60 protein-coding genes and 1 riboswitch (2 of these 61 cut by a window edge) are annotated in these 56,734 nt (G+C 53.8%); of the genes, 21 read left to right on the top strand and 39 right to left on the bottom strand.

The window, feature by feature from the left end; translation table 11 throughout:
• A protein-coding gene (gene pstB / locus QZJ86_RS21305; RefSeq protein WP_301935592.1) for a phosphate ABC transporter ATP-binding protein PstB crosses the window boundary here: on the top strand, nt 1-550 show its 3' portion. Its footprint begins 284 nt before the window's first position; 550 of the gene's 834 nt are visible here — the last part of the coding sequence; the start codon falls outside the window, past its left edge; the stop codon is at nt 548-550.
• Between the two features lie 10 nt (nt 551-560).
• Nucleotides 561-1,280: a phosphate signaling complex protein PhoU gene (gene phoU, locus QZJ86_RS21300; RefSeq protein WP_301935591.1), complete on the top strand. Its 720-nt coding sequence runs from the start codon at nt 561-563 to the stop codon at nt 1,278-1,280.
• Nucleotides 1,281-1,360: 80 nt separating this feature from the next.
• On the opposite strand, the gene QZJ86_RS21295 is transcribed toward phoU, so the two are convergent.
• The 6 genes from QZJ86_RS21295 to QZJ86_RS21270 form a co-directional block, all read right to left on the bottom strand.
• Nucleotides 1,361-2,974 (bottom strand): ATP-binding protein, encoded by a 1,614-nt coding sequence (locus tag QZJ86_RS21295; protein WP_301935590.1) that lies wholly within the window; start codon nt 2,972-2,974, stop codon nt 1,361-1,363.
• 4 nt (nt 2,975-2,978) lie between these two features.
• On the bottom strand, nt 2,979-3,545 hold the full coding sequence (locus QZJ86_RS21290) for a YfiR family protein (RefSeq protein WP_301935589.1): 567 nt from the start codon (nt 3,543-3,545) through the stop codon (nt 2,979-2,981).
• On the bottom strand, nt 3,546-5,453 hold the full coding sequence (locus QZJ86_RS21285) for a TonB-dependent receptor plug domain-containing protein (protein ID WP_301935588.1): 1,908 nt from the start codon (nt 5,451-5,453) through the stop codon (nt 3,546-3,548). It lies immediately after the preceding gene.
• Nucleotides 5,454-5,518: 65 nt separating this feature from the next.
• Entirely contained in the window at nt 5,519-6,550 is a 1,032-nt protein-coding gene (locus tag QZJ86_RS21280) for an IS630 family transposase (protein WP_301670818.1), read from the bottom strand.
• A gap of 186 nt (nt 6,551-6,736) precedes the next feature.
• Nucleotides 6,737-7,354 carry a class I SAM-dependent methyltransferase gene (locus tag QZJ86_RS21275; RefSeq protein WP_301935587.1) on the bottom strand — a complete coding sequence of 206 codons (618 nt, stop codon included), beginning with the start codon at nt 7,352-7,354 and terminating at the stop codon, nt 6,737-6,739.
• Nucleotides 7,355-7,356: 2 nt separating this feature from the next.
• Nucleotides 7,357-8,325, bottom strand: coding sequence for a Tim44 domain-containing protein (locus tag QZJ86_RS21270; RefSeq protein ID WP_301935586.1), 969 nt, complete (start codon nt 8,323-8,325; stop codon nt 7,357-7,359).
• 142 nt (nt 8,326-8,467) lie between these two features.
• On the opposite strand from QZJ86_RS21270, the gene QZJ86_RS21265 reads away from it, so the two are divergent.
• The 9 genes from QZJ86_RS21265 (at nt 8,468) to QZJ86_RS21225 (ending at nt 16,816) form a co-directional block, all read left to right on the top strand.
• Nucleotides 8,468-8,857: a hypothetical protein gene (locus tag QZJ86_RS21265; RefSeq protein ID WP_301935585.1), complete on the top strand. Its 390-nt coding sequence runs from the start codon at nt 8,468-8,470 to the stop codon at nt 8,855-8,857.
• A gap of 129 nt (nt 8,858-8,986) precedes the next feature.
• Complete coding sequence (locus tag QZJ86_RS21260) at nt 8,987-10,294, top strand: TolC family protein (protein WP_301935584.1); 1,308 nt, start codon at nt 8,987-8,989, stop codon at nt 10,292-10,294.
• Entirely contained in the window at nt 10,291-11,382 is a 1,092-nt protein-coding gene (locus QZJ86_RS21255) for an efflux RND transporter periplasmic adaptor subunit (RefSeq protein ID WP_301935583.1), read from the top strand. The genes QZJ86_RS21260 and QZJ86_RS21255 overlap by 4 nt, the downstream gene beginning before the upstream one ends.
• Complete coding sequence (locus QZJ86_RS21250) at nt 11,382-14,444, top strand: efflux RND transporter permease subunit (protein WP_301935582.1); 3,063 nt, start codon at nt 11,382-11,384, stop codon at nt 14,442-14,444. Before QZJ86_RS21255 ends, QZJ86_RS21250 begins: the two co-directional genes overlap by 1 nt.
• The gene (locus QZJ86_RS21245) at nt 14,441-14,746 is read left to right on the top strand and encodes a DUF3240 family protein (protein ID WP_301935581.1); all 306 of its coding nucleotides are present in this window, start codon (nt 14,441-14,443) and stop codon (nt 14,744-14,746) included. The genes QZJ86_RS21250 and QZJ86_RS21245 overlap by 4 nt, the downstream gene beginning before the upstream one ends.
• Before the next feature lie 98 nt (nt 14,747-14,844).
• Nucleotides 14,845-15,555 (top strand): DUF3240 family protein, encoded by a 711-nt coding sequence (locus tag QZJ86_RS21240; protein WP_301935580.1) that lies wholly within the window; start codon nt 14,845-14,847, stop codon nt 15,553-15,555.
• A gap of 70 nt (nt 15,556-15,625) precedes the next feature.
• On the top strand, nt 15,626-15,868 hold the full coding sequence (locus QZJ86_RS21235) for a Rho-binding antiterminator (protein ID WP_301935579.1): 243 nt from the start codon (nt 15,626-15,628) through the stop codon (nt 15,866-15,868).
• Between the two features lie 286 nt (nt 15,869-16,154).
• Nucleotides 16,155-16,406, top strand: a complete 252-nt coding sequence (locus QZJ86_RS21230; RefSeq protein ID WP_301935578.1) for a type II toxin-antitoxin system Phd/YefM family antitoxin — start codon at nt 16,155-16,157, stop codon at nt 16,404-16,406.
• The gene (locus tag QZJ86_RS21225) at nt 16,403-16,816 is read left to right on the top strand and encodes a type II toxin-antitoxin system VapC family toxin (RefSeq protein ID WP_301935577.1); all 414 of its coding nucleotides are present in this window, start codon (nt 16,403-16,405) and stop codon (nt 16,814-16,816) included. Before QZJ86_RS21230 ends, QZJ86_RS21225 begins: the two co-directional genes overlap by 4 nt.
• A gap of 230 nt (nt 16,817-17,046) precedes the next feature.
• Here QZJ86_RS21225 and QZJ86_RS21220 read toward each other — a convergent pair whose 3' ends face one another.
• From QZJ86_RS21220 to rluD, 10 genes are all read right to left on the bottom strand, one after another.
• Complete coding sequence (locus tag QZJ86_RS21220) at nt 17,047-17,505, bottom strand: hypothetical protein (RefSeq protein WP_301935576.1); 459 nt, start codon at nt 17,503-17,505, stop codon at nt 17,047-17,049.
• Between the two features lie 407 nt (nt 17,506-17,912).
• Nucleotides 17,913-22,856 carry an MG2 domain-containing protein gene (locus QZJ86_RS21215; protein ID WP_301935575.1) on the bottom strand — a complete coding sequence of 1,648 codons (4,944 nt, stop codon included), beginning with the start codon at nt 22,854-22,856 and terminating at the stop codon, nt 17,913-17,915.
• Complete coding sequence (locus QZJ86_RS21210) at nt 22,853-24,541, bottom strand: hypothetical protein (RefSeq protein WP_301935574.1); 1,689 nt, start codon at nt 24,539-24,541, stop codon at nt 22,853-22,855. Before QZJ86_RS21210 ends, QZJ86_RS21215 begins: the two co-directional genes overlap by 4 nt.
• A complete protein-coding gene (locus tag QZJ86_RS21205; RefSeq protein ID WP_301935573.1) occupies nt 24,511-26,046 on the bottom strand; it encodes a DUF1175 family protein in 1,536 nt (511 codons plus the stop codon). The genes QZJ86_RS21210 and QZJ86_RS21205 overlap by 31 nt, the downstream gene beginning before the upstream one ends.
• A gap of 133 nt (nt 26,047-26,179) precedes the next feature.
• Nucleotides 26,180-28,345, bottom strand: a complete 2,166-nt coding sequence (locus QZJ86_RS21200; protein ID WP_301935572.1) for a zeta toxin family protein — start codon at nt 28,343-28,345, stop codon at nt 26,180-26,182.
• A gap of 153 nt (nt 28,346-28,498) precedes the next feature.
• Nucleotides 28,499-28,723, bottom strand: a complete 225-nt coding sequence (locus tag QZJ86_RS21195) for a CopG family antitoxin (RefSeq protein ID WP_301935571.1) — start codon at nt 28,721-28,723, stop codon at nt 28,499-28,501.
• A 69-nt stretch (nt 28,724-28,792) separates the two neighbouring features.
• On the bottom strand, nt 28,793-29,002 hold the full coding sequence (locus QZJ86_RS21190) for a BrnT family toxin (RefSeq protein WP_301935570.1): 210 nt from the start codon (nt 29,000-29,002) through the stop codon (nt 28,793-28,795).
• A gap of 30 nt (nt 29,003-29,032) precedes the next feature.
• Nucleotides 29,033-29,908: a ZIP family metal transporter gene (locus tag QZJ86_RS21185; RefSeq protein ID WP_301935569.1), complete on the bottom strand. Its 876-nt coding sequence runs from the start codon at nt 29,906-29,908 to the stop codon at nt 29,033-29,035.
• A gap of 1 nt (nt 29,909) precedes the next feature.
• Complete coding sequence (gene pgeF / locus QZJ86_RS21180; protein ID WP_301935568.1) at nt 29,910-30,635, bottom strand: peptidoglycan editing factor PgeF; 726 nt, start codon at nt 30,633-30,635, stop codon at nt 29,910-29,912.
• Entirely contained in the window at nt 30,616-31,566 is a 951-nt protein-coding gene (rluD, locus tag QZJ86_RS21175) for a 23S rRNA pseudouridine(1911/1915/1917) synthase RluD (RefSeq protein WP_301935567.1), read from the bottom strand. Before rluD ends, pgeF begins: the two co-directional genes overlap by 20 nt.
• Nucleotides 31,567-31,649: 83 nt before the next feature.
• On the opposite strand from rluD, the gene QZJ86_RS21170 reads away from it, so the two are divergent.
• The 3 genes from QZJ86_RS21170 to QZJ86_RS21160 are packed head-to-tail and all read left to right on the top strand — an operon-like array spanning nt 31,650 to nt 34,325.
• Nucleotides 31,650-32,495 carry an outer membrane protein assembly factor BamD gene (locus tag QZJ86_RS21170; protein ID WP_301935566.1) on the top strand — a complete coding sequence of 282 codons (846 nt, stop codon included), beginning with the start codon at nt 31,650-31,652 and terminating at the stop codon, nt 32,493-32,495.
• Nucleotides 32,496-32,498: 3 nt separating this feature from the next.
• On the top strand, nt 32,499-33,716 hold the full coding sequence (locus QZJ86_RS21165) for a hypothetical protein (RefSeq protein ID WP_301935565.1): 1,218 nt from the start codon (nt 32,499-32,501) through the stop codon (nt 33,714-33,716).
• A gap of 54 nt (nt 33,717-33,770) precedes the next feature.
• Nucleotides 33,771-34,325 (top strand): DUF2058 domain-containing protein, encoded by a 555-nt coding sequence (locus QZJ86_RS21160; protein WP_301935564.1) that lies wholly within the window; start codon nt 33,771-33,773, stop codon nt 34,323-34,325.
• Between the two features lie 73 nt (nt 34,326-34,398).
• On the opposite strand, the gene trmB is transcribed toward QZJ86_RS21160, so the two are convergent.
• From trmB to aroG, 9 genes are all read right to left on the bottom strand, one after another.
• Nucleotides 34,399-35,088 (bottom strand): tRNA (guanosine(46)-N7)-methyltransferase TrmB, encoded by a 690-nt coding sequence (trmB, locus tag QZJ86_RS21155; protein ID WP_301935563.1) that lies wholly within the window; start codon nt 35,086-35,088, stop codon nt 34,399-34,401.
• A gap of 67 nt (nt 35,089-35,155) precedes the next feature.
• Nucleotides 35,156-36,235, bottom strand: coding sequence for an SMEK domain-containing protein (locus QZJ86_RS21150; protein ID WP_301935562.1), 1,080 nt, complete (start codon nt 36,233-36,235; stop codon nt 35,156-35,158).
• 57 nt (nt 36,236-36,292) lie between these two features.
• On the bottom strand, nt 36,293-36,520 hold the full coding sequence (locus QZJ86_RS21145; protein WP_301935561.1) for a DUF2283 domain-containing protein: 228 nt from the start codon (nt 36,518-36,520) through the stop codon (nt 36,293-36,295).
• A gap of 8 nt (nt 36,521-36,528) precedes the next feature.
• Complete coding sequence (locus QZJ86_RS21140) at nt 36,529-36,849, bottom strand: hypothetical protein (protein ID WP_301935560.1); 321 nt, start codon at nt 36,847-36,849, stop codon at nt 36,529-36,531.
• A gap of 4 nt (nt 36,850-36,853) precedes the next feature.
• Entirely contained in the window at nt 36,854-37,054 is a 201-nt protein-coding gene (locus tag QZJ86_RS21135; RefSeq protein ID WP_301935559.1) for a (2Fe-2S)-binding protein, read from the bottom strand.
• 11 nt (nt 37,055-37,065) lie between these two features.
• Entirely contained in the window at nt 37,066-37,278 is a 213-nt protein-coding gene (locus tag QZJ86_RS21130) for a type II toxin-antitoxin system HicB family antitoxin (protein ID WP_301935558.1), read from the bottom strand.
• A gap of 4 nt (nt 37,279-37,282) precedes the next feature.
• Nucleotides 37,283-37,471, bottom strand: a complete 189-nt coding sequence (locus tag QZJ86_RS21125; protein WP_301935557.1) for a type II toxin-antitoxin system HicA family toxin — start codon at nt 37,469-37,471, stop codon at nt 37,283-37,285.
• 107 nt (nt 37,472-37,578) lie between these two features.
• Nucleotides 37,579-38,556, bottom strand: coding sequence for a sulfur carrier protein ThiS (gene thiS, locus QZJ86_RS21120; RefSeq protein WP_301935556.1), 978 nt, complete (start codon nt 38,554-38,556; stop codon nt 37,579-37,581).
• A 3-nt stretch (nt 38,557-38,559) separates the two neighbouring features.
• Entirely contained in the window at nt 38,560-39,639 is a 1,080-nt protein-coding gene (gene aroG / locus QZJ86_RS21115) for a 3-deoxy-7-phosphoheptulonate synthase AroG (RefSeq protein WP_301935555.1), read from the bottom strand.
• A gap of 107 nt (nt 39,640-39,746) precedes the next feature.
• On the opposite strand from aroG, the gene QZJ86_RS21110 reads away from it, so the two are divergent.
• On the top strand, nt 39,747-40,541 hold the full coding sequence (locus tag QZJ86_RS21110; protein WP_301935554.1) for an RMD1 family protein: 795 nt from the start codon (nt 39,747-39,749) through the stop codon (nt 40,539-40,541).
• Nucleotides 40,542-40,545: 4 nt separating this feature from the next.
• Here the strand turns inward: QZJ86_RS21110 and cobD are convergent, their stop codons facing one another.
• From cobD to QZJ86_RS21090, 4 genes are all read right to left on the bottom strand, one after another.
• Entirely contained in the window at nt 40,546-41,544 is a 999-nt protein-coding gene (cobD, locus tag QZJ86_RS21105; RefSeq protein WP_301935553.1) for a threonine-phosphate decarboxylase CobD, read from the bottom strand.
• Nucleotides 41,537-42,454: an adenosylcobinamide-phosphate synthase CbiB gene (cbiB, locus tag QZJ86_RS21100; RefSeq protein WP_301935552.1), complete on the bottom strand. Its 918-nt coding sequence runs from the start codon at nt 42,452-42,454 to the stop codon at nt 41,537-41,539. The genes cobD and cbiB overlap by 8 nt, the downstream gene beginning before the upstream one ends.
• 115 nt (nt 42,455-42,569) lie before the next feature.
• Nucleotides 42,570-43,145 (bottom strand): hypothetical protein, encoded by a 576-nt coding sequence (locus QZJ86_RS21095; RefSeq protein ID WP_301935551.1) that lies wholly within the window; start codon nt 43,143-43,145, stop codon nt 42,570-42,572.
• A 19-nt stretch (nt 43,146-43,164) separates the two neighbouring features.
• Nucleotides 43,165-44,994 (bottom strand): TonB-dependent receptor domain-containing protein, encoded by a 1,830-nt coding sequence (locus QZJ86_RS21090; protein ID WP_301935550.1) that lies wholly within the window; start codon nt 44,992-44,994, stop codon nt 43,165-43,167.
• Between the two features lie 120 nt (nt 44,995-45,114).
• A riboswitch (cobalamin riboswitch) is annotated at nt 45,115-45,337 on the bottom strand.
• Nucleotides 45,338-45,477: 140 nt separating this feature from the next.
• Between QZJ86_RS21090 and fliW the strand changes: the two genes are divergently transcribed.
• Complete coding sequence (fliW, locus tag QZJ86_RS21085; RefSeq protein ID WP_301935549.1) at nt 45,478-45,936, top strand: flagellar assembly protein FliW; 459 nt, start codon at nt 45,478-45,480, stop codon at nt 45,934-45,936.
• 48 nt (nt 45,937-45,984) lie between these two features.
• On the opposite strand, the gene panD is transcribed toward fliW, so the two are convergent.
• The 5 genes from panD to pcnB form a co-directional block, all read right to left on the bottom strand.
• The gene (gene panD / locus QZJ86_RS21080) at nt 45,985-46,365 is read right to left on the bottom strand and encodes an aspartate 1-decarboxylase (RefSeq protein WP_301935548.1); all 381 of its coding nucleotides are present in this window, start codon (nt 46,363-46,365) and stop codon (nt 45,985-45,987) included.
• 98 nt (nt 46,366-46,463) lie between these two features.
• Nucleotides 46,464-47,315 carry a pantoate--beta-alanine ligase gene (gene panC, locus QZJ86_RS21075; protein WP_301935547.1) on the bottom strand — a complete coding sequence of 284 codons (852 nt, stop codon included), beginning with the start codon at nt 47,313-47,315 and terminating at the stop codon, nt 46,464-46,466.
• A gap of 4 nt (nt 47,316-47,319) precedes the next feature.
• Entirely contained in the window at nt 47,320-48,129 is an 810-nt protein-coding gene (gene panB / locus QZJ86_RS21070; RefSeq protein WP_301935546.1) for a 3-methyl-2-oxobutanoate hydroxymethyltransferase, read from the bottom strand.
• Nucleotides 48,126-48,629, bottom strand: coding sequence for a 2-amino-4-hydroxy-6-hydroxymethyldihydropteridine diphosphokinase (gene folK, locus QZJ86_RS21065; RefSeq protein WP_301935545.1), 504 nt, complete (start codon nt 48,627-48,629; stop codon nt 48,126-48,128). The genes panB and folK overlap by 4 nt, the downstream gene beginning before the upstream one ends.
• Before the next feature lie 2 nt (nt 48,630-48,631).
• On the bottom strand, nt 48,632-50,044 hold the full coding sequence (gene pcnB / locus QZJ86_RS21060) for a polynucleotide adenylyltransferase PcnB (protein ID WP_407081669.1): 1,413 nt from the start codon (nt 50,042-50,044) through the stop codon (nt 48,632-48,634).
• A gap of 209 nt (nt 50,045-50,253) precedes the next feature.
• Between pcnB and QZJ86_RS21055 the strand changes: the two genes are divergently transcribed.
• Genes QZJ86_RS21055 through QZJ86_RS21045 form a run of 3 tightly spaced genes read left to right on the top strand, consistent with a single transcriptional unit; the run spans nt 50,254 to nt 51,344 of the window.
• Nucleotides 50,254-50,433: a hypothetical protein gene (locus tag QZJ86_RS21055; protein ID WP_301935544.1), complete on the top strand. Its 180-nt coding sequence runs from the start codon at nt 50,254-50,256 to the stop codon at nt 50,431-50,433.
• Nucleotides 50,434-50,898 (top strand): RDD family protein, encoded by a 465-nt coding sequence (locus QZJ86_RS21050; RefSeq protein WP_301935543.1) that lies wholly within the window; start codon nt 50,434-50,436, stop codon nt 50,896-50,898.
• A 59-nt stretch (nt 50,899-50,957) separates the two neighbouring features.
• Nucleotides 50,958-51,344: a hypothetical protein gene (locus QZJ86_RS21045; RefSeq protein ID WP_301935542.1), complete on the top strand. Its 387-nt coding sequence runs from the start codon at nt 50,958-50,960 to the stop codon at nt 51,342-51,344.
• Nucleotides 51,345-51,486: 142 nt separating this feature from the next.
• On the opposite strand, the gene lptG is transcribed toward QZJ86_RS21045, so the two are convergent.
• Nucleotides 51,487-52,554, bottom strand: a complete 1,068-nt coding sequence (gene lptG / locus QZJ86_RS21040) for an LPS export ABC transporter permease LptG (protein ID WP_301939053.1) — start codon at nt 52,552-52,554, stop codon at nt 51,487-51,489.
• Nucleotides 52,554-53,687 (bottom strand): LPS export ABC transporter permease LptF, encoded by a 1,134-nt coding sequence (gene lptF / locus QZJ86_RS21035; protein WP_301935541.1) that lies wholly within the window; start codon nt 53,685-53,687, stop codon nt 52,554-52,556. The genes lptG and lptF overlap by 1 nt, the downstream gene beginning before the upstream one ends.
• Nucleotides 53,688-53,781: 94 nt before the next feature.
• Here lptF and QZJ86_RS21030 point away from each other — a divergent pair, with 94 nt between their 5' ends.
• Both QZJ86_RS21030 and QZJ86_RS21025 read left to right on the top strand, forming a co-directional pair.
• On the top strand, nt 53,782-55,266 hold the full coding sequence (locus QZJ86_RS21030; protein WP_301935540.1) for a leucyl aminopeptidase: 1,485 nt from the start codon (nt 53,782-53,784) through the stop codon (nt 55,264-55,266).
• A gap of 174 nt (nt 55,267-55,440) precedes the next feature.
• On the top strand, nt 55,441-55,893 hold the full coding sequence (locus QZJ86_RS21025) for a DNA polymerase III subunit chi (RefSeq protein WP_301935539.1): 453 nt from the start codon (nt 55,441-55,443) through the stop codon (nt 55,891-55,893).
• A gap of 118 nt (nt 55,894-56,011) precedes the next feature.
• Here the strand turns inward: QZJ86_RS21025 and QZJ86_RS21020 are convergent, their stop codons facing one another.
• The 3 genes from QZJ86_RS21020 to trpD all read right to left on the bottom strand — a co-directional run.
• A complete protein-coding gene (locus QZJ86_RS21020; RefSeq protein ID WP_301935538.1) occupies nt 56,012-56,317 on the bottom strand; it encodes an addiction module antidote protein in 306 nt (101 codons plus the stop codon).
• Nucleotides 56,318-56,320: 3 nt separating this feature from the next.
• Nucleotides 56,321-56,458: a type II toxin-antitoxin system RelE/ParE family toxin gene (locus QZJ86_RS21015; RefSeq protein WP_301935537.1), complete on the bottom strand. Its 138-nt coding sequence runs from the start codon at nt 56,456-56,458 to the stop codon at nt 56,321-56,323.
• Between the two features lie 184 nt (nt 56,459-56,642).
• Nucleotides 56,643-56,734 carry the end of an anthranilate phosphoribosyltransferase gene (trpD, locus tag QZJ86_RS21010; RefSeq protein WP_301939051.1) on the bottom strand. It continues 925 nt past the right edge of the window, so only the last 92 of its 1,017 coding nucleotides appear in the window; its start codon lies beyond the right edge, outside the window; it ends in the stop codon at nt 56,643-56,645.

The raw sequence follows: 56,734 nt of genomic DNA, 5'->3' as shown, positions 1-56,734 counted from the left end.
TGGCGAAGATATTTACGATAAATCGGTCAATGTTGCGGCCTTGCGCCGGCGGGTGGGCATGGTGTTTCAAAAACCCAATCCGTTTCCGAAAACCATTTACGAAAACGTGGCTTATGGCTTGCGTATTCAGGGTATCAACGACAGGCGTATACTCGACGAAGTCGTCGAAAAGTCCCTACGCGGTGCGGCGCTGTGGGACGAAATGAAGGACCGCTTGAACGACAATGCCTTGGGCATGTCTGGTGGTCAGCAGCAGCGGCTGGTAATTGCTCGGGCGATCGCCATCGAGCCGGAAGTGATCCTGTTGGACGAACCAGCCTCGGCGCTGGACCCGATTTCCACGTTGAAAATCGAAGAATTGATCAACGAACTCAAAGAAAAATATACGATCGTGATCGTCACCCATAACATGCAGCAGGCGGCGCGGGTGTCTGATTACACCGCTTTCATGTACATGGGCGAATTAATCGAATTTGGTGAAACCAGCGAGTTGTTTACCAATCCAGCGAAAAAACAAACAGAAGATTACATTACCGGTAGGTACGGCTAGGAGGTAGGCAATGGATAACAGCAAAATCAAACAACACATTTCCCGTCAATTTAACGAGGAGATGGAAGACATCCGCAACAAGGTGTTGGCCATGGGCGGCTTGGTCGAACAGCAAGTCGATTTGGCGACCAAGGCGTTCATGGGCTACGACATGGAAGATGCCGAGAAAGTCGTGCAACAAGACCATCAAGTCAACGAAATGGAAAAGGATATCGATCACGAATGCACCGAAATCATGGCCAAACGCCAACCGGCGGCCTACGATTTACGGATGCTGATCGCCACGATCAAGATCATCACCGACCTGGAGCGGATCGGTGACGAAGCGGCGCGCATCGCCAAGATGACCATGCGTCTGGAAGGTGCTGACTATTATCAGGACAAATATTACGAAATCGAACATTTGCTGAATCTGGTCAAGGACATGCTGAACGGCGCCTTGGATGCCTATGCCAGAAACGACGTCGAGGAAGTGGTGGCGATTACCGAACAAGATTCCAAGGTGGATCGCGAATATACCAGCATCACTCGGCAATTAATCACGCAGATGATGGAAAATCCGCGCAACATTACTCGGGCGCTGGATATGTTGTGGGCGGCTCGTGCGTTGGAACGGATTGGCGACCATGCCTGCAATGTTTGTGAGCAGGTAATTTACATGGTGAAAGGCAAGGATGTGCGCCATCTAAGTCGCGAAGAACTGGAACGCACCGTCAATTCCATCCGCTAAACTCCGGTCAGGCTCGTTGATTCCAAACCATCAACGAGTTTTCGGCCCGGCCCGGTATTTTTCCAAAACACCGGACAAAATTAAGACAGGTTTGTATCGATCGGCAATTGGGAGCCGCTTTCGGCAATCGGAGCGGATTGATTCGATGTTTGCCGAGTAGACCCTGCCCTGGCAATGCCAGTCATGGGATGGGCTTGTTCAAGGATAATCGTAAATTCGCTGCCCTGGCCGACCTGGCTACTGACTTTCAGCGAACCTTTCATTAGTTCGATCATATGCTTGGTAATCAATAAACCGATTCCGGTACCTTCGATAACTTCCTGATCCTGATGAAATCGGGTAAACGGCTGGAATAGCATCGCAAACTGTTCGGGGGCGATGCCGATACCGCTATCCCGGATGGTAATGTGAACTTGCCGGTCTCGCTGTTCGACCAAGACCGTCGCTTCACCGTTTGGTCGGTTATATTTGATGGCATTGGATAGCAGGTTCAGCAGGCATTGCTTCAAGCGTAAGCGATCGGCATAAACCGAAAAACGTTGTTTCGGCAATTGGCAGTGGATGTCAATGCCGCGATCTCGGGCCTGATGACGCACCAAATCCAAAGATTCCTCAATGACGCTTCGGCAATCGACCTTATCAATGCAGAGAGCCAACTTGCCGCTTTCCACCGCGCTTAGGTCCAGCAATTCGCTGATCAAATCCAGTAAATGCAAGCCGGCGCCGAGAATGTGATTGGCCGAGTCTTTTTGATCCTCGTTTAACGGGTTATGTACATCGGATTCCAGCAATTGACTAAAACCGATGATGGCGTTTAACGGCGTCCGCAACTCATGACTCATCCGCGACAAAAATTCCGATTTGGCGTAGCTGGCTCTTTCCGCTTCTAATTTGGCATGCGATAAATTAACGATCAAGGCGTTTTTATTACGCTCATGCTGTTCTATGCGATCCAGCATGCTGTTAAAGGTTTTGATCAGAATCCCGGTTTCGTCGTATGTGTCTACCGTTAACCTAGTACTAAACGCGTCGTTCTGGCTAATTTGTTCGATGTTGGACGTTAAGTGCAATAAAGGCTTACTGATTTTATATCCCAGCCAACGGGCGAGCAGCATCGCGATCAGCATGGCTAACAACATCGCGGCTAAGGCTTCCAATGTGGTGTATTGAAAGTTGTGTAGCAATTCCGCCAGGGACAGATGCATGGCTAAGAAGCCGATCAGCCGCTGGTCGATGGTGATGGGTACGACCAGGTCGAGAGAGTCGGCATGAAAAATGTGATCGTCGTGATTGTTAGGTTGGTTGGTGGGAAACTGTTGCCAGAAATCGCCGTTGTGTTGGCCTATGGTTTGCAAAATAGCCTGATTGTTCGGTAATTGGCTTTGATAATTGGCAAATAGCTGGTGATCGGCGGTAAAAATGTAAGCGCCGATGACATCGTCTTTTTCCTTGAGTGCCGCTAGAATTTCCTGAGCGGTAGTCGAATCGTGGTAAATAATGGCGGCGGAAACATTGTTGGCTAGAATTTTCGACAACACCCGGCTCTGGTCCAGAAGTCTTTGTTTTTGATGACTATAATCGCTGGCTAGAAAAAACAGCAGGGTGAATACGGCACTGATGAAAGCGGTCGTTAACGCGATGGCCAAAATTTTTTGTCGAATTGACGCGTGCTGGTAGGCGGCAATCAAGGACATGGGATTACTCGATTACCCGAGAACTACGCAGCAGCTTGGAGCTAATCCCCAATCCACTGCGCGTCACATTTTTCAGCCGAATCACCGGTTGAATCCGCATATCTTCGGTCGCTAGACGGATCATGCCGCCACGGTCTTCGAAATCGGCGGTATCGCTGACGGTCAGCACCGGAAAAGCGCGAACGAACTCCAGCGTCGCGGCCAGTATCCTCTCCTGCTGCGCGGGAATATAAATGACATGACATTCGTGTAATTGTGCCGGGACAGGATCGATCAGTAGTTGAATAGCCCTATCATGTACCCGCTCGCCTACGATAAGCCGAGCCAATATGGTGGTTACCGGTGAATTGGCATAACTGCAAAACAGAAAATCCCTATTGGTTTCGGGCCAGGTAACAAAGTAAGCAAAATTATATAGATATGCCGCTTTAAGTTCCGTTTCGTTAAAACGTTGTTCATTTGCTCTGCTGGGATTGACTAGAACCAGGCAACATAGCAGCATCGAGAGCAAATACCGATAAACCCAACCGGTTTTTGCCACGACTTTGCTGAACAAACTTCGATGCCACATTTAATAACGCACCGTGGCTTTAATGTAGTAATTGCGTTCAAATTCGCTGCTGATGACGGCGTTATCGAGATAGGGACTAAATTCGAGGTGCCTATTGTCCAGCAAATTTTGCGCGCCCACCGCAAGTTCGAAATGCAGGTTCGGCTGCCAACCCAGGCGCAAGTCGAGGCGGTGATAGGCTGACACTTGATTGAGCAAACGATCGGTGTAATACCAGTGCGCGTCGAATTCCAACTGATGTGGCAAGTTAAGATAGGAGCTCAGATTGACGCGATTTCTGGCACTATTGCCTTCGGCCACCTCGGCGGCAGTATCGAGACTGCCGTCGCGCCGATGCAAGGCTATTCCAAACAGGCTGTAACTGCCTTGCAAGCGCCAATTCTCGGATGCTCGCCAGTTCACAGCCGTTTCCCAGCCATAGGTTTCGCCCTTGGCTTTGTTGGCAATCAAAAACGGGATAGTGGTATCTTGGCCCGATACTATTGGCGACTGGGGTTCTGTGGTACTGAGTCGGCCATAATCACTATAAAACAGCGTGGTATCAATATTAAAGGCATCGCTGGGGAAAAAGCGATAGCCCAGTTCATAGGTGATGGCGGTTTCCGAGTCGAAATTGTCGTCGCCCAATACGTTAGCGGTAGTGTCGGGCGCTACGTTGAATAGCACATTAAGGTCGTGATCGACCCGGGCCGGTACCCGCACTGCTCTGGATACCGCTCCCCACACGCTGTGCTGTTGACTAGGTATCCACAATAGCCGCGCCGAAGGTTGAATTTCGAAACCGGTGAAATCGTTATGTTCGACTTTGCTGCCGTAAATCAGGCGCAGATCGTCAGCGAAAAAGCGCCATTCGTCCTGAGCGAAGACGTTGAACAAATGCACATCGCGTTGCGTCGGATCGAAATGTAGCAAGGCGACTTTTTGTGCTAGCAGATCGGAGTTGTAGCGGTAACCTGTGCCCCAGGTCAGGTTATGGTCTTGCCAACGGAAATTGTGCTGTAGATCGAAATCGAAAGTACTGCGCCGATAATCCAGCCGACTTTGGTTTCTGACGGCGTGGTCGAAATAACTGCGGATTTGCAAACGGCTATCGTTATCCAGGGTTTGCTGCCAACGCAGCAACACGTTGCCGCCGTATTTCTTGGTATTATCGGCGCTTATCGGCATCGTTGTGTCGATATTACTCAGGGATTGCTGCATGTCGCCGTTGAAATAATCGCCCTGTACGATCAAATTTTTGCGGGCGTCGGGCGCCCAGTCTCCACGAAAGCCGGCGCGGCCCATGTCCAGGCTGTCATTGGCTTTTTCGCCGTTGCCGAAGTGGAAATCCTCGCGATGATTGTATTTGCCGTAAACCCGATAATGAAAATCCGGATTGAGCTGGCCGCCATAGCGAAAGGTGCCGAATCCCGGCTCTTCCTTGCCGGTGCCGCCCGATAGCAATAGGCCTTGTGATTCCTGAGAGGAGCGGGTGACGATGTTGATGACGCCGTTGACGGCGTTCGAGCCCCATAAAGTCGCGCCCGGACCGCGAATTACCTCGATACGGTCGATATCTTCCAGCGGATAATCCTGTTCGTTCCAGTACACCCCGGAGTTCAAAGGGTCGTAAACGGTACGACCGTCCATCATCACTAACAGTTTATTGGCATATATACCGTTAAAGCCGCGGCTACTGATCGCCCATTGATTGGCATCGACTCTAGCGACTTCCAGTCCGGGGACTTTGCGCAACAGTTCCGGTATCGACTGCATCCCGGATCGCCTGATTTCTTCGTGGCTGATGACGAACACCGCCGAAGGCGTTTCGCTGATCGGTTGTTGACTTTTTGAGGCGATGGAAACCGTGCTGGCGCTTAATTCCTGTAGCGACAGGGCTTTGAGATCGGCGAGCGAGTCGTCTGCCACCGCCCGGCTACCGGCTAAAAAGGCCGCACAACAAAGTGTTACTGCTCTTAAAGAAAGTATTGTCACTAACCTGCATATTGACATTCTGGGTGTCTGAAAAAAGATTTCACGACATGTGGGAGTTTCTGTAAGTGATGCATGGCAGATTGAACGAGTTTCTTTAATTCGATTTTATTTTCCGGCATCTGCTTGGCCACGCGTGGTTTGATATAACCCCACACTTGTTCGTCCGGATTCAGTTGTGGCGCATATGGCGGCAGAAAGGCCAACTGCAACCGGCCTTGCTGTTGCTCCACAAACGTTTTAACGATCTTAGCCTTGTGAATCGGATGGCCATCGACGACCAGTATGATCGGCTGTTCAGCGCCACGCAGCAGGCGTTTCAAGAATTCGACAAACACGTCGGCGGTGACGTTGCCTTCCTGGACCATGAAGCGAAAATCGCCCCGCGCACTGACCGCAGAGATCAGATTCAAACCATATCGTCGCCCGGTTGTCTTCACGGTCGGCGTCCGACCGACTGGCGCCCAGGTGGTGCCAGCATGAAAGTCGGAGCGCACGCCGGCTTCGTCGGCAAAATAAATCACTGCACCCGTGCGTTTGGCTTCGGCTTTCAAGGCAGGAAACTCCTCCGACTGCCATTTTTCCACCAAGACCGGGTCCTGCTGCCAAGCCCGATACAAGGGCTTTTGCGGCGTAAAACCCAGCAACCGCATGATCCGTCCCACACTCGGCGCGGTCAGGCGTTTGCCAAACTGGCGATAGATGACTTCCCCGATGAGCGACAAGGTCCACAAGCCAAACTCCAATTTCATTTGCCAGGGTGTTTTGTCCCGCACGGTCTCGGCGATCCAGCGCATTTCGTCGGGCGTCACCAGCGGTGGGCGGCCCGTAATCTTCTTGGCCAGCAGGGCATTTTGACCGCCGGTTGCAAAGTCGGACAACCACCGAAACACCGTGCGAATGTTGACGCCCATCGCTGCCGCCACACTGGCCGCCGTCTGCCCATTTTTCACCGCTTTGACCGCCTGCTGTCGCATCACTTGCAGAGTATGGTGATCAATTTCCCGGCCGTCTGAATCTCGTTTACATTTCATGGAAATATTATCTCATGAATATGGCTTAACTTATTTTAAGAGCAGTATCTGTAGACTCTTGCCCGTCGAATTAAAAAGATTTGCCATAAACTCAGTCATCTACCGCGCAATTAAGCATGGATGCATTGTAGACGGCGGCTGTTAAATAGCGAAAGGCTTTTTAAACAGAGAGTTATCGGTGCTGGCTTACTTGATGGCCCGAATCAACTTGATCATGTCGCTGCTGGCCGGATCCACGAATATTTTTTGAAACGGACAGGCTTGTACGCTTTTCAAGGTTTGCCGATTGATGTTGGCGCCCAAGGTATTGACGACCAGCGGATTCAGCAAATTCATCAATGCCGCGACGGCTTTGTTTGAACTTAATACATGTTCCAGCAACAGGACTTGTCCGCCGGGTTTGCAGACCCGATATAGTTCCTTCAGGCCTTTTCTCGGTTTCGGTACCGAGCAGAATAAGAAACTACCGATCACGGTATCGAAACTGTTGTCGGCGTAATCCAAGGACTGCACATCCATCAGCGCCAGATCGACGGCGATCTGTTTGCGCTGTTGTTTACGTTGCGCCATTGCCAGCATTTTCGGGCTGAAATCGATCGCGGTAATGCGAGCGTCGTCCGGGTAGAACGGGAAGTTTTTCCCGGTTCCCACCCCGACTTCCAGAATATGGGGGCCGGCAGCCTGAGCCCAGAGTTTTTTGCGCAAACTGCGGAACAGCAAGCCCTCCAGAAAGCCCTCCAGGCCGTCGAACCACGGGGCCAGACGGTCGTAGCGCTGCCTGATGGTATTGCTGTCCGCCGACACGCTTAATCTTCCAGTTGTTGAATGCCGTCCAGATACCAGCGGGTTTGCGCGCTGTTTTTCGGTTTGATGAAATGCCAGACTTCCCGCACTTGTTCGGCTTGAGCGTCGTCTTCGCGCATGACGCTATCGAACAGCACCACGGCTTCCAGTTCGGCGCCGACTTCGCGCACGTCCAATAATTCGGAGGACAGTTTCAACACTTCGGTTTTGTTAGCGGCGGTCGACGCGCGCAATTGTTCTTGAATTTCCACGAATACTTTGTCGGTGGTCAAGCCGCGAATCTCGGCTAAGTCGCGGTTGTCCCAGGCGGCTTGCAGGTGGCGGTAAGCACTTTCGGCGCCGCTTAAAAAGGCGCGTTGATCGAAACCCGCCGGCAGATTGCTCGCGTCGAAACTAGCCGGCTGTTGATAATCGTGGTTGCTCGCACCGGCCGTTCTGCCTTTTTTGAACAGAACATCGGTATCGAAACCGGCGGGACCGGTGGTTTGTTGCTGATTTTCCCGGTAATAATTTTGCGGCTCCGGTTGTTGGGGACCTTGGCCGAACGCGCCGCTGGCGGCGGGTTGTTGGCGAGCCTTGGCGGCAAACAGCCGGTACAGCAGATAGGCGATGCCGGCAAACACCAGGATGTCCATCAGATTCAAATTTTCGAAAGCGCCGCCGAAGAACCGCGAACCTAATAATCCGCCCAAGGCCAGACCGCCCAGTAAGCCCATCAGGCCGCCACGGCCGGCCCAGCTTTGCCGTGCCGCTTGATTTTGAGCGGCCGCTTGTTGTTGGCTGGCCGAGCGGGTGGGTTGGCTAGTAGCGCCGCCTGGTGTGGTCGAACGCTGATAGGGTGCGCTGTAACTGGGCTTGCTGCCGAACGATTTACCGCCACCCATACGTTTGGCTTGTACTTCGTGAACACTGCCCAGCAGCAAGGCCAGGGCCATGAATAAGGTTGCCAGAGTACCGATTTTTCTGTTCATAGGGTTTGTTGACCAAAGTGAGTAAGGGTTTGCTGATATTCAGGGTAAAATCGCTAATTTCAAGTAGAATAGCCTTTCGTACCGCCCGGTACAACCGCAGTCTACCGATTAACGAGACTTCACAGACAATCCGAAAACATAAATGGTTGCATATTTGCGTCAATTTCTGGTCATGCTGCTGCTGCTGCTGCAAGTGGCGGCGCCACTAGTGCATGCTCATGTTGGCAAAGATGCTAGCATGCCCGGATTGCATTTGCATGAATTTGAAGTCTTACATATCGGGCAAGAAGGCGCCGGATTGATGGCGATCAATCACGATCTGCAAATCCAACACGGCATCGTCGACCTTGGTTCGGCGATTAAACAACAGCAGCTACTGGATAAGTTGGCGCCGGCTTTATTTTTACCGGCCGCTTTTCCCAGTTTTGCCGTTGAGCGCCAAGTCAGCATCGTTAACTTCCCTCCGCCTATTTCCCGATTTGCGCCGGAACCTTTACTTAGTCACAACAGCTCCCGCGCGCCACCGTTCTGAAAGGGGTATTAATGCTGCTTACGAGATGATTTGTTATCACGCTAAGTCTGCCCCACATTCCGTACAAAACTGTTAAAGGCTACCGGCCATTAGCAGCAGTCTTGTTTAATTATTGTTTTGGAGTGCTATATGAACGGATACCGTCATATTAAATACGGTTTACCTGTTTTATTGTTGGCAACGGCGCCCTGCCTTGCCGAACCGAACGACGGCGGGCGCTTACCCGCGATTAACGCAAATCAGGGTACGGAAAAGCTGATGGTCGAACATCTGGATCCGATCGAAACCGATCCCTCGTTGAGTTTGCCGCAGTTAGTCGATTTGACCTTGGAAAAATACCCGGATCGTTTGATCAACGAAGCGTTGACTCAAGAAGCCGATGCCTTGGCCGAGCGTAGCGACGCCTGGGTGGCGGGTTCGACCGCATTGCAACTGGGGTATATGGACGACCGGATTGCCGACGACCTCGGTTCCCGCGAAGCCTCGGCCCAAGTCGAGATTACCACTTGGAAATGGGGCCAGCGCGAGGCCGGACAGGCGGTAGCCGAGCGCGCCAGTCTATCCGCGCAGAAACAATCGGCGGCGGTCAAGTTGGAGGTGACGCGCTTGGTTAGAGAAGCGTTATGGAATATGGAAATCGCCAACATTGGCTTGCAGCAGGCGCAAAACGCCCTATCCATTTCCGAACAGCTGATGAAAAAAGTCGAACGCCGCGTCGAGTTGGGCGACTTGCCGCGTGCCGATTTATTGTTGGCCAAGGGCGAATATCTGCAAAACCGGGCGCTGGTGACTCAGGCCGAAGCGGAAGTAATGCATAGCCGAAAAGCCTATGCCAGTCTGACCACCTTATCGCGCGTGCCAGGCAATTATCAGGAAAAACAAAGCGGCCTTACCGAAGTGACCACTAATCACCCGATGCTGGAAGCAATTAATGCCGTCATCGAGCGCAAACAGGCAGAAGTGCAATGGACCAAAACCACCGATCCGGTCAATCAACCCAAATTGAGTCTGGGCGCGAAAAGCCAGCGCGATGGCCGTAGCGGACAGGATATCGAGAGTGTCGGTGTCGGCGTGGTGATGCTGTTTGGTGGCGAAGCCTACAATGCCCCGGAAATCGCCAAGGTCAACCTGGAGCTGAACAACGCCAAGGCCACGCGCGAACATCTGTATCGGCAATTGGAGAAAAACCTGCACGAGGCCGAGCATGCGCTGGAAGTGACGAAGGCGGAGCTGGCGATTGCCAACGAATTGAAACAAATCGCCGAAACCCATCTGAAAATGACTGAAATCAGCTTTTCGGCAGGCGAAATCAATCTATTGGACTTATTGAAAATTCAGGCCCGCAGCCTGGAAGCGATCCGTAACGCCAAACTGCAGGAAGCGAAATTGCAGCGCAATATCGCCTTTTACAATCAGGCGGTGGGAGTGCAGCCATGAAAAAGTGCTGGTTTGGTTTGTTGTTGATGCAGACGCTAACCGCATTTGCCCAGGATAAGCAGATCCATATTTCCCAAGAGCAAATCGACAATCTGGACATCAAGGTTGCCGCGCTCAGTGCCAGTCGGCAAATTCCGTTGTTTTACGCGCCGGGAAAAGTGGTGGTACCCGCCGATCACGAAGTGTTGATCAGCAGTAGCCAACCGGGTTTGGTCACCCAGTTGCCGGCCAATATTGGTGACAAAATACGCAAGGGTCAGCTATTGGCACAGTTGAATAGCCCGGAACTGGTTGGCTTACAACAAGCCTTTTTAATAGCCAATAGCGAACTGAATTTATCCGGATTGGAACGGCGCCGCGATCAAAAACTATTGCAGGAAGGCGTGATCGCCGAGCGGCGCTGGCAGGAAACCCAGATGCTGCACGGCAGCAAATCGGCCAAGGCTGATGAAGCCCGGCAATTGCTGCTGTTGGCCGGCATGTCGGCCGCCGAGATTAAAAACTTGGGGCAAACCCGCAAACTCGACAACCGCTTGAATATCCGCGCGTCTATCGACGGCGTGGTACTGGAACGTCTGACCAGTCTGGGCGCGCGCCTGGATGTGCAGGCGCCACTGTACCGGGTTGCCGATTTGTCCGAACTTTGGCTGGAAATCAACATTCCTCAGGAACGCTTGAGCAATATTCATGTCGGCGATTCGGTGCGGCTGGAAGACAGCGAAATCAGCGCGCGGATCAGCCTGTTGGGGCAAAGCGTCAACCGCGAGAACCAGACGGTATTGGCTAGAGCCGTGATCGACGGTAGCGCCGAAGACCTGCGGGTTGGGCAGAACGTCAACGTGCAGATCATGCAAAACAGCGCACAGACCGGCTTTATCGTCCCTAATACCGCGATTGCCCAGAACGAAGGCCATGCCTATGTTTTTGTGCGTAACCCGGACGGTTTCGCGGTGACCGAAGTCACGGTCACCGGCAAACAGGAAGCCGATTCGCTGATTAGCGGCCCCTTATCCGCTAGCGAGCAAATCGCCATAAAAGGCGCGGTGGCCTTAAAAGCTACTTGGCTGGGTCTTGGCGGTGACGAGTAATGGCCGGGTTGATTCGCTTTGCATTAACCCAACGCTTATTGATTCTGCTCGGCGTATTGCTGCTGGCGGGTGGCGGTTATTATGCCGTTAAGCATATCCCTATCGACGCATTTCCGGAGGTGTCGCCGACCCAGGTCAAGATTATCGTCAAAGCCAACGGCATGACGCCGGAAGAGGTGGAAGCGCGGATTACCGCGCCGATCGAGGTGGAACTGCTGGGCATTCCGCATCAAACCATGCTGCGTTCGCTGGCCAAATACGCGATTACCGACATCACCTTGGATTTTGAAGAAGGTACCGATATTTACTGGGCTCGGCAACAGGTCGCCGAACGTCTGAATACGCTTTGGGGCAATCTGCCGGAAGGCGTGCAAGGCGGCATCGCGCCGATGACTACCCCGTTGGGGGAAATGTTCATGTTTGCGATCGAGGGAGGCGATCTGAGTCTGATGCAGCGCCGAGAGTTGCTGGACTGGACCATACGCCCTGCTTTGCGTACCGTAAGCGGTGTGGCGGATGTCAATGCGTTGGGTGGTTTAGTTCGCAGTTTTGAGGTGGTGCCCGACAATATCCGGATGGCGGCTCGCAATATCGATACTCAGCAACTGATGGCCGCCTTGCAAAACAATAACCGCAACGACGGTGCCGGCCGGCTGACCGAGGGTGAGGAAGCCTTGATCGTGCGTGCCGAGGGCCGCATCAAAAACGAACAGGATGTGAAAGCCATTGTGGTGGCACAGCATCAAGGGATGCCAATCAGGGTGGAGGATATTGCCGATGTCCGCATCGGCGCGCTGACCCGCTATGGCGCGGTCAGTAAGGATGGCAACGGCGAGGCAGTTACCGCTGTTGTGTTGAGCCTGCGCGGCGCCAATGCCCGGCAGACCATCGAGCAACTGGAAAGCAAGTTGGCGGAATTGCAACCCGGTTTGCCGGAAGGTGTGCGCCTCAATGTGTTTTATAACCGCGGCGTGTTGGTTGGCAAGGCGGTAGACACCGTATCCAAGGCCTTGATGGAAGCCATTGTGCTGGTGGTGGTATTGCTGATCCTGTTTCTGGGCGATTTGCGGGCGGCGCTAACCGTAGCATTGGCCTTGCCGATGGCGGCGCTGGTGACCTTCATCCTGATGCATGCGTTCGGTATGTCGGCCAATCTGATGAGTCTGGGTGGTCTGGCGATCGCGATCGGCATGCTGGTGGACGGCGCGGTGGTGGTCGTGGAAAACGTCATTACCCAACTGGCCGATCATCACAAGGCCGAGCGTTTGCCGCGCTTGCATCTGATTTACCGGGCTACCCGCGAAGTGGCGGTGCCGGTTACCTCGGGGATCTTGATCATCATCATCGTGTTTTTGCCGCTGTTGACCTTGCAGGGACTGGAAGGCAAATTGTTCGGGCCGGTGGCGATGACTATCGTATTTGCCTTGAGCGGTTCCTTGATTCTGTCTTTAACCGTGATCCCGGTGCTGGCCTCGTTGCTGCTGAAACAGGTGTCTCACGAAGAACCCTGGCTACCGCGCAAATTGTTGCAGTGGTATCAGCCTATCCTGGTCTGGTGTCTGGAGAACAGTAAAAAAGTCTTTATCGGTGCCGGGGCGATGCTGGCGGCTAGTCTGCTGGTGTTTACCCAGATCGGCAGCACTTTCATGCCGACGATGGACGAAGGCGACATCATCATCCAGCTGGAGAAATTGCCGTCGATTACCTTGCTGGATTCGGTAGCGCTGGACGGCCGAGTACAGAAAAACATTCTCGAGCATATTCCGGAAGTACAGACCGTGGTTTCCAGGGTCGGCACCGACGAATTGGGCCTGGACCCGATGAGCTTGAACGATACCGATACTTTTTTGATCCTGAAGCCCAAATCGGAATGGCGGATGGACAGCAAGGAAGGGTTGATCGAGGAAATTCGCAAAATCATGCCGCACACGCCGGGAATTGCCTTCGGTTTTACGCAGCCTATCGAAATGCGGGTCTCGGAAATGTTGACCGGTACCCGCGGCGATGTCGCGATCAAATTATTCGGTACCGATCTGGATACGCTCAATCATAAAGCCGAACAAATCGAAACGGTGCTGAAAACCATCCCTGGCTCCAGCGACGTGTTCACCCGTAAAAACGAAGGCATGCAGTTCTTGCAGCTCAGTATTGACCGCGAAGCCGCCGGCCGTTTCGGGCTGGACGGCAATAGTATTGAAAATATGCTGCGTGCCCAAATCGAAGGTGTACAGCTAGGTATTGTGCAGGAGGGCGTCAAGCGCACACCTTTGCTGCTGCGCGGAGATAGTAACACCGCCAATTTCGATAATCTGCAAATCAGTTTGCCCAATGGCGGCCATGTGCCGATTACCGCCGTCGCCAAAATTCAAGCGGTGGAAGGGGTGGTCTCGATAGGTCGTGAAAAAGGCCAACGTTTCGTGGTGATTCGTAGCAATGTGGAAGGTCGAGATTTGGTCGGTTTTGTCGATGAGGCGCGCAAGGCGGTGGCGGAAAGAGTCGAACTGCCCAACGGTTTTCATGTCGAGTTCGGCGGCCAATTCGAAAACCAGCAACGCGCGTCCGCGCGGCTGACGTTGGTGATTCCGCTGTCGCTGGGATTGATATTCCTGCTGCTGTTTTCTACCTTTGGTTCGGTGCGGCAGGCGGTGCTGGTGCTATCCAATATTCCGTTGGCGATGATAGGCGGGGTGTTCGCGCTGTGGCTATCCGGCGAATATCTGTCGGTGCCGGCCTCGGTCGGTTTCATCGCGCTGCTGGGTATCGCGGTATTGAACGGTGTGGTGATGGTCAGTTATTTCAATCAGCTCTGTGCGACGGGCATGGAGTTGTCACGGGTGGTGATTATCGGTTCCGGGCGGCGTTTACGGCCGGTGTTGATGACCGCCAGCATCGCGGCGTTCGGCTTGGTTCCGCTGCTGTTCGCCTCCGGGCCCGGTTCGGAAATCCAGCGGCCACTGGCTATCGTCGTTACCGGCGGTTTGTTATCTTCGACCTTGTTAACGCTAATCTTGTTGCCGATACTCTATCGATTATTCGGCCGTAACCCGGAGAACTGCGAATGAGTCACGAGGCATTTTTACTGACCTTGAACGTCTCGCCCAGCCTGGAAGAGGCTATGGTCGATTGTCTGTTGTCCTTGGCGTGGCGGCAAGGCTTCACCAGTTTTCCGGCCAATGTTCACGATCACGATCACCAAGGCTTGTCGCTGGCGGAACAGGTCGCCGGACATCAACGCAAAATCCGCTTTCAAATGTACGTCGAAAAACAAAACATTTCTGCATTATTGACTAAGCTAAAAGAGGATTTTGCCGGCGCAGGGCTACATTACTGGCTGGTGCCGGCCATTGAACAGGGCCTGATCTGAGCATAAAGTATGCAGAAATGGATAGGGGATGCTACAGTTGAGGCGAACAGCAGTTAAACATTTTTGAATGAGCTAAATTCATTGCCATACAAAGCCCTATGAATATTTTTTTGCGACGAATTCCTGCTAACACCCGGCATACTGAGATTTCCGAATTTGTGGCCCCTGCTTTGAAAAGTGGCTGGTTTAGGAAGTCGGGGCGCATCGTCGATGTGGAAATATTGGCGTTGCAGGATACTCGAGTAGGTACGATCGAATATCATGGCTTGGTGACCCTGGATTCCGAATTGACCGTGCAAAGAGTCGTAAAAGGCTTAAAGAATCGACGCTTTAACGGCAGAATGGTGGTGGTTAGACCGTATTATCACCGCAGTTGGTATAACGACCCCAGGCAAAATCAGCTAGCCGTTCCCGCTGATTTTATAGAAAAGCGCAAAGGCGACCGCCGACGAGGCAGGTATCTGCAGGTCATCAAAAACGCCTCCGATCGCTTTAATAGCGAAGACGATTTTTTCAAAACCGTCAATCATCAGCAGTTCTCGATTTCGTTTATTGTGCCGCCGGCATTGGAATCCGCGGTGATGGAATGTCTGTCCAGTTTTGAGTCCGAGCAAATTAACGGCGATGTCGAACATAGGCTGACCAAGTTTCTCACCGAGACTGAAAATGTCGAACAACAAACCGCTCGTTTTCAGATTTATGCCGAAAAAATAGCGATTGCGGTGTTGCTGGAAAAGTTGAAGGCCGAATTTGCCGGTTCCGGTATCCATTATTGGATTATCCCGGTGGTGGAGAAAGGCGAAATTTAGCGAAGCGGCGGCGTTTCTTTAATAAGCACTCAAAGCAACCGAATAAAGCCGTCGCCGAATTAATACCTCCATGGCTCAGTGCTCTATCTCTTGCGAACTTCATGACTACCTGGAAATAGCCTGCATGTACGGCTATCAGGTCAGGCTTATCTTAAAAGACCAGCAAATCTTAGAAGGCAAGGCTATCGACACGATGACCAGCGCCGAAAAGCGTGAATATTTGATCGTCGACGATAGTCGGATCGAACTCAATCGGATCGAGAAACTACAGGTATTGACGCCCCATGCCAAATTTGGGGAGGTCGTGTTCTGAGGGATGGCCGGTGGGCGGAAAGCAGCGCCTACCATTCTCGGCTTTGTGATCGTCAATCTTGCTTCCCATCGGCATTAAGCCGAGGCAAAGATGTGCAAAATCAGCGGAATAAATCCTCCGTGCGCGAACCGGAACGTTTAACCGAGCTTGGGGAGTTGGATTCCACCTATGGTCAGCCAAATCCAATGCCGGTGCTCAGAATCCGGACAGAATCAAAGGACATGATTTGCTCTTAAAATAGTTAACCTTTAAAATCTGACCAGACTGGTTAGATTTGGAGTTGATTATGCATACTTGGCAAATTCAGGAGGCGAAAGCGCGCCTTTCCACCGTATTACGCCATGCCGAACAGGAGGGGCCGCAGGAAATCACCCATCACGGTCGTTCTGTTGCGGTACTGCTCTCGCGCGTCGACTACGACCGACTCACGGGTAATCGCCAGTCGCTGGTCGAATTCATGCGGCGTTCGCCGCTTTATGATCAGGACGATCTTGTGATTGAACGCGATGTCAGTCTGACCCGAGAACTCGAACTATGAGTTATTTGATCGATACCAACGTGTTATCGGAATTACGTCGCCGTGAACCCAATCGGGGCGTCGTCGAATGGTTCGAACAGCGGCCGGCCACCACGCTCTATCTCAGCGTATTGACCTTGGGCGAAATCCGCAAAGGCATTGATGGGTTGATCAACGATGATCGCCAGCTCAAATTGCTGGATTGGCTGGAAGTGGAACTGCCCCAGTTTTTTTCCGGCCGGATTTTGAGTGTGGATGCCCACGTTGCCGACCGTTGGGGGCGATTGATTGCCCAAATGGGCCGCCCCATCCCGGCCGTCGATAGTCTGCTTGCAGCCACCGCGCTGACACATGGACTGAAACTGGTGACCCGTAATGTGCGTGACTTCAATTACCCTGAACTCGACGTCATCAATCCTTGGCGAGATTGAGTTCCTGGACTATGCGATTTGCCGGTTAACCATCGTTCCCACGCTCCGCGTGGAAACGCAGCTTCGGACGCTCTAGCGTCCTCCTGGACTAGACAAACATGGGTAGAAGCCGCTACGTCATCACCGAAACCGCCCAACTTCATTTCATGACCTGCACGGTAAAGGTTTCCATATATGAACTTATACATTCGTCCGATTAGGCTTCGCTAATCGGACCTACGGCCCTAATATTAGGGAGTGGCAAAACACTCTAGCGAGTTAAAATCAATTTTACCAGTTGATGGGTTGCCCAAAAAACTAAACCCAATACTCCATTGCTCCGATTTTTTGGACGAAAAAAAATAAAGACGACAAAATTGATCAATACTCTGTCCCTTTACTTTTGTACAGTCCGACTTTATTTTGATGTTATCCGACATGCGCACCGAATATGCCAGTATTTCGGACAGTTCTTGGTTAATCTTTAACGGCCTTACTTTGGAAAGACAATAGTCCGGCTGATTGGCTATGTCAACGTTGCCGTGGGCGGCTAATTCTTTCGAAAATAATCCGGCTGAATTGATTTGTTTTTGAAGGCTATTATCTGGGTTTGCCAATATTGAAGTAGATAGAAGCGCCATGAAAACGCCAATTTGCCAGCGATGATTATTTTGGGAAAGTTGCATATAACGCCACCGTACCTTTTCCATACAAGTTTCCAATATCCACGCTCGGGGCAATTATTAAATAGATCATTTACTCGCATTGTTCGGCCCGATTCAACATCTTTTCTGGTCTCGAACTTCATGCTATTACAAAGCTGCCCAATTCTAAAGCCAAGCACATGACTGACGAAATGCGCACAATGGTTGTGTTCATCACCAGTGGTCCCAAAGCTCCCACAAAAATCCTCAACCTTGTTTCCGACATAACCATCAAGAAACTCTTTAGTAATATTCTTTGGAAAATCTTTGGTAGGCAAAATAATGGTCATTTATGTGCTCTATTTTTGATTGAAAATCGGTTAAAGCCCGTTAGTGAGAGCAAAGTCCTACACAGGCAACCCGAAAGGCGGAACGCGCCAGCGGTTCCAACAGGCGAATTGCTCAACGTCCCCCTACCTGACACTCACCCGCCCCGCCAAACTATTCCCCTGCACCGCCTCGTTATACATATCAAGCCCGGTCGCCGGTGGAATTGCGGCGTTGCCGGCTCTGGCGACTCGCCAGACCTGATACAGGGTCAATTCGCCTCCGGCTTGTAGCTTGGCGACGCGGACGATGCGGTCCGGGTAACGCTGGGTTTCCTTGATGTTGGCCCAGTAGCTGTCGTCCTTCGCTTGGATTTTGGCATCGGCCAAATAGGTTTCATCGCTTTCCTGGCCTTCCGCCAAGCTGGGGATGCCGTCTTCAATCACCACAAACTCGCTGCCGGGTGCCGGCCGGCCGGCATCGACACTGCGTTTGACGTGAACCTCGCTGACCACCACATCGCCGGGTTTCAAGGCCTGACTCATATCGATCAACTCGCTGCCTTTGGCGGTGATGCGGCGGAAGCTGCGCTGTACCTCCAGACCGGCGGCGCGGGCAGCGACGGCTGGATAGGGCACTTCGACAGCCACTGTGGCACTGGCGATATCGTCGGCATTCAGCTCGGCAAGATGAATTTCGCTGAGGTCCGGGCTATCGCCAAAACGGCTGAAGTTACCCAGATAGCCGCCGGGTATGCGCTGCAACGTACCCAACACGAAGCCGTCCTTACTGCTGACCGAAATGCTGCGGGCATTCTGCTTGGCCGCTGCCGCCGCTTCCTTGCTGAGCAATTCCCGGCTGTTGAAGATCACCTGCGCGGTGTCGTACGTCGATTGCCAATAGCCATTTTGCTGGGTTTGCAACAACCAGCGTTTCAGCTTGGCTTCCAGTGCCGGTGGCAGCGCCTGCGCATCGTTTAATGCACCCAGGCCAGCCGAGATCAGACTGGGCACGCCAAATCCGAAGCCCAAGCTGTCGTATAGCTCGCCGCGCTGTTGCTGATAACTGGCTGGATCTATGGTATCCAGCGCCAGCTGTAAACGTTTGATCAAATCGTTTTTAAGCTGTGGCCGGTCTTTGAACTGCTGGTTAAAGCTGTGCCAGTTCTGATTCTCGTAGGCTTTGACGATACGCACAGCGGCGACCAACTCGCCCGCGCCGGCATGGGCATCAGCAAGCACTTTCTCGACAAAATCGGCCTGCTGTTGCCAGGGCGCGTTGTAAGCATAGCCAACCGTCGCGAAGCCGCTCAATACAAAACCATCCGCCGCCGCGTTGCCCTCGGCGTGATTGTTCAGCCAGTCCATACCCTTGAAATAGGCGTTATTCACGCCCTCCACTTGCAAGTCGTTGGCGTATTTCAAGGCTTGCATCGCAATCAAAGTCACCGGCACCGTGGCTTCGCTGTCGCTGGGCCACAACGCAAAGCCGCCGTCGGTTTTTTGGTTTTGAATGAGCTTACGAATGCCCAGCGCCGCGTTCTGCTTGGCGCGATTCAAAGTGTTTTCCAGCGGACCCAATTGCTCGGGTTTCAGGCCGGCGCGCTCGATCAAGTCCATCAATACCAGATTTGGCACGGTGCTGTGCGCCAGCTGCTCGGTGCAACCGTAAGGGTATTGCACCAGCATGGCCGCTGCTTGCAGCGCGGCACCCAATAGACCAGAGTTGACTCGCACCGTCACTTGCCGAGGCTGGAATTGCGCGGGTAAATCGACGCGCAGCAGATTATCCTGCTGAACGCTGCTGTAAACCTGCGGCAGCGCGGCGGCTTTTAATGGAATCTCGAACTCTTCGGCACCGCCGACCCGCACACCAGCCGGCGCGGTCAAAGCCACCTTAAGCGCCGGTGCACCTTGCCGGTCATTGGCGCTCAAGCGTAACGGCCACAATTGTTCGGCTTTCGCAGCCAATTCGGCTTGGGGTTCGATTTCGCCGCTTTGCAAAGGCAAACTGTCCGGCAAGCTGATGCTGCCGGCCAATGTCACCGGCTGAGCCAAGTGATTGGTCAGTTTCACCGCTACGTCCACCTCGTCGCCCTGCCGCAAAAATTGCGGGCCGACCATATCCACCGCCACATCGGTGACGCTACGGAATTGGCCGGTGGTCTCGCCGATACGGCCGTCCTTGTCGCTGGCTACCGCCGTGACCAGCCATTCGGTCACATTAGCCGGCATGTCCACATCAATGGTGGTATTGCCTTTCGCGTCGGTGATCACGTGCGGAAACCAGCCGGCGGTGTCGCGCATGGCTTTTTTCGCCAACTTGCTTTGGCTTTTCAAGGCGCTGAGCGAGAAATTGGGTTTACGCAGTAAGTCGGCGTAGCCGTAGCCTTGCAGATCGTCGGAATAGAAGGTCGCTAAATTGCTGCGTTGCAACGGATAGAAAAAGTCGAAAACGCCGGGACGGAACTCTGCTTGCACCGCATACACGGCGCGGTCGACGATGGATACTGCGATTTCGGTATTCGCCGCCGGGCTGCCGTCGGCGCGTTTGACTTGTAGCTTGATCTTGGTTGGTTTCAGCGGCTCGGTTTCGGCTTTTTCCGGCTCGATGACGATTTGCAAACGCTTTTCCCAAGGCACGATTCTAAAACCCAGCGTTTGTTCCTTGTATTTGCCGCCGGCCATCGGCACCGTGACGGTGTGGTAAAAACCGGTGCCGTATTCGGGTTTGGCGGTCACTTCAAACCAGCGGCTGCGGCCTTGAACTGGTGCGCTGCGGCTGTCGAATAAGTGCGCGCCGGCCACGGTTTCCCAGATGGCGCCGCTCTCGTTATTACCCCAGGCCTTGGGCAACAAGGCAAACACCTTGGCTTGTTCGCCGGGGCTGAGGATGGTGGTGGGCGTGTACAGTTCCAGTTCCGGATTGTCGGCCACCGCTTCGCCGCCGCTGCCGGCGACGATCAAAGTGCTGGGCTGCGAGCTGGCCGGATGGTTTAAATTACGGCCAGCCAGGCTTTCTAAACGGGCCACGGCGGTGAGCCGGCCAAATTCTTTCAAGGCCGGAATGGTCAGTTTTTGCTGACCGCGTTCGTCAGTCGCAAAATCCAGTTTCACCAAGCTGCGCTTACCGCTGCCCGGCTGTTCCAGCATCACATCAACCACGCCGCCGGCTTTGGCAGCCGGTTTGCCGTCGGCATAGCTGGATTGCAACAGCAATTGTAAATCCTGATCGCCGACCGTTGCGACGGTTTTATTAAAACGTACAGCAGGTTGAGCCTCCGACAGTGTCGCATAAATGCTGTCGGTCAAAATCGCATTGCCGCCGGCCGCATCCTGGGCGCGGACCATCAAGGAATAAATCCATTCCTGATCCGGCTTTTCTTGGTCCGCTGCCGGCACAGTAAACTCGAAGCTGCCGTCGCCGCTTTCGTCCAGTTTGGCGGCGGTTTCCCAAGGGTTGCTGGCATCGACAGCCTGGCGCTCTTCTATCGAGCTGTACAGACGTTGCGGTTGCGTCAACGGCGCGGCGGATTTGACCTGGCCGAAATAGTCGTTGCCGGCGGTTAAACCCGCGCCGGCTTCCGTGACAAATTGCGGGGCTTCGAATTTTTTCCGGTACAGAAACACTTCGAATTTGACGTTCTGCGGCACACCGCCGCTGTAGCGTTTGGCGCGGAATTTTAGACTGAACGGCTGGCCGGCCTGCACCACCGGGCTGCGATCCAGCCATTCCAGGTAAAACGTGGGTTTGATGTAATCACGCACCCGGAACTCGCCGCCGTAGGCTTTGTGGTCGATCTCGGCCAGCAAGCGATACAAACCCGGCGTCTGGCTGGGATCGAGATCGAAACTTCCGGAGAACGAGCCGAAATCGGTGAGCTGGGTTTGGCTCTGCAAGCCGGTGGCATTGCCGTCGGCACGCAGCAAGGACACGTCGGTTTGTTTGGATTGAAAGGCCGGAATCCGCAACTGGCCGTCCTGTAAATTGCGGACGATGCCTTTGTAATAAAAGGTTTCGCCAGGCTTGAAAATCGGCCGGTCGGTCATCACGAATACCGAGTCGTCCTTGGCTTGGGTCGGCAAGAAGTCGGTAGCGGTCAGCGCGGTGCGCGCTGCTTCGCCAGGCTTGGCAGCCGGCGCATCCACTCGCACCAACAATTTACCGTCCAACACGCCTTCCGGGTTGTTAAAACTCAGTTCGCCGGCGGCGTTGGTGCTGGCCGGAAAGGTTTGCCACCGGCCGCGGCCATCGCGGTAACTGACTTGGGCGCCAGCCACGGGTTGTAAGTCGCGGTTCATCGCCCGCACCAGCAATTGCTCGCTGGATTGCTTGACCTGCACCGCCAGACTGCTGACCTGAATCAGGCATTGTGCTTCGTTCTTGCCTTGCACCGCTTGCAGCAAATAAATCCCGTCCGGCAGCGGATCGAGCGCAACTTGCCTAACCTTATACCGGTGTTCGCTCCAGGTATCCTCGTTAAACCACCAGCCCAAATCGTGAGTAGCTTGCCCATTGTGCAGCAAATCCAGATAGCTCTCTTTCATTACCTTAAAACCTTTCGGCGCCGCGACCAGGACCTGCTGTGGCACGGATACCAACGGTTTTTCGGTGATGGTCAACACTGAGCCGCTGAAGTTGGTTTCCTTTAAGGATTTACGAAACTCGACGTCTATCATGCCGCGAAACAGCTTCAACGGCGATTGGGCATTGTTCAGACCCTTGGCGAAATAATGGCCTGGATTCAGTTCGCTAACCGGTTGCTCGTAACTGCGGCTGACGTTGAACTGGCCGTCCAGGAAGCTTTCCAGCTTATCGGACTTTAGTACCCGGATCAGCATGGGTTGATCGGTGACGGTGTAGTCGAGGCGGATGTTGGGCGATTCCTGATTGCTGAAGCTGCGCTCGGCGGTCAAATAGAATGGGCTGCCGGCCTGTGCCGAACAGGACATCACCAAAGCCAGCACTAACAATGTCAGATTAAACAACAAGGAATAATCCTTATGACCATCGTTGGCCAAAATTTTGAGCCAGAGGTTGCGAAGATCGCTAAACCATATCCAAGCCGGTATTAATCTGTAGTTGGTCATTGCAGCTCCCCTTGGCTGATGGGCCTTCCTTCCAACGTAATCGCATCGGTGTTTGTTACTCTTCCCGCATAACTCAATATCGGCAGACTGCCAAACAGCTTATCTCCCTGCTGTCGCATCGCCACTTTAGCGGCCTCGTAGTCCTGTTGCCAGCGGGGCGCAAATTCGTTAGCCTCCTGCCGGTTGCCGGCACCGCCAGCCAGGAACAGCTCACGGATCGCCGCGCCGGGGTTGACGAACGCGGTGAGTTGCGCGCTTTGCCAGCGCTGTTTCTCGGCGCCGCGCTGCCAATCCAACGGGCTTAAGGACTGTTTGTTGCAAGCATCTTTCATGCGGGTCAACAGGCTTTCCGAGCTGGCAGCCAGAAACAGACTGCCGCCGGCGCATTCGGCGCCCAGCTCTGGTTTGCTGAGATATTGCGAGTAGGCTGCGCTGGCTTGCGGTTGCGTGGGATTTGCGATGATGATGCCTACTGCGCCGGCCGGGCTGTCGGCGGTAAAGTCCCAAACCAAGCCCACACCCGCTGGTTCGGAGCTTGGTGGATTGGCTGACGGGCCTTCATTTGCCAGCGTGCGCCAATCGTCGATGGTCAGTTCTGGCGATAACGACAAACTGGCGGCAGCGCCGGCAAACGCGTCGTGCGGGATGCTGGCGAGCACGCCTTCGAATAATTGATCGTGCAATTGTTTTTGCCAGGGGCTGGCCGGCAGATTCAGCGTACCCAATTGGCCGTCTTTTAACGCAAAATCCCATTGCAATGAATAAGTCGGTGAACCGGCCAACACCGGTAATAAATGGTCGACAAAAGCCTCGGTGCGCAACGTCAAACTCAGCGGCGCATCGCTGTGGCGGGTTTTCGGGGCGACGCTGTCGATCACATTCAATAGCGTCTCCAGGCTTTGCGCCAGATAAATGCGCTCGCGGAATTGGGTAAAAAACAGCTTTTGCAGACCGATGCGGGTTTCCAAAATCGGTTCCGGCATTTTGGCGATGCGGTAACCGCTGGTCGCCAAGACTCCGGCCAAGGCCGGCATGGCCTGATCGGCAAACTGACTGTTGCTACGGGAATAGCTGATCACCCAACCCTGGCTGGCATGGGCCATGTCGTAATGCAGCTCGGCATTGGCGGCCACCGCATCGCGCAGCAACTGCGCCAAAAACTCGCCTTGCAAACCTTGTAAATTGAGTTGCTCGGCCTTGACTTTCAGGCTTTGTAACAGACCGAAAAACAAGCCTTGCACGAAGCGGTTTTCGATCATGCCTTGCACTTGCGCTTGCGTATCCCACCAGTTTAAAAACGCCTCGCCCTGGTTAAAATGCAGGGTAAAGGCTACCGGATGCTTCTTCACGTACCAGGCCGCCTGTTTTGGGCAATCGGCCGGGCGTTGCACGGTGACATCCACGGCGGTCGCCGAGCCGACATCGCCGCCGGTCAAGGCCGGGCAATGGTCGTCGCCATTCGGTACTTCATCGTTGCTGCCGACCAGCGAAGTGCTGGCGTCCAAGTCGTTATTGGCGGAATCGCGCAATTTCACGGTCAAATCCAGCAAGGGCAGACCGGCGCGCATCAAGCGGCTCAATGGTTGTCGGGAATAATCCTGATAGGCGACGATGCCGGCGGTAGCGGTCAGCACCGCCACCGAGGCAATCACGGTCAGGCGTTTTGCGGGGCTAAGCGGTTCCATTCGTACACTCCAAGGAAATAGGGATTTTCCGGGCGGGGAATCCAGACCGGATCAGGCGATTGCAATAATTCGGCGACGCTGACCACCCGCACCTGGGCCTCATCGCCCTGGGCACCGTTGTGGTACACGGCCAGATTTTCCGGATGACCGGCGGCGAACAGCATCAAGTGGTAGGGTTCGTCGTTGATCAGGGGTTTTTGGTAGACCAGCAAGTCGCCGCTTTGCGCGGCCGCCAGATCGCGGGATTTCAAACGAAAGTTGTAGCCAATCAGGGTTTCGGCGTCGGCGAAATGGCCGTAGCGCGGTTGACCTTTAGTCAAGCCGGTCTGCCAGATTTGCGGATAGTCCGGTAGTGCTTTGCGGGCCTGCTCGGATAAGGGCGGCAATTTCAGTTTAGGCGGCACACCGAGTTTGGCGGTGCGCGCGGCGTCGCGCGGTTCTAAAGCGGTGCGATAAGCAAATCTCACCAGACCGGCGCAGTCGCGTTGCTTGGGTTCCCAGAGCGGGCTGAGTTTGCGGGCTTGCAGCAGGGCTACGCCGGTAACGACTTGGCGCAACGCGTCGGCGTCTTGCGGCGGTAAATAACCCAACTCTTCCGGGCTGTCCTCGGCTTCGCCTTCCCGCTTGGGTTCGCGTTTGATGTATTCCTTTACTTCCGCCGGCATGTCGCGTTCGGCATCCTGGCCGGGTACATAGATTTTCGCTGGCTGACGGTTACCCTGGATCACTACATAAGCCAGGGTTTTGGTTTCACCCGGCCGAGCCAGCGGCTTTTGTACCCGGCGCCGGCTTTCGGTAGGTAGGCCTTCGTCGAGGATGATGTCCAGATTGGCCAAGGTATGCTGCACCGCGCCGCCCGGCCAATAGTTGGTGTCGATACGAAACACGCCGATCGGCGGGGCCGGATGCACGTACAGATAGGGCCCATAGCCGGCCTGGTCGAAATTGTCGCCGTTTTGGTTCAGGAAAAAGATGCCGCCGCTGTTGGAATTGGTATCGGCCCAATACACGTGGCTGTTGTCCGGCTCGTAGATGTGCAAATCAGTGTAGACGCCGTCGCTGTCGCTAGTTAACACCACTTTCAAACCTATCGAAGAAATCACCGCATCGACCGTGGTCGAAGCTTTGGCGACGCCGGCGCTGTTGGCACATTCGGCAATCACGGTGTTCTTGCCCTTTGCAGCCGGAAAGGCGCGGGAGAAGCTGCCGTTGGCATTGCGCACGTAATAGCGCACACCGTTGATATTGACCACTATCGGGTCGGCAGTTGGATCGGAACAGGTGCCGGCCACGGTGATCTGCAAGCCGCTGGTCCAGCCGCCGGCTGGCTTGCTCAGCGTCAGGGTTGGTGGGGCGGGACTCGACGAAACCGGATGTTGTTGACCACGCCGAGCCAGAATGTCGGGGTCGTCGCTCGGCGCCGCCAAGCATGAGGCCGATAAAGTCAGCAGCCAGATCGAAAAGCAAGCAAGCCGCTGGGTATCGAGCAAGTTCAATATCCGCATCAAAGCCTCCATTGGGCTGTGGGAATTTATACAAGGTTTGAAATGTAGCAATCAAATCGGCTAACGGCAAATCTGCTGGACCGCGTTTCAGAATCTGATTGGTCGTGGCCCAACATTTTGCGAATCTATTTAGTCATTCGACGCTGCCCTGCAAACGGGTAATCCAGGCATCCTTGGCGTACGGATCGACATGAAACGCCAGCGCCACCGGCTTGTGCAGCAAACCTTCCTCACCGGAAGCGTTGGGATTGAGCTGACGTTTCTCGACAAAATCGATCAAGCGACGCAGGTGATATATCGCCAGTACGCGGTTGCCTTCGCTGCCTTTGTAAATCAGATAAGCGACATTATCCTCGCTCAGCGCCGGGTTGCGGTCGATTAACGCGGCCAATTCGTCTTCGCCGTTCCGCGCTAGGTTTTTCAACACCGAATCCGGACGCGCGCGGATCATCCGTCGCAAATGTTCGGCCAGATCGCTGGCCAGTTGTTGCTGTTGTAAGTCTTCGAGGTCCGTATCGCTTAACAGAAAACTTTCCGCGACCAGATAATGCCGGTCGCGTTCGCCGTCGTTGGCAAACAGGGAAATTTTCGAAACCGCGGTATCCTCCAAGGCATGCAGAAACTCCTGTGGCGAACGGATGTGTTTATCGATGGTCACCACCCACGGCAAGGCGCGGCCGCTGGCCTGAAAACGCGATTTCACGCTGGCGATCACTCCGGAACGGGATAGCTCCAGTTCGCGTCCGACCGGCTTCACCAGAAAGGCATCGACGGCGGTAATCTGGGTGCAAAAACCGGCGGCGTGGAATTGCTTGATGATGGTGGAATAGCGCGGGTGATAAGGAATGCCGGTGCCGTCGTACAAAATATTGATGCGTTGCTCGCGGGCTTGTTGCGCCACCAAGTCGCGCAGCCGGTTGGCGAACGGCTCGACGTAAACGTAGTCGTCGCTGTGATGATTGGCGGCGGTCAGCAAGCGGTATAAATCGCTGAGCTTGCGAAACTCGTCCAATGACGCGATCACGAAATTGTCGCCGCAGAGCGCCGTGGCGATTTCCTCGACGGCCGTTTTGCCGGCCCCGGCCCCGCCCATGCTCATCAGAAACTGCGGTTCGGCGACCGGCGTTTTGCCGGCGAAAATCGCGTCCCTGGCCGCCAGCAACATGCGATTGATCTTGGCCAAACGTTCGTAAGCGATTTCCACGGTGCGTCGCAAGCGGGTTTCGCTGCGGGCGGCGGCCAGCATTTTCTGCTTTAAGGCTTCGTTGTCTGCCAACACAAACAGATTGGCCTGTTCGCCGGCGCATTGTTTCAACAAATCCATCAGCTCGGCCTGGCTGGGGGAGCGCAAGCCGGTCAGCATGTTCACGTCCAGACAAAACAATGGCGCGACTCCGTCGGAACGGATAGGGATTGCGTCGATCTCGGTTTTACCGGGCGCGCGCAAGTCTTCGGTACCGGGCAAGTAGCCAATGATATGCTCGGAAACGCTTAAGGGATTGTCGGCAAAATGCTGGCCAGCGATCAGTTGTTCGGCGGTAATGCTAGTCAGCGGCACCAGGCCGCCGGTTACCGTCATCAAGCATTCGACGCCATCGGCCGTGGTATGCGAGAGAAATGGGATACCCAGCAAGAAGCGTTTGTTCTCCGGCCATTTTCCATAGCGGTTGGCTTGATTGTGCAGGCTTTTAATCCGTTTGGGATCGAGCGCATGGGTAAAGGCGCGGCTCAACGCCCGGTGTTGGCTGTTGTGATCGTGCAGAACTAAGGCGTCTTCGGCGGTTAAGCGCCGAAAATCGATGCCTTGCTCATACACAGCCTTGAAAGCCGGCAGATTGCCCAATGCCGTGATGAAAAAATCCAGCGTAATGCGATTGCCGTAACCATATGGGCGGATCACCCGCAAGGACTGATAAAAACTGGCCAGCCGCTCGGCGATGTCGTCGCTATGGGTCACAAAGCCGTTGTTATCGAAAATCGCGCTATCGCTGTTGCTGTCGCCATCCAGCACCAATCTCTCGATGGCCACGCGAAACTGTTTGCGTTTGTCGGCATCCGGCATCGTGCCGGGGCGATGAGTGACGGTGGGCTGCTCCTTCCAATCGCTGAACATCTCGCGATGGATGCGCGAGTACAAGCTGGTCATATAAGTCACGCGCTTGGTCTGGTCGTGGGAAACTGTGATTTCCAGCTCTTGCAGCAGGGTCGACAACAGTCCCGCGCCTTGGGCGATAGCCAGCGCGGTGCGCAGGCGCTTTAGCGGTCGGTAACCCGGAAGGTTCCGGCTGGGGTTTTGCATGATCCACCCTCTTTTTGTTATTTATAGTTATTGTTTTGTAGGGGGGATATTAACTGGATATTGCGGGGGAGGGAATTGGTTATGTGTCGCGACCGCGACACATCAATCAAGAATTAAGCCTATCGCGTGGGCACTAGACCGTGCCCACCAGAATCAAGGCTTGGAAAGCCAAGAAATATCAATTTTCCGATGCTGCGCAACGCAGTCGCGCAAATACAAATTGATAAGACTCTGATACGGCACACCCGCCTCTTCGGCCATTTGTTTGAAATAATCGATCACATCTTCGCCAAGCCGCATGGTGACGGACTTTTTCAGTTTTGCCGCATAGGGATTGGGACGCGCTGTCATTTTGGAAAAATCGTATTCGGCTTTCATTGCACCGCACCGTGGCAATAGTTGGTTTCGTTTTTGGTAGCATTACGAGCGGAAATGATGCGTATCGTATTACCGGCATCGCGCTCGGCAAACAATTAAAATTTTGGCATGACTGCTCATGCCAAGCATCAAAAACCTGTCTTCGGTTTTTGAATTTTCTTCGTCAAAAAACTGAATCGCATACTCGTCATAGAATACAGACTTGGCTTCCTCGAAGGAAACCCCATGTTTTTTCAAGTTGCTGGCAGCTTTGCCTAAATCCCACTCAAAATTGATCATTTGCGAATGCTATCGGCTTCATTAACCCTATCAAACAGTGTTCGACTGATCAGTTATTTCAACACCACGCCCCTCAAACCGATGCGCTATCCCCTGCATCACCAAAATCAACACTACTCCCGCCAAGATAAAGCCAATCTGTTGTAATGAGGTTTTGATGTCGGTCTTCTGATGCAAGGACGGGATCAAGTCGGCGACCGCGATATAAATAAAACTGGAAGCAGCCAAGGTTAAAAAATAAGGCAAGATGTGATGCAGATCGCCGAGGCTGAAATACGCCAACACCCCGCCTACCACCGTGCTCAGACTGGCAAGAATGTTGTATAACAAAGCTTCGCCGCGCTTGTAGCCACTGTGCAGCAGGATGGCGAAGTCGCCGACTTCTTGCGGAATTTCGTGCGCTGCTACCGCCAGGCTGGTGACGATACCGAGTTGCACGTCGGTCAAAAATGCCGCGCCTATCAATACGCCATCGACAAAATTATGAATGCTGTCGCCGAGAATGATGAACATGCCGGCCGGCCGGTGCCCGACGGGCTGGACTACATGGTTATGACTGTGGTCATGGTGATGATGGTCGTCGTGCGATTCTTCGCCGTGCGCTTCGCAGGCGTGGGAATGGCAGTGCCGCCAGACCAGCAATTTTTCTAACATGAAAAACAGCAGGATGCCGGCCAGGATGGTCGCCGATAAAGTGGACATGTCCTCGACCGGCACTTCCTCGAAGGCATGCGGGATCAGGCCACAAAACGCGCCGGTCAGCAAGGCGCCGATCGCGAAGCTGATGCCGTGCGGAAGCACATGTTTTTGCTTGTCTTCCGGCAACAGCAAAAACATGGCAGCGGCCAGCACACTCAGCACGCCGCCCAACGCGGTAAACAGGACGATAAATAGCAATACGGTCAAATCAGTCTCTCCAGATCAGGCTGGCCATCCGACCAGTGGTCGCGCCGTCGCGGCGGTACGAATAAAAGCGTTGTGCATCGGCGACGGTGCACAAACCACCACCGTAGACTTGTTCGACGCCCAACTCTGCCAGCTTAATTCGTGCCAGGCGGTAAATATCCGCCAGCCACTTGCCAGGCTGGCCGGCGCGAAATGCCACGGCGGTAATTGGGTTGTCCTTAACAAATGCCTCCCGCACCTCGTCGCCGACTTCGAAATTCTCCGGGCCTATCGCCGGCCCCAGCCAGACGTGGACATCGCGGCAGCTCATCGCATAGAGGGTTTCGGCGATGATGCCGGCCTGCAAACCGCGCCAACCGGCATGGGCGGCCGCGACCACTTCGCCATCGTCGCCGCAGAACAGTAGCGGCAGACAGTCGGCGGTCAGTACTGCGCAAACCGTGCCGGGCTGATCGGCGAAACTGGCGTCGGCTTCTTCCAAACTGTCGGTTTCATCGGCATTCACTACCCGTACCCCGTGTACTTGCTGTAGCCAGACCGGTTCGGATGGCAGTTGCAGCATGTCCTTGATGATGTAGCGGTTGGTTTTAACGTGCAGCGGGTCGTCGTTGACATGGCCGGCCGGATTTAAACTGGCGTAACTGCCGGTGCTGACACCGCCGGTGCGCAAGGTGACGGCGGCATGCACATGCGCCGGCAGCAGCCAATCAGGCTTGATCCAGTTCATTTTCGGCCAGCAGTTTCAACAGGTTTTGCATATCCTCTGGAATGGGCTGCTCCCATTCGCAATAGTCGCCGGTTTCCGGATGTTCCAGGCCTAGCTTGGCGGCATGCAGCGCCTGGCGTTTGAAATTGCGTAAGGCGTCGGCCAATGCTGGGTTGCAATCGGCCGGCATCTGGAAGCGGCCGCCGTAAACTTGATCGCCGACCAGCGGATAATTGATGTGCGACATATGCACTCTAATTTGATGAGTGCGGCCGGTTTCCAGCTTCACGCGAATCAGCGTGTGGCGTTTGAAGCGTTGTTCGAGGCGATAATGGGTAATCGCTTCCTTGCCGCCGCGGCGCACCGCGTTGCGTTTACGGTCCACCGGATGGCGGCCAATCGGCTCATCGACGGTGCCGCCGGCGGTCAGCCAGCCTTTTACCAAAGCCAGGTATTCGCGATGGATGCTGCGTTCCTGAAGTTGTTCGACCAAGCTGTTATGGGCCTGCAAGGTTTTGGCGACCATCAGCAAGCCGCTGGTGTCCTTGTCGATGCGATGCACGATGCCCGCGCGCGGCAGAGTATCCAGGCTGGGAGCGTGATTCAGCAATGCGTTAACCAAGGTGCCGTCCCAGTTGCCCACCGCCGGATGCACGACCAGGCCAGCCGGTTTGTTGACGATCAATAAGGAATCGTCTTCGTAAATGATGTCCAGCGGAATTTCCTGCGGCGCGTATTCGATGACGCGCTCGGCTTCGGCATCCAGCTCGATTTCCTCGCCGCCGTCCAGCTTTTCGCGGCCTTTCATGATTTCGCCGTCCACCAGCACCCGCCCGGCCTTGATCCAGGTTTGCAGTTTGCTGCGCGAATAATCCGGAAACACCTCGGCCAGACACTGGTCCAGTCGCATACCCGCCAGTTCCTCTGGAACCCTTGCCGTTAATATCGTCATAGTCGTTTTTAAGTTATACTCGCGGCCAGAACGCCGCCAAAAGCTGCAAAAAACCCGCAATATTACAACGTGTTGATAAACGTATGCGATTAGTTTTAGTAAAAACCGTTTTTATCGCCAGTCTGGCTTGGATGCTGCAAGGCTGCGAGACCCTGGACGCCTTCATGAGCAAGGATTCTTCCGCCAGCAAAGAGGAAGAATACGCCGGCTGGGACGACAAGATGTTTCATGAAAAAGCCAAGGAAGCGCTGGATAATAAAAACTACCAAAAAGCCGTTACCCTCTACGAAGCGCTGGAATCGCGCTATCCGTTCGGCGATTACGCCGCCCAAGCGCAATTGAACGTCGCCTACGCTTATTATAAAAACGACGATCCGGAAGCGGCGATTGCAGCGGCCGACCGCTTCATCAAAATTCATCCGCGCAGCGCTAACGTCGATTATGCCTATTATTTGAAAGGCCTGATCAATTACAACCGCGGCATTGGCTTTATCGACCGCTTCCTGCCCACCGACTCTTCGCAACGCGACCCCGGTCCGGCCAAAGATTCTTACGATAATTTCCAGGAATTGATTCGCCGCTACCCCAACAGCCAGTATGCCGCCGACGCCAAACAGCGCATGATCGCGTTGCGCAACAATATGGCGATGTACGAAGTCCATGTCGCCGACTTTTACATGCGCCGTAAAGCTTACGTCGCGGCGGTGAACCGCGCCAATTACATCGTTAAAGAATACCAACGCACCCCGGCGGTACCGTTTGCCTTGCAAATCATGCAAGACGGCTATCGGCAGCTGGGCATGGACGAATTGGCCGCCGACGCCGAACGGATTTATACCTTGAACTATCCGGCCGGCGCGCCGCAAGCCAATTACAAGGATGAAGGCGCCATCCAAAAAGTGTGGGACGCCATGGGCCTGGATAAATAAGGCTTGCGCTGTTCAATCACGTCGCGGCTAGGCCTGGGCTGGCTGCTGTTAAATGCCAGCGCCGTCAACGCAGCCGAACCGGCGCCGCTGTTTCAAAACCGCTTTTTCACGTTGTCGCAGAACACCGAGCTGGTTTGCGCCACCAGCCAGCAACAATTTACCCCCACCGCCGTGCTGGCCGACATCATCCGTTTTTACGAAGCCGACCATCCCGGCCTGCGCAAACAAGCCGTGGCGGTACTGACCGATCACAAGAATCAGGATCATCTCGACGACTTGGCCGATTTCCGCGAAGACTGCGCCAACAATATTGCCGGCGAACTCTGCGTACTGGAAAAATATTGGGGCGATCGTGAGGCGGCCTGGCGGGCGCTGGCTTTGTTTTACGACACCAAGACCGTGGTCAAGCACAGCGACGATTACCGCTACGAAGTAAAACGTTTCAACGCCGACCATCTGCGCCTGTTCGAAAAAGCCATCCGCAAGATTCCGGCCTTTTTAAGGCAAAGCATCAGCAAGGCCAAACCGGTAGATCATTTGGAGCAGGAAATTGCCGATAAACCCACGGTGATGCAGGAGCTGATTCGCGACGCGTTTCAGGAAGATTACAAAAATAGTATTTGGCAGGACCACACCCACCCGTTGACGCTGGTGCCGGGCGTCGGCTTTCGGTCGCAAACCGTGGCGCAGGTGTTCAGCGGCCAGAACCTGATCGTGTTTACCGTCAAGGCTTTCGACAAGGGCAAGGAAGGCGGCACTTATCGCGACATCGGCGTGCAATATCTGGTGGATTTTAGGTTGCCTATCGTCGTGCACGAAATCGCCCATACCATCGATAATTTCCATTTCTGGAACGGCGAAGACGATCTGTACTTTTTCTACAAGTACCACAAGATTTCCAACGACGAAGAGATCATGAAAATCATCGCCGAGGCCAAGCTGGCGTTGTGGCCGTCGAAATGGTTCGAGGCATTCGAATATCTGGGCGAAGTCAACGAGGGCCGTTACGACGGCACTACTCAGGAAAAGCTGGCCGAGCTGGTGGCGCAATACATTCTGATCCCCGAGCGCCTGCAACAAAGCGCGCCATCGGCTTATCAATGGCTGCGCGAGGACATTTTTCGCGGCATCGAATACCAAGGTTACGACCGCTGCGACGTGCCGCTGACCAAACCATTGAGCTGGTGGCAGTACGCCACCGGCAAGATGCTGGGCCACTAACGCTTTGTGCTATGCTGATCGCGAATTTTAACCTTGCTAAACCGCTGTCTAGCCATGAAAAAACCGCAAACCCTATCCCTGCAAGAACAACTGCTTAAATCAGGCCTGAGTAACGACGCCAAGCTCAAGCAAATCAAAGCCGAGAAGCGCAAGCAAACCAAGCTGGAACGCAATAACGGCGTCGAGATCGTCGACGAGATCAAACTCAGCGCCGAACAACTGCGTCAGCAACAAGTGGAACGCGACCGCGAATTGAATCGGCAACGCAAGCTGGCCGAGGAACAGAAAGCCTTGGCCGCGCAGATCAAGCAAATCGTCGAAATGAACCGTATTGCCCAGGATGCCAACGGCGCGGCGTACAACTTTACCGACGATAATAAAGTTAAAACCTTATACGTGGCGGATAAAGTGCGGGTGGCCTTGATCAACGGCCGGGCCGGCATCGCCAAAGTGGATGGGCACTACCAAATCGTGCCAGCGGAAGTTGCCCGTAAAGTACAGGAGCGGGATGCCGGCAGTATTGTGGTGTTGAACGAGGCGACGCAGGATGTGGCGGCTGCCGACGATCCGTATGCCGAGTTTCAGATTCCGGACGATTTGATGTGGTGAAGACCGCCGGTTGAGCGGAGCCGGCAATTGTTTCGGCTCCGCTCGGCGAACGGCTTATCGCGTCTCGACCGGTTTAAACCTTGCGAAAAATCAAATCCCAAACCCCGTGCCCCAAACCCAGGCCGCGATTTTCGAACTTGGTTAAGGGCCGATAAATCGGCCGCTCGCAAAAATCTCCGCTGGGGCTGCTGTTTTGCAAACCGGTGCCGGCCGACAAAATCCCCAGCATATCCTTGGCGTAATGCTCCCAATCGGTAGCGGCATGAAAATAGCCGCTGGCCAGCAATTTCTTGTTCAGCAATTCCACGAAACTGGAACGGACGATGCGGCGCTTGTGATGGCGGCGCTTTTGCCAGGGATCGGGGAAGAACAGATGCACGCCGGCCAGGCTATGGTCGGCGATTTTTTGTTCCAGAATCTCGATGGCGTCGTGATGATAAATCCGCACGTTGTTAATGCCGCGCTGTTCCAGCAACATCATCAAATGGCCGACGCCGGGCCGATGCACTTCGATACCTAAATAATTCAAATCCGGATTGGCTTCCGCCATCGCCGCCAGACTGTCGCCGTTGCCGAAACCGATTTCGACGATCAAAGGCGCTTGCCGACCAAAGGCTTGCTCGGCATCAAAATTCGCCTGCGGGGATAGGCAATATTTATCCCAATGGCTTTCCAGTGCCTGCTTTTGGCCTGCAGTCGCGCGGCCTTGGCGGCGGATGAAGCTTTTGATGCGGGCGGGGTCGATTTTTTGGGGTTCGGTCATGGAGGATAGCTATGATTGGCTGGTTAAAACGTAGGTTGAATGTGGATGATAATTAAGTCCACACGAATCAATTCCATATTGAACTCACAATTCCTCGCTCGATTCGCGAATACTTTCGAGTTTCTTTGTCAAAACTATAGTAAATATACTGGTGCATCCCAGCAGCAAAATCAGCATCAATTAGTTGACGCGCCTCTGTTTCAGAATCAAATAATGTCAATTCGTCGTGGATTGATGGATTCCTGCAATTTGAAGAGCCGGCCAACGCATTAATCATACGCCCTGTCAGATATTCGACTGAGTTTTTTATAAAATAGTATTTATAGAAGTAATTCTGTCCTGAGTCATTAAGCCACCATCTGGGTTGAGCAGTTAAAAATCCATTATCGCAGCGAACAAGATAAACCTTATCCAAAGTAGTGCCTTGATATTTGATGAAATATTCTAATTGAGCCGAGAATTTATTATCGAGAAACGGATAAACCCATGGTTCTTCATAGTCTTTATAGTAATCATCATTTTCAGAAATCGTGAATTCTGGGTGCTGCTCGTAGTGAAAGATTGAGCTCTGCTCATTTTCCACCTCTCTCCAGCCATCAATATCTTGAAGGTAGCCGGTTAAACGCTCAATTGGTTTCGATTGTTCTGGTCTGGTTTGATTGCCAAGTTCTCTTTCTAGAAACTCGTAAACTTCTTTTTGCAAATTAATTTCCAATTCACAAATTTTCTTTAAGAGTTTTTTAGTATCAAAAATATCTTCAGAAGGAGAAAATATTAGATTATGAGGGTTTGAATAGGCTTTGCTTCTGAGATTGTCAGCGTCTTTAGAAATGGAAATAAACTTGAAAGAATAATCTTTATAACTTGAATTGGTCTTAGTTAAAGAATTCTCAACTTTTTCTCTACTGGCCGTGGATGACACAGACACAACAATACGATTTCTTTTATCAATAAGATCGATGCCTGGCTCATTGCTGTTATCAGTTTTTTCCAGGCTCCAACCAAATAGCAGGTTAAAAAAATCTCTGTAGAATATCTCTGCATGAATATGGTCATTGAGAAGATTCAAACTTCCTTGCAATTCAATGCGACTGGCAAGGGAGTTAAGTTTGTCCGTTATATAGTTAATATAATGTGAGCGGTTCAAGATGGACCTTCCTTGTAATTGTTACCTTGCAAACAATGGATCGTTTTTCCCCAAGCATTACAGCCCTGATGAATGGGGCTCTGTCGCCAGCCTACTAATTTGCTTAGATGAAAATCCCGAAAGATCGACACGTTGTTTGGCGTGTTCTACGGTAATTCCACAGACGCGGCCCGCCACATTAACGTCTATCAAAGTGTTGTCATCATAATCAACCGTTTCCAAAATTTCGGCCTTGCGGAATTCGATGTACAAAGTGTCCGTATCTTCAAAATAAGTGATTTTCACACTCGGCATCAATTACCAATCTGCTCCAACCTCGACTTCGCCGCCAACCCAAACTCCGAATCCGGTTCCTTTTCGACGATTCGTTGCAATATCGACATACTGGGTTTCTCCAACAAGGCAATGGCTCGCAGCCTTACCGAAGCGTGGTGAGCGTTTAGCGCCGCCAGTTCCGTCAGATAGCCGCTGGCGTCGTTCAATAGTTTGAGGATCACCTTCTCCGGGTCGTCGGTCAACAGATCGCGGACTAACTCGCCATACTGTTCTTGCAAGCGGATCAACTCCCGGCGGTCGAGTTTTTTCGGTTCGGTGGGATCGTCGCAGCAGGCCATCTGTTTAAGCGTTTTGACGATGCTCGGACACTAGTTGCTGAAATTCGAACTCGCAGCCGCCGCAACCGGACGCGGCGCCGGTAATGCGGGAGATTCTTTCCGGATCGAGGATGCCGTCGGCTAACAAGGCTTTGATTTGCTGCGTGGTGGTGCCGCTGCAATAGCAGATTATTTCATCTTTTATGTCGGGATGATTATCGGACATGAAAACCTTGATTAGGCGGCAACTTCGAGATACTCGACAATACTGGTCGGCGGGGGAATCGGTAAACCGTCTTCCCTAAGCCCTTCGATATGAAATGCGATCGCCAATCGAATTTCATGTTCAACGTCTTCGATACTCTGTCCGGTAGCAATGCAACCCGGTAAATCGGGAACATATGCCGAATAGTTCTGCTCGACTTTTTCAACCACAACGGCGTAACGCATGGTTTTACTCCTTTAGACCTGCTTGCTTGAGAATACTGTTTAACGTTCCAGGCGCCAAGTCATCGCTGGGTTTTCCAGCGACGGTAACACGACCATTTTTACTGGGATGTTTAAACTGACGATGGCTACCACGGGTGGCAACCAAAACCCAACCGTCAGATTGTAATCTGTTCAATATGTCGCTGACCTTCATTGAACGAGTTCAGTTGGTCGGGTTGGCGGAGCGTAACCGGACATCTTTGTTTTCGATTTGTTGGGTTACGCTCTATCGGGTTAACCCAACGTTCTCTTGCTATAGACTTACAAAAACAACCCATCAATCGGCGAAGACGCCGAAGCAAAACGTTTGCGCGGCATCCGGCCTGCCAGGAAGGCTTCGCGGCCGGCTTCGATGCCTTTTTTCATTGCCGAGGCCATCAGCACCGGATTTTTGGCGGCGGCGATCGCGGTGTTCATCAACACGCCGTCGCAGCCCAGTTCCATCGCGATGGCTGCATCGGACGCGGTGCCGACGCCGGCATCGACCAGGATAGGCACCTTGGCGTTTTCGACGATGGTCAGGATGTTATACGGGTTGCGAATACCCAAGCCGGAACCTATCGGCGCGGCCAACGGCATCACCGCGACGCAGCCGATCTCTTCCAGACGCTTGGCGGCGATAGGGTCGTCGTTGGTATAAACCATCACATCGAAGCCGTCTTTGACCAACTGTTCGGCGGCCACGTAGGTTTCGGCAACATCCGGGAACAAAGTCAGTTGATCGGCCAGTACTTCCAGTTTGACCAGCTTGTGGCCGCCCAGCAGTTCGCGGGCCAGACGGCAGGTGCGCACCGCATCTTCGGCGGTGTAACAGCCGGCGGTATTGGGCAGGATGGTGTATTTGTCCGGCGAGATCACATCCAGCAAGTTGGGTTCACCGGGATTCTGGCCGATATTGGTGCGGCGGATCGCCACCGTGACGATTTCCGCGCCGCTGGCTTCGGTGGCCAGGCGGGTTTCTTCCAGATCCTTGTATTTGCCGGTGCCGACCAGCAGCCGCGAGCGGTATTGCTTGCCGGCCAGCGTGAAGTAATCGTCCTGACCGCCGCCGATGGCCTGGACGATTTCCAGGCGGTCGTCGTTCTGCAAGCGTTGGCTGGTATGTTGGGTGTAGGGCAGGATTTCCTTGTTCAATTCGACGGCGATGCGTTTGCCTGTCAGACCCAAATCGGCAATTACGTCGGCGACGGTGACATGATCACCGTATTCGCGATGATCGCCATTGACCTGTATTTTCATGCTTTAAACCTTGTGTGTTGTCGCGGCGCGGCGGCGCTGCACGGCCCCGGCCAAATGATGTAACAGTTCGGCGCTGTCATCCCAACCCAAACAGGGATCGGTGATACTTTGGCCGAATACCAGCGGCTTGCCGTCCTCGACATCCTGGCGGCCGGCCACCAGATGGCTTTCCACCATTGTCCCGATGATACGGGTGTCGCCCTGGCGAATTTGTCCCGCCACGTCTTGGGCGACCAGCATTTGCCGCTCGTATTTTTTCGAGCAATTGGCATGGCTAAAGTCGATCATGATGTTGGGGCGTAAACCGGCTTGTTGCAGGCCTTCGGCCACCTGGTCGACGCTGACTTCGTCGTAGTTAGGCCGATTGTTGCCGCCGCGCAGGATGATGTGGGCATCTTCGTTGCCGCGCGTCGAGAAAATCGCCGAGCGGCCTTCCTTGGTCAGCGACAAAAAGTGATGCGGACTCATCGCGGCATTGATTGCGTCGATGGCGATTTTGATACCGCCGTCGGTGGCGTTTTTGAAGCCTACCGGGCAGGATAAGCCGGACGCCAATTCCCGATGCACTTGGCTCTCGGTGGTGCGGGCGCCGATCGCGCCCCAGGAGATCAAATCGGACACATATTGCGGGGTGATCAAGTCCAGATATTCGGTGGCGGCCGGTACACCGAGATTATTGACATCCGATAACAACTGCCGAGCCATGCGCAGGCCTTTGTTGATGTTGAAGCTGGAGTTGAGGTCCGGATCGTTGATCAAGCCTTTCCAGCCTACCGTGGTGCGCGGTTTTTCGAAGTAGACCCGCATCACGATTACCAGATCGTCTTTTAGCTCATCCATCATGCCTTTCAAGCGTCTGGCGTATTCGACCGCCGCCGCCGGATCGTGGATCGAGCAAGGACCGATAATCACCAGCAATCTGTCGTCGGCACCGGCAAGAATGTTGTGAATCGCCGCCCGCGCATGCAAAATGGTGTCGGCGGCCTGCTCGGTCATCGGGATTTCTTCGTGAACCTGAATCGGCGCTACCACATCCTTGGTTTCACAAATTCTTAAATCATCGGTGTTATAGTTAGTTGGCATGACACTCAGCAATAAGCTTTCAGTAGATGGATTAAGCGGCTATTTTAACCGTTTTGCCGCGTCGGTGTTACAAAGTAATGCCTAAACTGACTTGAGAAAACCCGGATATGACAGACGACAGACCCATTAAACGCTGCCTGACGGTGTGCCTGGCACAGTCGTTCGAATTCACGCAACTAAGGGAAAAACTGCTCGACACCACCCGCGCGCAATTGTTTAGAAACGCCTTGGTGATCGATTACAAAACCGGCTGTGCCATCGTATTTGCCTATGGCGTGATGGTGTGCTGGAACCTCAATCTGGACGACCGCCGTTCCTTGCAGGATTTATTGCTGGATTACGCGATCAAACCCGACGCCGAACCGCAGGAAGATAATTTCAGCTATGAAGTAGGCTGCGAGCAGGACCGGATTCAACACGATCATATCGAATTGCAGTCCGCCGATTTCAAAGTGCTGCTGGCGCTGTCGCACGCGATGGCGCAATCGATCAAGCTGGCGGCGTTCGAAGGCCATGCCATCGACACCATCCGTGCCACCAGCCATTTGCCGCAGTCGCTGGCGCGGGAAGGCAAGATCAAGCTGAACCGCAAAACCATGGCGATGATTCGCGGCCAGTTGTTCCTGACCAAGAGCGACATCATTCTGAATTACGACTTGCTGGATACGCCGGAATTTTTCTGGGAACATCCTGAGTATCAGCATATTTACTCGATGGCCGCCAATTACCTGGAAATTCAGCAGCGCACCGACGTGCTATCGAAAAAGCTGGAAACCATTCACGAGCTACTGGAAATGCTGGCCGACGAACAGAAACACCAGCACTCTTCAACACTGGAGTGGATCATCATCTGGCTAATTGCGGTGGAGATTGTGATGTCGATTCTGGACAAGCTGTTTTAAACGATTATTGACGCAGTGCTGTCATTTTCGAGTCTGCTAAAGCCTGTGTCAGTCGTTGCCACGCTGGTTCGCCATTGGGCAACCCGAAACGCAGGCTGGCTGGATATTGGAACAAGCGTGTGAGTATGCCTTGTCTGGCCAGCTGATCGTGCAGGATTGCCGCGTTTTCAATCTCCAGCCATTGAAACAGATGGCAACCGCCAGTCGGCGGCCAGCCGCTATCGCTCAGCAATTTCCTTAGCCGTTCGCCTTGGTTTGCGAGCGACAGGGCTGTTGCTTGCTGCCATTGCCGGTCAGCTAATGCCAGTGTTGCCACATAACGGCCGGGGTGGCTGATGGGCCACGGCCCCAGTTGCTCGGCCAGCCTTCTCAACAAGTCCGATTCGGCGATCACAAAACCGCAGCGTATTCCCGCCAAACCGAAGAATTTGCCAATCGAGCGCAACACGATCAATCCCGGCCTCACCGGAAGCGGCGACAGGCTGTATTCGGGCATGCCGTCCATAAAGGCTTCGTCAACCAACAACCAACCGCCCCGCCCCGCCAGTCTTTCATGCCAAGCCAATAATTGCTTTTTACGCCACAGCTTACCGGTGGGATTGTTGGGGTTGATCAGAATCAGCACATCCAGCTCGTCGAGCTGCGCATCTATCTGCTCGGCATCGACGACAATTATTTGATGACCGGCTTTTTGCCAACCCGCGGCATGTTCCGCATAAGCCGGATGCAGCACACCGACCCTGGATTTCAATCGCAGCAGCGGCAAAGTTTGAATCGCCGCCTGCGAACCGGCTACTGCCAGCAAGGACTCATTCTGATAATACTCGCGGGCGGCGGGCAACAGGCTGTCGTCGTCTTCCGGCAGGCGTTGCCAGCATTCGGCCGGAATGGCCGGCACCGGCCAGCCGTTGGGGTTGATGCCGGTCGACAAATCCAACCAGTCGGACAAAGCAATGCCGTATTGGCTTGCGGCTTGCCGCAAGCGTCCGCCGTGTTCAAGCAAGCGCGTCTCCCAGACCGATTACGATCATCCATAAAATCAGCGTCCGGTACATCAGCATCCAGGCGCGGGCAATATCGTGATTTTCCGGAATTTGTTCGCCGCCGAACCAGGGCTTTTGTTTGAGTTGGCCGTGATAACGGGCCGGGCCACCCAGTTGCAAGCCCAGCGCGCCGCCGCCAGCCGTCATCACGGGACCGGCGTTGGGGCTGTCCAGCAAACGCGCTTGAGTCCGCCAGGCGCTGACCGCTTGCGCGCGGTTGCCCAGTAAGGCATAACTTAGCGCAGTCAAGCGAGCGGGTAGCCAGTTCAATACGTCGTCTAAACGTGCCGCGGCCCAGCCAAAATGCAGATAACGCTGGCTTTTGTAGCCCCACATCGCATCCAGCGTATTGCTGAAACGATACAGCAAGGCGCCGAACGGTCCCAGTAGCACGAACCAGAACAGCGGCGCGAATACGGCGTCGGCACCGTTTTCCAGCACTGACTCGATGGCTGCCCGCCGCACATCCGACTCTGTCATGTTGCCGGTTTCCCGGCTAACGATTTTGCCGACCTGCTGCCGGGCCAATGGCAAGTCCCGGCTTAATAATGCCTGATGTATACCCTGTGCGTGCTGTTGCAGACTACGCGCGGCGATGCAGAAATACAAAATCAGCACATCGGTAGCGATTTGCAGTGCCGGCCAATCGGGAAGCGCAAACACGCACAGTATGCCTGGTGCCAGCACTATCAATACCGCCAGACAACCGCTGAATTGTTGGAAGATGGGCGATTGTCCAATGTTTAACAGCCGTTCTTCGACGATTTTGGCCCATTTGCCGAACGCCACTAAGGGGTGATAAGCGTTGCGCGGCTCGCCTAGCCAGAAATCAATGGCGACGGCCAACAGAATGGTGACAGAGAGAGTCATGCTTTGCGGAGGATAAACAGGTATTCGAAATCAGCGGAACGGCAACGGGATTAACGCCCCCGGCAGGACGAAGCGGGGGCGATTGAAATCGCCCCCGGGGTTTGTGCTACGGGTGTTAAATGGCTTCGCGGGTCGCTTTGGCGGCCAGCAAGGCTTTTATCGCGCTGACCAAGCCGAAAATGACCACGCCATAGAGCAAAGTGTTACTTAGGTAAGGCGGATAGTACATCGCAAAACGCTCGAAATATTGCGCTAACGAACCGTTGGGATAACGGCCGGACAACCAGTAGAAACTACCGTTGGAAAACAGAAATGCGATGGAGGTGGACACTACCAGCGCGGCAAACCGTTGCGCGGCGGTGGCTACCGACAATACTGCGAATTTGCGGCACCATTTGCCGCCCAACCACATAGCGCCGTAAGAGCCGATCAAAAACACATAGGCTTTGGATACGCAAAAATCGCTGACGCCGAGTTTGGTAATTGCCAGATAATCGATCAAACCGGCTTCTGCCAGCAACAAGACGAACAAATAACGGCCGCCCAGCCATAAGCCGGCCAGGAAAAATATCGCCAAGGATGCGTCAGGTAATGCGAACGGCGTGCCGAAATGGTGGAAACGGGTGGCGGCCATCAATGCCATCAGCGCGACCGTGCCGGGTTTCACAGCCAAGGATTGGTTCAGACTCATAGGGTTCTCCAGAAAAGGTTTAGTAATTGTAATGGATCGAAAAATAGAAATTTCTACCGAAGCTGTTATAGGTGTTAACCGTTTGATAGCGTTTGTCGAACATATTATTCAGTTTGGCGCTTAACATCCAATTTTTGTCAATGCGATAAGCGGTGCGCAGATCGGCGGTCATGAAACTGCCCAGCCGCACGGTATTGGTGCTGTTATCGAAACGCTCGCCCTGAGCCAGCAAAGAGGCGCCAATATCAAAGTCGCCGAACGAGCGTGAGACATCGTAGGACAAGGTTTCCGTCACCCGACGTGGCAGACGCAAGTTGGTCTGTCTGTCCTTTGGCGTCATTAAGCTCATGCTCAATTTGTTGTTCCAGCCGAAAATTTGCGTGGCTATTTCGGCTTCTATGCCGTCTATCTGCGCTTTGCCGATGTTTCTGGCCGCAAACGGCGTACCACTGAATACAATCAAATCCTCGATGTTGGTGTGATAGCCCCGCAACTCCCAGCTCGCCCAAGCGTGCCGACCGGCAAAGCCTGCTTCAAAGCTGGTGGATTTTTCCGGCCGCAAACCGGCATTGCCGAAACCGGGGAAATACAGTTGGTTAAAGGTTGGCGCTTTAAAAGCGTTGCCGAAACTGGCAAAGGCGCTAAGACCGTAATCCCAATTAAACCGCCAGCCGAGATTGCCGGTGACGCTGTCGCCAAAGGCCTGGTTTTCGTCCCAACGCAAAGAAGCATTCAGGAAATACCGGTCGAAAATCCGGCTATGCAGTTCGGCGAATGCGCCGACATCGTAACGGGAAGTCTCTGCGTAGCGTGTGGTGCTGTCGATTTCATCGAAACGATAGTCGGTCCCCAGCGTCAGTTGATGGTCCTTGTGCAGGGCCAGTTCATTGAGCCAGCTGGCGTTCCAGCGCGTGGTGTTGAAGCGGCTATAAAACTGTCCGGAGTGCCTGAACTGGTCGGCGTCATCAACGCTTTGCCCGACTCGCAAGGTCGAGCGCCAAGTCTCGGTGAAATCGGCTTTGGCCGTTGCGCCCAGCGTCTGATTGACGAACTCGGTGGTGCCGCTATCGCGATTGTCGATTTCGGTTTCGCCTGCGGCGCGCAGGAAAAACGCTTCGAGTTCGGTACCATTGTCGAAACGGTAACCGGTTTTGGCATTCAAGCTGGTGTTGTTATAACCATCGCGATCCGGATTGTAGCCGTTCGCGACGCTGACGCCGCTCTGAGCGTTAATGCCTTGGCTGCCGAATTGAGCGGCGCCCAGACTGTACCAGGCCTTACCCCATTTACCATTGATGGCTGCCGAGCCATTGTAGGTGTCGTAAGAACCGCCGCCGGTTTCCAGCGCAATGTTCGGCCGTTCGCTGTTGCCGCCCTTGCGGGTAAATATCTGAATCACCCCGCCGATCGCTTCCGAGCCGTAAAGGCTGGATTGCGGTCCACGGGTGATTTCCACCCGTTCGATTTGATCGATCGGGATAAATTGAAACGCGGCGGTACCGGTGGTAACCGACCCCGCCTTGATGCCGTCTATCAGTACCAGTACATGGTCTGAATTGGTGCCACGCAGAAAGACATTGGTGTCCTTGCCGTAGCCGCCGCTCTGCACCATATCGACGCCTGGCGTACCTTTTAGTAGTTCGGGTAAGGTTCTAACTTGGAGTTTTTCGATGTCCTGGCGCGTATAAACCGTCATCGGGGTTGCCAGCTCGTTCTGCCGGGTTTCGGTACGAGTCGCCGTGACGACCGTTTCCGGAAGATCAGTGGTTTCGCCGCTGGTTGCCGCCTGGCTTGAGTGAGACGCGCCTATGCCCGCCAATACTAAGGAGCCGAATAGAATTTTTTGCATATTGTCCTCTGCGCCCGCCGCGCATCCGGGTTAAAAAAGGACAGAGGAAAAACGGCAAACGAAAAAGGCGGAGGCAGGCTAGGCATGGACTCTGACCATTCCGTAAACAGCCCTCCGCTGTCTCGAATGATCTTTCCGGCCAGTCTCCGGGCTTATAAGGGGCTTGCAGCCTGAACTACGACCTTCCCATGCAAATCGCACAGTGGCAAAAACGCAGCTCTTTACTTATCTACCGTTGCGGGGGCAGCGTCGGCCTGGGCGAGAGTTGTCACAATCGCCGCACCGACTTCCTGTTTAAGTTGGGCCTTGAACGGACCCAAACACCTGAAAGAAGAGGGTCGATTGTATTCAGTCGGCGCTGATAAAGCAAGGGAACCGGTAAGACAAGCGCCGAATCGATATTGCAAATACCCATTTCCATGCTATACATTGCTGCACTGATCAATGCTGTTAACTTATACTTAGACAAACACGGGCGGGATTATGGAAATTCAATCGAAATTGTTAGGCAACCAAGAAATCAATCCGGATACCATCATCAATTTTCCGCGCGGTTTGCCCGGTTTTGAGGATCAAACCCGCTTCAAGCTGTTCCATCAGGAAGGCAGTGAAATCGTCTATTGGCTGCAATCGGTCGACAACAGCGATTTAACCTTCTCGGTAGCCCATCCTTCGCATTTCAACATCAATTACAACTTTACCGTGACCGACGCCGAAGAGGCGCTGTTGCAAGTGCAGGAAGGCGACGAGTTGTTGATTTTGATTTTGCTGCATAAGGACAACGAGCAGGATAGCGGCAAGCCGACCATCAAAGGTTCGATCAAAGCGCCGCTGTTGATTAACACCAATAAGCGCATCGGCCTGCAAAAAGTGCTCGCGGCTATCGAGCAGAGCATCACGCTGACCGAGAAAGTCAGCGAAATCGACGTATCCGAAGCTTAAAAAAGAAAGGCAAACAACCGCCGGCGATGAAACCGGCGGTTGTTCAAATCAGGCGGCCTGAACAGGAATGGAATGACTGGAATGGCTAATCGTATTGTTGCCGTCGAAATACACCAAAGTCGGCTTGTAGTTCTTCAGTTCCTTCTCGTCTAAGCTGGCGAACGCGCAGACGATAATCAAATCGCCAGGGCAAGCCAGCCGGGCAGCAGCGCCGTTAATCGAAAACACACCGGAACCCTCTTCGGCGCGGATCGCGTAGGTAGTGAAGCGCTGACCATTATTAACGTTATAAATATGGATTTGCTCGTATTCCCTAATCCCTGAAAAATCCAAAATTTTGCCGTCAATCGCACAGGATCCTTCGTAATCCAGTTCTGAATGGGTTACCCGCGCACGGTGTAACTTGGCTTTAAGCATGTTTATGTTCATGGTAAACAAGGTCGAATACTAGGGCAGGCGATTATGCCCGAAATTGAATTGGCTATCAAATTTAAGCATTAGCTTTTATAGCTAAAAAATCAACATCATCAGGCGCTTGCCTTACGAAAATGGATATTGTCGATCAGTCGGGTCGTGCCCAGTCTGGCCGCCAGCAAAATCAGTAGATCGGTATCGCCAGCATTTGCCGGCAATAAATCCGCGCTGCGGCAGATGCTGAAATAATCCACCGCAAACCCGGCTTGTTGCAGATTTTGCCGCTGTTGCTCCGCGACCGCCGGATAATCGTTATTGCCGGCTAAGATCGCATCCTGCGCCGCAGACAGGGCTTGATAGAGCTTGGGGGCCTGCTGTCTATGTTGCTCGGAAAGATAGCCGTTGCGCGAGCTCATCGCCAAACCGTCGGCTTCCCGCACCGTCGCCACGCCCCGGACCGTCACCGGAATATTCAGATCGGCGACCATTTGCCGAATCAGCGTCAGTTGCTGAAAATCCTTCTCGCCCAGCAGCAGCAGATCGGGTTGTACCATATTCAACAGCTTGCAAACCACCAAGGCCACGCCGTCGAAATGGCCGGGTCGGCTGGCACCGCAATGCAGGCCCGACAAGCCTTTTACCGAAATGCCGGTTTGCGCGGCTTGCGGATACATTTCCGCTACCGGTGGCAAAAACAGCAAGTCGGCGCCGCTTGCTATCAATTTTTCTCGATCTTGCTGTTCGGTGCGCGGGTAACTGGCAAAATCCTCGTTCGGCCCGAATTGGGTGGGATTCACGAAAATGCTGACCACGACCTTGTCGGTCTGCTGTTTGGCGGCGTTGACCAGCTTGATATGCCCCGCATGCAGATTACCCATGGTCGGCACGAAACCGACACTGAGGCCGGCTTGCCGCCATTGGCTGACGACCTCTCTTAACGCGGCGATGTTGGTCACTGTTTGCATAGGCTTAATAGCTGTGTTCCGGGCCTGGAAACTGCGCGGATTTGACTGCTTGATGATAATTGCGCACCGCCTCTTCTATGCTGCCGGCCTCGGCCATGAAGTCTTTGGAAAAACGCGGCCGTTTGCCGGTGCTGATATTCAGCATATCGTAAAGCACCAATACCTGGCCGTCGCAGTCGATGCCGGCGCCGATGCCGATTACCGGAATACTCAGGCGCCGGCTGATTTCGGCGGCTAGCGCGGCGGGCACGCATTCCAGCACCAACAGGCTCGCGCCGGCTTGTTCGATCTGCTCGGCATCCGCGACGATTTGCCGGGCTTGTGGTTCATCCCGCCCCTGTACTTTGTAACCGCCCAAACGATTCACCGATTGCGGCAGCAAGCCTAGATGGCCGCAGACCGGAATGCCTTGTTCCACCAGAAATTGGATGACTTCGGTCTTGGCGCCCTCCAGTTTGACCATCTGCGCCGCGCCTGCCTGCATCAGGCGCGCGGCATTGGCCAAAGCCTGTTCGGGCGTGGCATAGCTGGCGAACGGCAAGTCGGTGATCAGGAAAGCTCGTTTTCTCGCCCCGGCAACGCTGCGGCTGTGATAAGCCATGTCGTCGATTGTCACCGGCAGCGTACTGTTGTGACCCTGAATGACCATGCCCAGCGAATCGCCTATCAGGATAATATCGATACCGGCCTTATCCAACAGCGCACTGAAACTGGCGTCGTAAGCGGTCAAGCAGCTGATTTTTTCGCCGGCTTGCTTCATCGCCGCCAGATCGCTGACGGTCAGTGCTTTCAAGGAGTCGGCATATAGAGTCATGATGTGATTTTCCGCAAGCCGTCTGCCGGACAGGCCGCCAATAGTTGCGACAACGTCCCTAAGCCCGGAATCGGCATCTCGGCGGCGGCCAGATCCGCCAAGGGATAAAGCACGAACCCTCGCTTGGCTAGCTCGGGATGCGGCACGATCAGGTCCGGTTCATTGATGATCTGCTGGTCGTATAGCAAAACATCCAAATCCAGCGTCCGCGCACCCCAGCGCACCAGGCGCAGTCGGCCATGCTGGTTTTCGATCTGTTGCAATTGTCTGAGCAATGCCAGCGGCTCCAGTTCGGTCGAGATTCGCATCACTGCGTTGATATAGTCAGGCTGATCTTGCGGGCCGACCGGTTGGCTGCGATACAAGGGCGAAAAACCGATTTCGGTTATGCCCGGCACAGCGGCGATCGCAAGCCTGGCCTGGTTGACGTGAACGACAGGATCATCGAGATTGCTGCCCAGGCCGATATAGGCCTCGACGCCGGAGCGGAATGACGGCATGGCTAATTGGCGGCAGGCTTGGTCCGCGGACGATAACGGCCGGATTTGCGATTGCGCGGTTTGCCGTTGCCGGACTTGGGTGGCGCGGTCATTTTTTCACGTAAGGTTTCGTCGGCCTCCTGGAATTTGGTCCACCATTCGACCAGTTCCGGATCGGCGCCGCCGGTTTCCGCTCGCAGCCGTAAAAAATCGTAGGCCGCCCTAAATTTGGGTAGTTCCAGCAAACGGTAAGGCCGAACGCCGACGGTTTTGGAAAATTTGCTCTGTAAGAACCAGACTTCGCGCATCGACTGGGTGATATGGCGCGGCAGAGCGGTAATCTTGATCTGTCTGGTCAAGACTTCGTTAGCGGCATTTTGATAGGCCAGCGTTTCGTTTTCACCGTGGCCGATACGTTTTTGTGCGGCTATTTGTAAGGGTTCCCATAACAAGGCGGCCAGCAAAAAATAAGGCGTCAGAGTTTTGCCGTCGTTAAAACGCGCATCCGAATTTTCCAAGGCCCTGATCAAAAACAGCCTGGGGAAGTCGTGATCCTCGCTGGCCAGACAGCGGTCGGTATCCGGGAACAGGATCGCAAACAGGCCGTAATGTCTGAGCATTTCGAAAGTTTGCAGTCCGTAACCGGATAGGAATAATTTGATGACTTCGTCGTAAAGGCGCGCCGAAGGTATGCTTTTTAATAGATCGGCCTGGGCGTAAATCGGTTTCTCGGTATCGGGATGCAGGGTAAAGCCCAATTTCACGGCGAAACGGATCGCTCGCAGCATCCGCACTGGGTCTTCCCGGTAGCGCACTTCCGGATCGCCGATCAGCCGCATCACCGCTGCCGCATGATCCTGCATGCCGCCAGTGAAATCGACCACCGAAAAATCGCGGATGTTGTAATACAGCGCATTAACCGTGAAATCTCGGCGCCAGACGTCTTGTTCTAGGGTGCCGAAAACGTTATCGCGCAATAAGCGGCCGTCCTCATGCACGACTTGTTGATCGGATTCTTCCGTCTCGGAGCCGCGAAAGGTGGCGACTTCGATGATCTCGCGTCCGAAAAAAACATGGGCCAGACGGAAACGCCGGCCAATGATCCGGCAGTTACGGAACACTTGTTTAACTTGTTCCGGGCTGGCGTTGGTCGCCACGTCGAAATCCTTGGGTTCGCGGCCCAATAGCAAATCCCTGACGCAGCCGCCGACCAAATAGGCTTCGTAATCGGCTTTTTTCAGGCGCTGCAATACTTTCAAGGCATTGTCACTGATTTGCGCGCGAGAAATGCAGTGCTCGGACCGCGGATAAATCTTTGCCGTACTCGATCCGGCCGGAGCATTAGCCGTATCGGTAACTTGCGCTACTGGCGAAAAGATTTTTTTGAAGAAACTAAAAATGACTTTATCCCTTTGTTTAGAAATGACGTTTGCCAGCCTTTTCGAGGTTTCGGGCGCAAACAGCCGAATGTTCTTATCATAACACCTCGTCAGATTTAAGCTCAATCAAGCACTTTCTTTTACATTCCCTTGCGTTAAATGTAGAATTTCGATATTCGCTAGATACTGGCGTAATAACATAATAAATGGCTGTACTCGTCGTCCTTTCGCAGGTGATGGGGAATTTACTTCGGAGTGTGGAGCGTATGTTTAAAAAAATTTTATTGGGTTTTGTAGACCAGCCCTTATTTACTAGTCTATTCGTCGCCGACTTCGCTTTGTTGGTGTTCCATAGGCCTCCTTTTCTGTTTTCCATTTTGATGATCGGAGCCTTGGTCGGCATGAGCATGTACATGGGCCAAAAATTGGCGATTTTCGACAAGTAATTGCGGCAATCGAATCAAGCAATCATCCCCAAACCCGGCGCGGATAAACTATCGGCGCCGGGTTTTTTGCGTCGAATGGCCGCGGTTTGCTATGACGCCCTTCTGTTGCTGGCGGTATTTTTTCTAGCCACCGCCATAGCCTTACCATTCAACGCCGGTCAGGCATTCGCCGCCGATCAGTTTTTTTATCCCGTTTATCTGTTGACGATCAGCTTTGTGTTTTACGGCTGGTTTTGGACTCACGGCGGCCAAACTCTGGGCTTGCGCGCATGGAAGATAAAAGTCCTGACTCCGGACGGTCAAGTCCTCAACTGGCGGCAAGCCGGCATCCGCTTTATCGGCGGAGTACTATCCTGGGCATGCTTGGGGCTGGGATTTCTCTGGTGTCTGTTCGATAAAAACGGTCTGTGCTGGCACGATTATCTGTCGAAAACCCGCTTGGTTTTGCAGGAAGAAAAGCGCTGATGGCAAAAGCGAATATGCTATATTCGCGGCTCGACTAACCTCTCAGCCGGGAGCATACAATGAAAACAATAACAATACTTCTATCCCTGTTTGCTGCATTTGCGACGTCTACAGTCAGTGCCGACGTCAAACTTCAGGATAATTCAAAACTTCTGGGCAAATGGCAGGTCACTCACGAAGCCCTGGCATTGGACCGAGAAAAAAAACCTTTGCAAGTAACGTGGGAATTTCAAAAGGACGGCACGCTGATAACCACCGGTGAAGATGCGCGCAGTGGCATTGGCGAAATGACCATCCCGATCAAATATAGCGTGGCTGACGGCGTGATCAAAAAGCAAATCAGTCCTGGCCGGGAAAAATACGAAGATTGCGCTGTAGTGGAAATGGACGATAAAGAGCTGACGTTGAAATGTAAATTTCTATATCTGTTCCTGACTCGCAAATAACAGCAGTTATAGCGCCAGCCGACCAACCGCAAACTTAACGTTTTAAGAAATCTCAAGACCAGTTGAGGCTATCGAAGAACTCAACCGGAACTTCCTAAGGGCGGACTGTTCCGCCCTTGCCTAGCCCATCTTCACGCATCATTTAGCTGACTCGCCTAACCGCGATCAGCGCACCGCAAAAGACCAGCGCGCTAGGCAGAATCGCCATCAACATGGGATCAATGTCGTATACCAAGCCCATGTGGCCGGCGATTCTGTCGAAGATGTTAAAGGTCATGCCGATTACGATACCCATCATGATCCGCGCGCCGGTACTGGTGCCGCGGCCGATGCCGATCACGAACGGCGCCGATACCATCAGCATCACGAAAGTGACAAACGGGTTGATCAAACGGCTCCAGAACGCCAATTCGTAACTCTGCGATTTTTGATTATTCTGTCTCAGAAAATCAATGTACATGAATAAATCGTACAAGGACAAGTTATCGGAATTGACCACCGCGACTTTCAGCAAATCCGAATCGATACTGGATTTCCAGGCTTGTTCGGGCTGAGTGCCGGCGAAAATTTGCTGACGATTGATTTCCGAATGCTTGACGCCTTCCAGGCGCCATTGCTTGTCTCCCAAGAACTGGGCATGGTCGGCCTGGGTGATACGCTCGAGTTTGTCGGTGTCGCCCACATCGTAAATCCGCACATCGGCCAGCGAACCGTCGTCGAGAATTTTCCGGACGTTGATAAAACTGTCGCCTTCCCGCAGCCACATGCCGTATTGGGAACGCATCACCACGCCGTCATGCAGCGCGGTGGTTTTGATGATTTGCGCGGTACGCTCGCAGGATGGCGCGACGAACTCGCCGACCAGCACCGCAATACTGACCAGCAACAAGCCGGCTAGCATGATGGTTCTGATGATCCAGGCGACCGAAAAGCCGGCGGCGCGCATCGCCACGATTTCGCGGTTGTTGGCCATCGATCCCACCACGAACAAGCTGCCGAGCAAGGCGGACGACGGCAGCAATTCGTAAAACACCCGTGGCGAGGTCAAGGTCAGAAACAGCAAAATTTGTTTCAAACCGTAGCCGCCTTGGCCCAGGTCTTTTAATTCGTCGCTGAAGCTGAATAGATTGAACAGCGTCAACAGCAGCAGCACCGCGATCAAAGAGCCCTTGACGACTTCCTTGACGATATAAACGGTCAGGACATTGATCATGCCAATTTCTCCCTAAGGGTTTGTAACAGCCATTGCCAACCGTATAAACGCAGTAACATCAATAAACCCAACACCAGCAACAAGGCGTCCACCCAGAAATATCCCAGCCAGGGCGGCAGCGCGCCGCTGATCACCCAGCTGTGATTGACCCGTTGCAGGTTGCCGTAGACGAAATAAATCCCAAAAGCCACCAGCATGCTGCCGTAAATGCCGCCGCGCGGCGACAGCTTTGCCAACGGCACGCCTAAAAAAGCCAGCAGGATGACGCCCAGGGGCGTGTTGAAGCGATCTTGAACCTCGGCGACATCCCTTAACTCGTCCGAATGCCACAGGGTTTCGGTCGTGACGGCCTCGCGGCCCAAGTTCAATATCGTGGTCTTTTTTTCCACCAGCACGGCGTATTCATTAAAGGTTTCTATCGTGAAATCCTTGTTGCCGGGTACGCCCTGGATGCGCTCGCCGTTTTCCAGCACCAGATACAAACCGCCGGGCAGACTTTTCAGCCAGCCGTATTCGGCATTCACCACGCCAAGCTTATCGCCCTGCTTGTTTTGCACGAACACTTTGTGCATGCGGCCTTCGTCGTCGACGTTTTCGGTATAAAAAATCAACTCGCCGTCGCTGTATTCGCTGAAACGGCCGGCGGAGATGCCGCGAATATCGGCGTTTTGCCTGTCCTGATGCATCAACTGCTCGGTTTTGGCTTCCGCCCAGGGCGCGGCCAGCATCGATAACGCCACCCCGGCCAGACTCAAGGGCACTACCAGCAAAAACACCGACCGATAAATGGTAAACACGCTACCGCCGGCCGACGAGATGGCTGCCATTTCCTGCTCCCGGTACATGCGGCCCAGCACCATCAACACCGCCATGAACAGCGCGGCCGGCAGGAAGGTGGTGGTGGCGATGACGATTTTTAAACCCAACAGCGTCATCACCGTTTCGTTGGCGATATTGCCTTCGATGGCCTGCGCCAACACCTTAATAAACTTACGGCTGACGATAATCACTACTAGAACCGTCAGTACCGCGCTGACGGTCTGGAACAATTCCTTGATTATCATTTTATCCAGCACCGTCACCAGCCGGAAAGGCCGGCCCGCGCTGGGTAATGTTCGCTCAATGCTCAACAATGCACTCCTGATTTTCTCATGTATAATCGAGCCACATACCGCTGCAACCGGCAGAAACCCTCAATTCTAGACACTTACAGACCTCATTCACATGGACTATTCTATAGAAAGCTCACCCTTAGACAAACTGCAAAGCGATTGTCTGCTGGTCGGAATATACGAAAATCAACAACTCAGCCCGGCGGCAACTCAGCTGGATAGCCAGTTCGACGGCCTGATCGGCAAGCTGATCAGTCGCGGCGACATCAAGGGCAAAAACGCCGAAACCCTGCTGATTAACAACCTGCCGGACGGTAATATCGCCCGCATCGTATTGGTTGGTTTCGGCGATCGCGGCAAGGTCAATCGCAAGCAATACCGCAAAGCCCTGGCGGCGGCGATCAAAACCATCAAGGACAGTAAAGTTAAAGCCGCCGGCTGTGCCTTGCTGGACGTCGATGTAGACGGCGCCGACAGCCAATGGAAAGCCCGGCAAATCGTCGAAGTCTGCAACGACGGCTTGTACCAATACAGCGCCACCAAAAAAATCGACGACAAAATCCCGCTGCAACAACTCAGCATCGTCGTCAACGATGCGCAAAAGTCGCTGGCGGAAACCGGCCTGCAACAAGGCGTGGCCATCGCGCGGGGCGTGGAACTGGCCAAACAACTGGCCGATCTGCCCGGCAACCTCTGCACGCCTACTCATCTGGCCGAACAAGCCCTGGTGTTGGCCGGCCAGCACGACAAACTGGATTGCGAAATCCTGGAAGAGAGCGATATGGCGGCCTTGGGCATGGGTTCCTTATTGTCAGTCTCGCGCGGCAGCCGCCAGCCGGCCAAACTGATTTGCCTGAACTACCAAGGCGGCGACCCCAACAGCAAACCGATCGTGTTAGTCGGCAAAGGCCTGACTTTCGATGCCGGCGGCATCTCGTTGAAGCCCGGTTTGGGCATGGACGAAATGAAGTACGACATGTGCGGCGGGGCCAGCGTGTTAGGGCTTTTGCGGATGGCGACGCTGTTGAACCTGAAACTGAATATCGTCGGCCTGATTCCATCCTCGGAAAATTTGCCGGACGGCGACGCCAATAAACCCGGCGACATTCTGACCAGCATGTCCGGCAAAACCATCGAAGTGTTGAACACCGATGCCGAAGGCCGCTTGATTTTATGCGACACGCTGACCTACGCCAAAAAATACAATCCCGACGTGGTGATCGATATGGCAACGCTGACCGGCGCCTGCATCGTCGCGCTGGGCCGAGTGCCGAGCGGCTTGTTCGGCAACGACGACAAACTCTGCAACGACCTGCTCGGCGCTGGCGAAACCGCTTGCGATTTGGTTTGGCGGATGCCGATTTGGGAAGAATATCAGGAACAGCTGAAGTCCAATTTCGCCGACCTCGCCAACATCGGCGGCCCGGACGGCGGCAGCATTACCGCGGCGGTATTTTTATCCAAATTCGCCGAGGAATACCGCTGGGCACACATCGATATCGCCGGCACCGCCTGGCGCACTGGCGCCAATAAAGGCGCGACCGGTCGCCCGGTGCCTTTGGTTGCGCAATATTTGTTGAATCGCGCCTCGGCTTAACGGTCTTCGGAGGAAGTGTTAAAGTTCAAGGCACTTAGGTTAAGCTGTTCGTGGCGAGCTCCGTCGAACCATGGACGGCTTAACCGTTCATCCTTCGACGCACTCAGGACGAACGGTTAATCCTTAACTGAAGGCGTTGCTCCTCCCAAATGGCACAAAGCTTAAAACAGCATAATGGAACCCAGTCATTCGCCATCCCTACCCGAAGTCAGCTTTTACGTATTGGCCACGCACGACCAGCAACAACGCCAGGATTTTGCCTGCAAGTTGATCGAGAAAATCTATCGCAGCGGCTATTTTCCTTATGTGCTGACCGACTCGGCGGAACAAGCCGAGCAGATCGATAAAGCGCTGTGGACATTTCGGGCCGGCAGCTTCATTCCCCACCAAGTCTATCGCGGGGAAATCCCGGAATTTACCGGCACCATTTTGATCGGCGGCGAAAACATTCCCGATGGCTGGCAAAAAATCGTCGTCAACCTGTCGAGCTTTTACCCGCCGACCACGGCGCCCACCGAACGTATTCTGGAAATATTAGATAACAGCGAAGATTGCAAGCAGGCCGGCCGGCGGCGTTACCGGCATTATCAGCAAGCCGAGCTGTCGATCACCACCCACAAAATGTAGGGTGGGCACGCCAGCGCCCACGAGGTGAAGCAGTTGAAAGCGGTGGGCAAATATGGCTTTGCCACCATTCCCCCGATTAGCGAAGCGTAATCGGGGGAATGACTCACTCTGATGAATCTCAAGCCGCTATCGTCTGCACCGTCAACTTAACCCCAAGCGCCTTACAAACTTTGACAATGGTCTTGAAGCGCGGTTGGGCGTCGGCACGTAAGGCTTTATACAAGGCTTCACGGCTGATGCCGGCGGCATTGGCAATTTCGGTCATGCCTCGCGCTCTGGCAATGCTGCCGAGTGCATTGGCCAAGGCAGCCGGATCATCTTCTTCCAGAACCACGGTCAGGTATTCGGCAATGGCTTGATCGCTATCCAGATGTTCGGTAATGTCAAATACGGGTAAATCGGCAATTTTGATTTTTTCATTCATGATTCAGTCCTCCAGCAACGCGGCTAGGCGCTGAGCTTTAGCAATATCGGCGGTCTGACTCGACTTATCGCCGCCGTCCAGCACCACAATCAACACCTCGCCCCTCTGCACGTAGTACATCCGCCAGCCGCGACCGATCAAAAATACCCTCGCCTACGGCTTTCACGTCACCGAGTTGGCCTTGTTGGGCTTTTTCCAGTCGGCGCGCCAAGCGGCGGTGCGTAAATCCATCGTTCAACCCAAACAGCCATTCTCTGAATGCGGGAAGTTGTTTGATTGTGTACATGCAGAAACTGTAATCGAACGATTACACCACGTCAATACTTTAGCTGGCTTTGGAATACCCAATCAACGCCTCAAACTTAGCCAACGCACTGCCGTCGGCCAACACTTGATGTGCACGGCGGATACCGGCAT

This window comes from Methylomonas montana (genome assembly GCF_030490285.1).
Taxonomy (GTDB): Bacteria; Pseudomonadota; Gammaproteobacteria; order Methylococcales; family Methylomonadaceae; genus Methylomonas; species Methylomonas montana.
This window is presented reverse-complemented; position numbering and strand designations above follow the sequence as displayed.

Bases quoted from the DNA above. Each gene is read 5' to 3' on its own strand.
- phoU (WP_301935591.1), top strand. From the start codon at position 561: ATGGATAACAGCAAAATCAAACAACACATTTCCCGTCAATTTAACGAG.
- QZJ86_RS21295 (WP_301935590.1), bottom strand. From the start codon at position 2,974: ATGTCCTTGATTGCCGCCTACCAGCACGCGTCAATTCGACAAAAAATT.
- QZJ86_RS21290 (WP_301935589.1), bottom strand. From the start codon at position 3,545: ATGTGGCATCGAAGTTTGTTCAGCAAAGTCGTGGCAAAAACCGGTTGG.
- QZJ86_RS21280 (WP_301670818.1), bottom strand. From the start codon at position 6,550: ATGAAATGTAAACGAGATTCAGACGGCCGGGAAATTGATCACCATACT.
- QZJ86_RS21270 (WP_301935586.1), bottom strand. From the start codon at position 8,325: ATGAACAGAAAAATCGGTACTCTGGCAACCTTATTCATGGCCCTGGCC.
- QZJ86_RS21265 (WP_301935585.1), top strand. From the start codon at position 8,468: ATGGTTGCATATTTGCGTCAATTTCTGGTCATGCTGCTGCTGCTGCTG.
- QZJ86_RS21260 (WP_301935584.1), top strand. From the start codon at position 8,987: ATGAACGGATACCGTCATATTAAATACGGTTTACCTGTTTTATTGTTG.
- QZJ86_RS21255 (WP_301935583.1), top strand. From the start codon at position 10,291: ATGAAAAAGTGCTGGTTTGGTTTGTTGTTGATGCAGACGCTAACCGCA.
- QZJ86_RS21250 (WP_301935582.1), top strand. From the start codon at position 11,382: ATGGCCGGGTTGATTCGCTTTGCATTAACCCAACGCTTATTGATTCTG.
- QZJ86_RS21245 (WP_301935581.1), top strand. From the start codon at position 14,441: ATGAGTCACGAGGCATTTTTACTGACCTTGAACGTCTCGCCCAGCCTG.
- QZJ86_RS21240 (WP_301935580.1), top strand. From the start codon at position 14,845: ATGAATATTTTTTTGCGACGAATTCCTGCTAACACCCGGCATACTGAG.
- QZJ86_RS21235 (WP_301935579.1), top strand. From the start codon at position 15,626: ATGGCTCAGTGCTCTATCTCTTGCGAACTTCATGACTACCTGGAAATA.
- QZJ86_RS21230 (WP_301935578.1), top strand. From the start codon at position 16,155: ATGCATACTTGGCAAATTCAGGAGGCGAAAGCGCGCCTTTCCACCGTA.
- QZJ86_RS21225 (WP_301935577.1), top strand. From the start codon at position 16,403: ATGAGTTATTTGATCGATACCAACGTGTTATCGGAATTACGTCGCCGT.
- QZJ86_RS21220 (WP_301935576.1), bottom strand. From the start codon at position 17,505: ATGGAAAAGGTACGGTGGCGTTATATGCAACTTTCCCAAAATAATCAT.
- QZJ86_RS21215 (WP_301935575.1), bottom strand. From the start codon at position 22,856: ATGACCAACTACAGATTAATACCGGCTTGGATATGGTTTAGCGATCTT.
- QZJ86_RS21210 (WP_301935574.1), bottom strand. From the start codon at position 24,541: ATGGAACCGCTTAGCCCCGCAAAACGCCTGACCGTGATTGCCTCGGTG.
- QZJ86_RS21205 (WP_301935573.1), bottom strand. From the start codon at position 26,046: ATGCGGATATTGAACTTGCTCGATACCCAGCGGCTTGCTTGCTTTTCG.
- QZJ86_RS21200 (WP_301935572.1), bottom strand. From the start codon at position 28,345: ATGCAAAACCCCAGCCGGAACCTTCCGGGTTACCGACCGCTAAAGCGC.
- QZJ86_RS21195 (WP_301935571.1), bottom strand. From the start codon at position 28,723: ATGAAAGCCGAATACGATTTTTCCAAAATGACAGCGCGTCCCAATCCC.
- QZJ86_RS21190 (WP_301935570.1), bottom strand. From the start codon at position 29,002: ATGATCAATTTTGAGTGGGATTTAGGCAAAGCTGCCAGCAACTTGAAA.
- pgeF (WP_301935568.1), bottom strand. From the start codon at position 30,635: ATGAACTGGATCAAGCCTGATTGGCTGCTGCCGGCGCATGTGCATGCC.
- rluD (WP_301935567.1), bottom strand. From the start codon at position 31,566: ATGACGATATTAACGGCAAGGGTTCCAGAGGAACTGGCGGGTATGCGA.
- QZJ86_RS21170 (WP_301935566.1), top strand. From the start codon at position 31,650: ATGCGATTAGTTTTAGTAAAAACCGTTTTTATCGCCAGTCTGGCTTGG.
- QZJ86_RS21160 (WP_301935564.1), top strand. From the start codon at position 33,771: ATGAAAAAACCGCAAACCCTATCCCTGCAAGAACAACTGCTTAAATCA.
- trmB (WP_301935563.1), bottom strand. From the start codon at position 35,088: ATGACCGAACCCCAAAAAATCGACCCCGCCCGCATCAAAAGCTTCATC.
- QZJ86_RS21140 (WP_301935560.1), bottom strand. From the start codon at position 36,849: ATGGCCTGCTGCGACGATCCCACCGAACCGAAAAAACTCGACCGCCGG.
- QZJ86_RS21135 (WP_301935559.1), bottom strand. From the start codon at position 37,054: ATGTCCGATAATCATCCCGACATAAAAGATGAAATAATCTGCTATTGC.
- QZJ86_RS21130 (WP_301935558.1), bottom strand. From the start codon at position 37,278: ATGCGTTACGCCGTTGTGGTTGAAAAAGTCGAGCAGAACTATTCGGCA.
- QZJ86_RS21125 (WP_301935557.1), bottom strand. From the start codon at position 37,471: ATGAAGGTCAGCGACATATTGAACAGATTACAATCTGACGGTTGGGTT.
- thiS (WP_301935556.1), bottom strand. From the start codon at position 38,556: ATGAAAATACAGGTCAATGGCGATCATCGCGAATACGGTGATCATGTC.
- aroG (WP_301935555.1), bottom strand. From the start codon at position 39,639: ATGCCAACTAACTATAACACCGATGATTTAAGAATTTGTGAAACCAAG.
- QZJ86_RS21110 (WP_301935554.1), top strand. From the start codon at position 39,747: ATGACAGACGACAGACCCATTAAACGCTGCCTGACGGTGTGCCTGGCA.
- cbiB (WP_301935552.1), bottom strand. From the start codon at position 42,454: ATGACTCTCTCTGTCACCATTCTGTTGGCCGTCGCCATTGATTTCTGG.
- QZJ86_RS21095 (WP_301935551.1), bottom strand. From the start codon at position 43,145: ATGAGTCTGAACCAATCCTTGGCTGTGAAACCCGGCACGGTCGCGCTG.
- QZJ86_RS21090 (WP_301935550.1), bottom strand. From the start codon at position 44,994: ATGCAAAAAATTCTATTCGGCTCCTTAGTATTGGCGGGCATAGGCGCG.
- fliW (WP_301935549.1), top strand. From the start codon at position 45,478: ATGGAAATTCAATCGAAATTGTTAGGCAACCAAGAAATCAATCCGGAT.
- panD (WP_301935548.1), bottom strand. From the start codon at position 46,365: ATGAACATAAACATGCTTAAAGCCAAGTTACACCGTGCGCGGGTAACC.
- panC (WP_301935547.1), bottom strand. From the start codon at position 47,315: ATGCAAACAGTGACCAACATCGCCGCGTTAAGAGAGGTCGTCAGCCAA.
- panB (WP_301935546.1), bottom strand. From the start codon at position 48,129: ATGACTCTATATGCCGACTCCTTGAAAGCACTGACCGTCAGCGATCTG.
- folK (WP_301935545.1), bottom strand. From the start codon at position 48,629: ATGCCGTCATTCCGCTCCGGCGTCGAGGCCTATATCGGCCTGGGCAGC.
- QZJ86_RS21055 (WP_301935544.1), top strand. From the start codon at position 50,254: ATGTTTAAAAAAATTTTATTGGGTTTTGTAGACCAGCCCTTATTTACT.
- QZJ86_RS21045 (WP_301935542.1), top strand. From the start codon at position 50,958: ATGAAAACAATAACAATACTTCTATCCCTGTTTGCTGCATTTGCGACG.
- QZJ86_RS21030 (WP_301935540.1), top strand. From the start codon at position 53,782: ATGGACTATTCTATAGAAAGCTCACCCTTAGACAAACTGCAAAGCGAT.
- QZJ86_RS21025 (WP_301935539.1), top strand. From the start codon at position 55,441: ATGGAACCCAGTCATTCGCCATCCCTACCCGAAGTCAGCTTTTACGTA.
- QZJ86_RS21020 (WP_301935538.1), bottom strand. From the start codon at position 56,317: ATGAATGAAAAAATCAAAATTGCCGATTTACCCGTATTTGACATTACC.